The sequence below is a fragment of the Streptomyces sp. NPDC058646 genome, assembly GCF_042716875.1.
In the GTDB taxonomy this organism is placed as follows: domain Bacteria; phylum Actinomycetota; class Actinomycetes; order Streptomycetales; family Streptomycetaceae; genus Streptomyces.
In genome coordinates, this window is the sequence record NZ_JBHXRK010000034.1 from 1 (window position 1) to 54,987 (window position 54,987).

Consider the following 54,987-nt stretch of genomic DNA (forward strand, 5'->3'; position numbering starts at 1 on the left):
TGCCCGCGCCGCGGGGCCGCCTCCACCTCTCAGTGGGGGTCCCCGGGGTGGTCTCCGCCGTCGCGGCGCCGCCCCGTCCGCCCCATACCCACGACAGGGCCTAGGGTGCGTCCGCAGGACCCGTTGCCGGGGGTGCGGGCTGGGTGGACAGCAAGTACCCCGCCTGGAAGCGGGACTTCGCGCCCACCGCCCGCATGATCTCCGCGATGTGGCGCTGGCAGGTCCGCTCCGACATGCCGAGCCGCCGTGCGATCACCTTGTCCTCCAGCCCCTCGGAGAGCAGCAGGACGATCGTCTGCCGCAGTTCGTCCGAGATCGACCGGGCCGCCTCCGGACTCACCGTCGTCGGAAAGGGCTCCGCCCCCAGCCAGGACCGCTCGAAGGCCGACGTCATGAAGTGCACGACGTTCGGCTCCCGCACCACCAGCGCCGCCCCGCTGCGGTCCGGCACCTCCATGAGCCCCGTGTGCTGGTCGAAGATCAGCATCCGCATCAGCCCGTCGCCCAGCGTCCGCACCTGCGCCCCCAGCGCCGTCACCCGCTCCACGTACGCCGCCGTGGGCCGCGAGTACCGGGCCGTGTGCTGGTAGATCGTCCGCATCCGGACCCCGCGTGCCAGCAGCGTCTCGTCCCGCCCGATCGACTCCTCCAGCGTCTCCAGCGGCCGGCCCCCGCCCGGCTGCGAGGTCAGCAGCTCGTCCCCGCAGGACGCGACCAGCTCGGCGATCAGACCCCGTACCGCCCCCAGGTCGGTGACCAGCTCCAGGCGTCCCGAGCCGCTCAGGTCCCGGTGGGCGGTCCCCGCCTCGTACGCGGGCACCAGCGCCTCCAGCCGCCCCCGCAGCCGGTCCATCTCCTCGTGGGTCTCCCGTGCCAGCAGGGCCAGCGGGGCGAGCGCCCGGGCGGCGGCCGCCCGGGGCGCCACCGCGCTCCACTGGTCCGGCCCACCGCCCGGGGCCCGCTGCAGCAGGTGGACGGCGGCCAGCTCGGTGACGGCTGCGGCCGCGCGCACGCCCAGGGCCTTCGTGGCCTCGGCGGTGTCGAAGGCGTGCCGTTCGACGGCGTACGCGTACAGGCGTCGGGCCGCCGGACTCAGTTCCTCGGCTTGATCGGCTGGCATATGCGTATTCGTCCCGGCCTGTGTCTGTTTATAAACCCCTCGTGTTCCCGCAAGGCGGCAAGACGATGCCTGCCCGGACGGTATCCGCATATGCCGAAAGGGCACAGTGGCAGCACGGCGTGAGGGGGGAGCGCGGTATGGGGAGCAGGACAGCCGGACCGGGGCGGGGGCCCGCGGCCGTTCTGCTGAGCCCGCACCCCGCCGTGCCGGCGGCCGCCCGCCGTGCGGGTGCGCACACCGTGGTGGTCGCGCCGGGTCCACCCGTGCCGACCGACCGTGAGGGGGCGGAGCGGCGGGTACGGGCCGACTGGCGCGACCACCGCCGCCTGGTCGAGGCGCTCGGCCGGCTGGCGGAGGTCCGCGCCGGCCACGCCGCCGTCTTCGGCTTCAGCGCCGCCGCGGCCCTGTCCGCCGCCCGCGCCAACGAGGAGCTGGGGCTGCCCGGCACGCCCACCGCCGCCGTCACCGCCCTCATGGACAAGGCCGCGCTGCGGGCCCGCTCCAACACCCTGCACCCCGGCCGGCCCGTCTCCTTCGTCCGCTGCGGCCGTGCCTCGCTCATCCCGTTCCTCACCGCCCTCATCGGCTACCCGTGCGTCGTCAAGCCGCGCGCGGGCGCCGGCGGCGAGGGGGTGTGCCTGGTCCGCGACGCCGCCGGGGCGCGGCGCGCAGTCGGCCGTTACCCGGAGGTCACCGACCTCCTCGTGGAGGAACTGCTCGAAGGCCCCGAACTCACCGTGGAGGCCCTCTCCCAGGCCGGCCGCCACCGCATCCTCGGCTGGGCCCGCCGGCTGACGGGCCCCGGCCTCACCACCACCGGCCACGACCTCCCCGTGGTGCTGGACACCCGGACCGCCGAGGCCGTACGCGCCCTCGTCCGCGGTGTCCTCGGCCTCGCCGGCCACCGCGACGGTCCCTCCCACACCGGGGTCGTCCTCACCGCGCACGGCCCGCGCCTCGTCGGGGCGCACGCCCGCCCCGGCGGCGAGGAGGTCGTGCGGCTGCTGCGGCTCGCCCACGGCACCGACGTGCTCGCCCTGGCCCTCGCCGCCGGTCTCGGCCTGCCCGCCCCGGAGCGGATCCCGCGCGCCGCGCACGCCGGACTGCGGTACGTGGACTTCCCGCCCGGCCGCCGCCTCGACGGGGTCCGGCCCCGGCTCGCCGCGGCCCGGGCGGTGCCGGGCGTGGTCCGGGTCCAGCTGGCGGTGCCGCCGGACGCCACGGTCCGGTCCGCCCCGACGGGCGGGCTGCACCACGCGTACGTCCTCGCGACCGGCCCGACGCCCGGTTCCCTGGCCGGCACCCTGGACCGGGCCGCCGGCCTGCTGGGGCAGGGACCGGCGGGACGGCGCACGCGTCAGCCGGAGACCGGCTTCGCGTAGGTGTCGTAACCGGTCCAGTCGAGCAGGACGCACTGTTCGTCGCCCAGTACCCAGGCGTCGTGCCCGGGGGCGATCTGGACGAAGTCGCCGGGGCCGATCTCCAAACTGTCCCCGTCGTCCATGACGACCTTCATGCGGCCGCTCACCACGTATCCCGTGTGGGCGGACTCGCAGCTGTCCGTACCGGCGATCGGCTTGATGTGCTCCGACCACTTCCATCCCGGCTCGAAGATGCCGCGTCCGACGGAACCGCCGTCCGTCTCCAGCAGGTCGAGCCGGCCCTTGCCACCGCCGAACGGCCGGGTCTCGTCCGCCTGGTCGAAGTTCTTGGACAACAGGCCAGCCATGGTCATCGCCTCCGTGGGGGAGCGCCCGAGTCCTGGTCCTTTCACTCTACGCGCGGGGCCCCGGGCGCGGCCCGTCACCGCCGCAGCGCCCGCCCGAAACCGGAGGCCAGCGGCATGCGCAGGCCCAGCGGCGGCGGAGCCGCCAGGGCGTCGGTGACCGGCCGCGAGTACGGCTCCGAGAGCACCGAGCCGAGGACGAAGTCCACCGCCAGGGCCACCACTTCCGCCTGGTGCTCCCGCAGCCCGTGGCCGTCCGAATGCACCTCGAAGCGGCACGTCGAGCGGTTCGCCTTCTTGGCCCGGGCCGCCAGCCGGAAGGATTCCTCGGGGTCGCTGCGGGAGTCGTTCGTGCCGTGCACGATCAGGACCCGCCGGCCCGACAGCTGTTTCACCGGTTCAGGCGCCCCGTCGCGGTCCGCCCCCGCTAAGGAAGGGGCCAGCGCCACCACCGAGTTGACGGCGTCGGCGCCGGCCGCCCGCAGCGCGGCCCGGCCCCCCGCGCCGTACCCGGCCAGACAGACCGGCACGTCGCCGTACCGGCGTACCGTCTCGGCCACCGCCCAGGCCGCCTGCTCCTCCCGGGGGGCGTCCCCGCCGTGCACGACGGCGTGCGCGACGAGCCCCTGTGCCCCGCCCGCCCGGGCCAGGGCCCGCGCGAGCGGACGCACCGGGCCGGGCGGGAACCTGGACGCCCCGGGGAGCAGGAGGACCACACCACTGACTGTCGAGCCCGACCCGTTCGCGCCGGCCGCCCGCCCCAGGCGGGCCCCGCGCGCCGGCGGCGCATGCTGTGCCATGGCGGAACAGTCTCAGACGCGGACGTGTACGCCATCCGTCCGCGCGGTCACTGTTACATAACCAGGGCCGCTGCGAGCACCCAGCTCTACGCGCGTAGGAGTTAGAGTGCGCAGATGACGAGCGAGACCCCTAACCTGCCGACCCCGGATCAGATCCGCCGCGCCCCGAAGGTGCTGCTGCACGATCACCTCGACGGCGGCCTGCGCCCCGGCACCATCATCGAGCTGGCCCGCGAGGCCGGCTACGAGAACCTCCCCGAGACCGACGCCGACAAGCTCGGCATCTGGTTCCGGGAAGCCGCCGACTCCGGCTCCCTGCCGCGCTACCTGGAAACCTTCGCGCACACCTGCGCGGTCATGCAGACGAAGGCGGCCCTCTTCCGGGTCGCCGCCGAGTGCGCCGAGGACCTGGCCGAGGACGGCGTCGTGTACGCCGAGATCCGCTACGCGCCCGAGCAGCACCTCGAAGCGGGCCTGACCCTCGAAGAGGTCGTCGAGGCCGTGAACGACGGCTTCCGCGAGGGCGAGCGCCGCGCGAAGGCCAACGGCCACCGCATCCGCGTCGGCGCCCTGCTGACCGCGATGCGCCACGCCGCGCGCGCCCTGGAGATCGCGGAGCTGGCCAACCGGTACCGCGACAACGGCGTGGTCGGCTTCGACATCGCCGGTGCCGAGGCCGGGTTCCCCCCCACCCGCCACCTCGACGCCTTCGAGTACCTCAAGCGCGAGAACAACCACTTCACGATCCACGCGGGCGAGGCCTTCGGCCTGCCGTCGATCTGGCAGGCCCTGCAGTGGTGCGGCGCCGACCGCCTGGGTCACGGCGTGAAGATCATCGACGACATCGAGGTCGCCGCCGACGGTTCCGTGAAGCTGGGCCGCCTGGCCTCGTACGTCCGGGACAAGCGCATCCCCCTGGAGATGTGCCCGACCTCGAACCTGCAGACGGCCGCGGCCGCCTCGTACGCCGAGCACCCGATCGGTCTGCTGCGGAAGCTGCACTTCAGGCTCACGGTCAACACCGACAACCGGCTGATGAGCGGTACCAGCATGAGCCGCGAGTTCGAGCACCTGGTCGACACCTTCGGCTACTCGCTCGACGACATGCAGTGGTTCACCGTCAATGCGATGAAGTCCGCGTTCATTCCTTTCGATGAACGACTGGCCATGATCAATGAAGTGATCAAGCCAGGTTATGCGGAGCTGAAGTCGGAGTGGCTTTTCCAGCAGACGGCTTCCACCAGCGGTTCCGTCTCGGCTTAGGCCATGGCGTGACCGAATGAGAGCGCCCGGGAGGAGCGATTCCCGGGCGCTTTCTCATATTTAAGGATGTTTGCGGGCCGGGGTTTGAAGTGACTAGTTTGCGGAGCCGCTCAATTCCCCGTCGCAAGGACACGTTTTCATGAAGCAGTCAGCTGCCAAGACCCTCGGTGCCGCCGTTCTCGGTGCCGCCTTCGCCGTCGCCGCCGCCGGTACCGCCTCGGCCGCCGTTCCGGCCGTCGGACTGGCCGACGCGCTGGGCACCGCCACCGGCGCGGTCCAGGGCCTCACCAGCCAGCAGCACATGGGCGCCGAGGGGGGCCAGCAGTCGAGCGACCCCACCTCCCAGGTCACCGGCCTGCTGAACCCGATCACCGGTGGTCTGAACGGCCTCGGCGGCTGACGCTGCCGCGATCCGAACGCGCGCGCGGCGGGCGCACGCCCCTTCGAGGAGGTGTGTGTCCCGCCGCGCCGTGTGCCACGATCACCACCAACTGCCCGCCGACGCACTGGGTATGAGGTTTCGGTCATGCGCATGAAGGCACGAGCGACTTGGGTCGCGCTGGTCCCCGCCCTGCTGTTCGCGGCCGCGGGCTGCAGCGGTACGGACACCCCCGCCAGCGCCCCGCCGGGCAGGACCCCGGCCCCCGAGAATTCCGCGGAGGCCTCCCCCGGCGCGCCCGGAAACCCGCCTGCGCCCCCCGGAGCCGCCGCGCCGAAGGCCGGCGGCAGCAGGCTGGAGCGGTCCGCGCTGGAACAGGGAGACCTGGCCGGCTACCAGGTCTCCGCACAGGGCAAGAACCCCAGCGCCCCCAGCGGCCAGCCGCAGGCGGACCGGAAGGCCTGCCAGCCCCTGGCCGACATCATGGGCGACAAGCCGGACCCGGCAGCGAAGGCGACCGTCGACCGCGGCATCGGCTCCCAGAAGCACGTCGGACTCGCCGTCTCCGCCACCGTCGCCTCCTACGCCGAGAGCGACGCCAAGGCGCTGATCGCCCGCCTCGAGGAGGCCGTCGCCGCGTGCGGCACCGGCTACTCGGCGACCGTCGGGAAGCAGACCGCCGCCTACCGCGACGTGCGGACCGCCGTCTACGGGACGAAGGGCGACGAGACCGTCAGCTGGACCACGACCGCGACCGGCGCGGGTGTCTCGGCCCCCGTGCACGTGGTCGTCGTACGGGAGGGCGACACCGTCGTGCGGCTGATGGCCCTCAACGTGGCGGCGGCCCAGCAGAAGGCACCGGTGCCGCAGGAAGTGGCCGACAAGCAGATCGAGAAGGTGCAGCGGGCCGGCTGAGCGCGCGGCCCCGGCGCACCGGGTGCCCTCCCGGTCTACCAGGCGGCGGAGGCGGACTTCTCGTTCGGCAGGAGCAGCCACAGCGCCAGGTAGACCAGGAACTGCGGGCCGGGCAGCAGGCACGAGACGACGAATATGACGCGCATCGTGTTCGCGGACATTCCGAAGCGGCGCGCCAGGGCGGCGCAGACTCCGCCGATCCATCGTCCGTCACGGGGGCGGGCAAGGGCGCTCATGGTTTCTCCTTCGTCGGGATCGCTTTCTTGCGATGTCTCAATACTCCCGCTGGACCGCTGACAGGACGTCGGTCCACGGGCCGAGCCCGACCCTGGAAATCCTCGGGGTGTGCCCCTGATAAACCGGCTGTGAACGCCGCAGGCGGGCCCGCAGGGCCGGCACGACGGCCACGTGCGCGCACACCATCCCGGCCGTGTTCAGCAGGACCGAGTCCACGTCGACGACCCGGCCCGGGACCGCGCTCTGGAGCATCTCGATGCTCAGCGAGATCAGCAGGCCCGCGGCGGCGGTGCGCACCAGCGAGGACCAGGCCGTCAGCGGCGAGGGCGCGAGCCGCCCGCCGACCAGCGGCAGGAGCACCCCGAGCGGGGCGAGCAGCGCCAGTCCCTCCCCGATCCGCCGGGCCGCCTCCAGCGGCCCGTACGCCAGGTCGGCCCTGATCCCCTCCAGCGGGGTCAGATTGGCCGCCGCGGCCCAGGGCACGTCCAAGGGCCGCAGGGTCAGCCAGCCGACGACGAGGAGATGGGCGGCCAGCAGGGCCCCGGCGAGGAGCCGGAGCCTCAGGGGGATGGCGGTGGCGGCACTGCCGCCGGCCTCAAGACGCTGCACACCTGCGAGGACGCGCCGGGCGGTAGCCCTGGTTCCGCGCGGACGGGGGGTGTGGCGGGGAGCACCCGCACGCACGGTACGGCCGGGCCGGGCGGGTCAGCCCGTCGCGAGGAGCACGGTCAGCAGCACGGCGCCGACCACGGCGGGCGCGATCACCTCGAACGACCAGCGCACGCGCACGCCGCCCTGCGCGCCGGGGCGCGAGGCCCCGCGCTCGGCCAGCGCCTGCAGCTCCTCCGCGATCCGGTCCGCGGTGGCCCGCTGGGGCTCCGCCGGCGCACCGGCCGGCTTCGCCTCCGGGGCGTCCGCACCCCGGCCGCCCGCGCGCCCGAGGCCCTTCAACTGCTGGCGGTTGACCTTCTTGCGCTCCCGCAGGGACACGGGGACCGCCCAGAGCTGGTACTTCGACCCCTCGGCCAGCGCCTCCACGGAGTACCCGGAGCGCACGGCGTCCACGGCGCCCCACGGCAGCTCGATGATCCGGAAGGGGTTGCGGACGCGCATCCGGTCGTCATTGGCGAAGACGGCCGGGCGGATCGTGTACGCCACGATCAGGGGGACCAGGCACAGGGCCGCCGCCAGCGAGATCCACGGGGTGTCGCCCGAGCCGCGCAGCACGCCGTCCCCGCACAGCCAGGCGAGCAGCGCGAGCAGCAGTACCCCCGAGACCACGCCCATGGAGGAGCGGTAGACGCGGTCGTCGTAGACCGGCTCGCCGGTCGGCTGCTGCTGCTGGCTGCTCATGCGGTCGATTCTGCCCCACGGTGCCGCCTGGGCATATCAGCCCACGAGATCGGCGTACAGGATGACGTTGTCGGGCCGGTGGCCGTCCGTGATCCGGCCGCCGCAGGTGATGACGCGCAGCTCCGGGCGGGCGGTGTCCCCGTACACCTTGTCGGTGGGGAACCGCTTCTTGTCGACCTGTTCCAGCTCCCGGATCCGGAAGACCGCCGTGCCGCCGTCGGCCCGCGAGACCGTGATCTCGTCGCCGGGACGGACCCGCGAGACGTCCTTGAGCACGGCCGGGCCCCGCGCGGTGTCGAAGTGGCCGATCAGCACGGCGGGACCGGTCTCGCCCGGGGTGACGCCCTTGGTGTACCAGCCGATCTTCTCCGCGTCGGCGACGGAGGGCACCTCGACGGTGCCGTCGGCGGCCAGGCCCAGCGCCGGCACGGGGGAGGCGTCCACACCGGCCGCGGGGATCCGTACCCGGACGGGCTCGGAGGCGGGGAGCGGGGCGGCCGTCGGGGGCGGGGCGGGGACGGCGGCGGGAGTGATCTCGGGCGGCGCGGCGCCCGCCGCCCCGGTGGCCGCCATCCCGTCCGGCGCCGCGGAGGTGACGGGGGTGGCGGAGGTGGCGGGGGTGGCGGGGGCGGCGCACCCGGCGAGGGCGGCCGGGAGGAGGGCGGCGGCGAGGAGGAGGCGTACGCGGGGGGCCATGGGGTGCTCCGGGAACGGGTGCGGCGGGCCACCGTGGAGGTGGCCCGCCCAAGGGAGGGGGTGGGGCGGGGTCCGTCAGCGTTGGGCGGCGCGGCGGCCGCGGAGGACGGCGAAGGCTCCGAGTCCGGCGAGGATCGCGGCGAGGCCGGTGCCGGCGAGGGCGGTGGTGGAGTCGCGGGTGTCCTCGCCGGCGGTCTCGGCGCCGGCGGCGACCCCGCCCTTGGGGACGACGGAGGTCTGGCCGGTGGTCTGCGGCTTGGTGGCGGCCGGGGTGGTGCTCGGCGTGGGGCTGGGCGCGACGGTGGGCTTCGCGGAGGGCTCGGTCTCCGGCTGCGGCTTCTGGACCGGCTTCTGGACCGGCTTCTGGGTCGGCTTCTGGAAGGGGTAGTCCGGGGTGCAGGACTTGGGCATCTTCGGGAAACCGGCGTGGCCGAACGGCATCTCGCCGCCCTGGACCTTCCACTCGAGGACGGGCTCGGCGGAACTCGGGTTCAGGATGCGGACGACGATCCCCGCGTCCGCGGTCAGGCTGGGGCGGGTCCGGGTCAGCGTGCCCCAGGCCTTGTCGGTGCCGGCCGTGAACAGCTCGACCTCGGGTCCCTTCGGGGAGGTCCACGCCCGGGCCTCGACGCCCGCGCCGAGGGACAGCTGGACCTGCTCGCTCCTGCACTCGGATCCCTGGCCCTTGGGGAGCGGGTAGGACCGGGTCGTGCCGTCCTTGGTCACGGTGAGGGTCTCGACGCGGCTCTCCCCGCCTCCGACGAGCGCGAGCCGGAGCCCCGCGACCGAGGCGGAGCGGTGGCGGTCGTCCAGCACCGCCAGGGGGGCGGCGGCGAAGGGGTCGCCCGCCTCCCAGTCCCTGCCGACGGCGTGGATCTTCGCCCGGGGGCCCTCGGACGTGTGGCGCAGGACCGCGACCACGCCGTGGTCGATGAAGACCGGGGTGCCGGACCAGCGGTGGTTCTCAGAGACGGACGCGGCCGCGGCGGCCTGCGGCGCGGCGGCGTACGCGGCGCCCGCGGCGGGCGCGAGGAGCGCTCCGGCCAGGGCGACGCCGAGGAGGGAGGTACGGGCGGCGGTACGCATAACGACTCCTTGGAGCGGGTGAGGAAAGGGGAAGGAGAGCCGCATGCCGCGTTGTCTCTGTCGGGTTTTCGTCCGGGTGAGTTTCTGGCGGGCTGCTGAGGACGAATTCAATGATCTTGTGTGCGCGGAGGATGCGCTTCCTGTCATGGTCGCGTAGCAGGGAGTGGAGGTGTCGATTCCATCGCGGATCCGGGGGAGGGGGTGACAGGTCGCTACGCGCGTAGATATGCTCATCTGGTGACCATGCCCACCACCCTCACCGCATTCGCTGACGTGACGACGTCCGACAGCGCGCTGCGCCGCTTCCTGCACGGGCTGCCCGGCGTCGACGCCGTCGGCCTGGAGGCCCGCGCGGCCGCTCTCGGCACCCGTTCGATCAAGACGACGGCCAAGGCGTACGCCATCGATCTGGCCATCTCCATGATCGACCTGACGACGCTGGAAGGCGCGGACACCCCGGGCAAGGTCCGGGCGCTCTCCGCTAAGGCCGTCCATCCCGATCCGACCGACCGGACGACGCCGATGACGGCCGCCGTCTGCGTCTACCCCGACATGGTGGCCACCGCCAAGGCGGCGCTGAACGGCGCCGACGTGAAGGTGGCGTCCGTCGCCACGGCCTTCCCGGCCGGCCGGGCGGCGCTGCCCGTCAAGCTCGCGGACACGGCCGACGCCGTCGCCGCGGGCGCCGACGAGATCGACATGGTCATCGACCGTGGCGCCTTCCTCGCCGGCCGCTACCTGGAGACGTACGAGCTGATCAAGGCCATCAAGGAGGCCTGCGTCCGTCCCGACGGCTCCGCGGCCCGCCTCAAGGTCATCTTCGAGACCGGCGAACTGTCGACCTACGACAACATCCGCCGCGCCTCCTGGATCGGCATGCTCGCGGGCGCCGACTTCATCAAGACCTCCACCGGCAAGGTGGGCGTCAACGCCACCCCCGCCAACACCCTGCTCATGCTCGAAGCCGTCCGCGACTTCAAGGAGCAGACTGGTGTCCAGATCGGCGTGAAGCCGGCCGGCGGCATCCGGACCACCAAGGACGCGATCAAGTTCCTGGTCCTGGTCAACGAGACCGTGGGCGAGGACTGGCTGAGCAACCACTGGTTCCGCTTCGGCGCCTCCAGCCTGCTCAACGACCTGCTGATGCAGCGCCAGAAGCTGAGCACCGGCCGTTACTCCGGTCCCGACTACGTGACGGTGGACTGATCACCATGGCATCCCTCTTCGAGTACGCACCGGCTCCCGAGTCCCGCTCGGTCGTCGACATCGCCCCCTCCTACGGGCTCTTCATCGACGGCGAGTTCACCGACGCCGCCGACGGCAAGGTCTTCAAGACCGTCTCGCCCAGCAGCGAGGAGGTCCTGTCGGAGGTCGCCCAGGCGGGCGCCGCCGACGTGGACCGCGCCGTCAAGGCCGCCCGCAAGGCCTTCGAGAAGTGGTCCGCGCTGCCCGGGTCCGAGCGCGCCAAGTACCTCTTCCGCATCGCCCGGATCATCCAGGAGCGCAGCCGCGAGCTGGCCGTCCTGGAGACCCTGGACAACGGCAAGCCGATCAAGGAGACCCGCGACGCGGACCTCCCGCTGGTCGCCGCGCACTTCTTCTACTACGCGGGCTGGGCCGACAAGCTCGACCACGCGGGCTACGGCGCGAACCCGCGCCCGCTCGGCGTGGCGGGCCAGGTCATCCCCTGGAACTTCCCCCTCCTCATGCTGGCGTGGAAGATCGCCCCGGCGCTCGCCACCGGCAACACGGTCGTCCTGAAGCCCGCCGAGACCACCCCGCTGACCGCGCTCTTCTTCGCCGACATCTGCCGTCAGGCGGGTCTCCCCAAGGGCGTCGTCAACATCCTCCCCGGCTACGGGGACGCGGGCGCGGCCCTCGTCGAGCACCCGGACGTGAACAAGGTCGCCTTCACCGGCTCCACGGCCGTGGGCAAGAAGATCGCCCGCCACGTCGCCGGCACCGACAAGAAGGTCACCCTGGAACTGGGCGGCAAGGGCGCCAACATCGTCTTCGACGACGCCCCCATCGACCAGGCCGTCGAGGGCATCGTCACCGGCATCTTCTTCAACCAGGGCCAGGTCTGCTGCGCGGGCTCGCGCCTGCTGGTCCAGGAGTCGATCCACGACGAGCTGCTGGACAGCCTCAAGCGCCGCCTGTCGACGCTGCGCCTCGGCGACCCGCTCGACAAGAACACCGACATCGGTGCGATCAACTCCGCCGAGCAGCTCGCCCGGATCACCGCGCTCGCGGAGACCGGCGAGGCCGAGGGCGCCGAGCGCTGGTCCCCGGCGTGCGAGCTGCCGTCCGCCGGCTACTGGTTCGCCCCGACGCTGTTCACCAACGTCACCCAGGCGCACACCGTCGCCCGCGACGAGATCTTCGGCCCGGTGCTCTCCGTGCTGACCTTCCGCACGCCCGACGAGGCCGTCGCGAAGGCCAACAACAGCCAGTACGGCCTGTCCGCGGGCATCTGGACGGAGAAGGGCTCGCGCATCCTCGCGGTCGCGAACAAGCTCCGCGCGGGTGTCGTCTGGGCCAACACGTTCAACAAGTTCGACCCGACCTCGCCCTTCGGCGGCTACAAGGAGTCGGGCTTCGGCCGCGAGGGCGGCCGCCACGGCCTGGAGGGCTACCTCGATGTCTGAGTCTTCTGTGACGCGGCTGAGCGTCTTCAAGACCTACAAGCTGTACGTGGGCGGGAAGTTCCCGCGTTCCGAGAGCGGCCGGGTGTACGAGGTGAGCGACTCCAAGGGCAAGTGGCTGGCCAACGCCCCGCTGTCCTCCCGCAAGGACGCCCGTGACGCGGTCGTCGCGGCACGCAAGGCCTTCGGTGGCTGGTCGGGCGCGACCGCGTACAACCGCGGCCAGATCCTCTACCGCATCGCCGAGATGCTGGAGGGCCGCCGCGACCAGTTCGTCCGCGAGGTCGGCGAGGCCGAGGGACTGTCCAAGTCCAAGGCCGCCGCCGTCGTCGACGCGGCGATCGACCGCTGGGTCTGGTACGCGGGCTGGACCGACAAGATCGGCCAGATCGTGGGCGGCGCCAACCCGGTCGCCGGCCCGTTCTTCAACCTCTCCACCCCGGAGCCGACCGGTGTGGTCACCGTGGTGGCCCCGCAGGACTCGTCGTTCCTGGGGCTGGTGTCCGTGGTCGCCCCGGTGATCGCGACGGGCAACACCGTCGTCGTGATCGCCTCGGAGAAGTCCCCGCTCCCGGCGCTCTCCCTGGGTGAGGTGCTCGCCACCTCCGACCTGCCCGGCGGCGTCGTCAACATCCTGTCCGGCAAGGCCGGCGAGATGGGCCCGCACCTCGCGTCCCACCAGGACGTCAACGCGATCGACCTGGCCGGGGCCGATGCGGCGCTGGCCAAGGAGCTGGAGATCGCGGCGGCCGACAACCTCAAGCGCGTCCTGCGTCCACAGCCTGTGGACGACTGGAGCGCCGACCCGGGCACGCACCGCATGACGGCGTTCCTGGAGACCAAGACCGTCTGGCACCCCACGGGCTCGCTGGGCGCGGGCGGGTCCTCGTACTGAGCCGACCCCTCCCACGAACCGGCCCCGGCAGCGTCCCCCGTGCTGCCGGGGCCTTCCCGTACCTACTTCTGCGGGAGCACCGGACCGAGCAGCGAGGACACGGCGGCGGTGGGCAGCTCGCCCACCGAGGAGCCGCGCGTCAGGCTGCCGGTGACCATGCCCGTACCGACGGCGGGGAGGTCCGCGATCTGGGTGGCCACCCCGTTGTCCAGCGGGTCCACGCCCGTGTTCGCGAGCGGGTTCACCTTCAGGTTCGCGATCGGGTTCGCGACGCCGGCCAGCGCCGCCGGGACGTCGAGTTCACTCGCCTGCGCCCCGCCCGCGGCCATCGCCAGGGCCGCGCCGGCCATCGAGACGCTCAGTCCTGCGGCGCGGAGCCGGTTCGGTCCGGAAGGAGCTGCGTGACGTGCCATGAGGATCCTCGCCTGTGGTCGTAGTCGCGTGCGCACGCAGCGTAGTTGAGGTGTGATCCTGGATACCAACCGGCCACCTGGAGGATCCCCTACCCGGGGGAATGGTTCAGACTGGTGTCCCGTGAGCTCCTCCTCTCCTTCACCGACCCGCGTCGTCCTGCTGACCGGTCCGTCGGGCTCCGGCAAGTCCTCCCTGGCCGCCCGTTCGGGGCTGCCCGTGCTGCGCCTCGACGACTTCTACAAGGAGGGCGACGACCCCACCCTCCCGCTGGTGGCGGGCAGCCGCGACATCGACTGGGACTCCCCGCGGTCCTGGGACGCGGACGCGGCGGTCGCCGCGATCGCACAACTGTGCGCGACGGGCCGGACGGAGGTGCCGGTGTACGACATCGCCACGTCGTCGCGGGCCGGGACCGAGACCCTGGACATCGCGCGGTCGCCGCGGACCCCGCTGTTCATCGCCGAGGGCATCTTCGCCGCCGACATCGCGGCGCGGTGTCAGGAGCTGGGGCTGCTGGCCGACGCGATCTGCCTGCGGGGGCGGCCCGCCACGACCTTCCGCCGGCGGCTGGCCCGTGATCTGCGCGAGGGGCGCAAGTCCGTTCCGTTCCTGCTGCGCAGGGGCTGGCGCCTGATGCGGGCCGAGCGGGGCATCGTGGCCCGGCACGTCGGGCTGGGCGCGTACGCCTGCGCCCGCGACGAAGCCCTCGGGCGGCTGGCCGCCGCCGCGGCGGGCCGTCACCGCACCGCCGCCCGCGCCTGACGGCTGCCGCCGGGGCTGGACGCGGACGGGGCTCCGCCTGCCCGGGCCGGGCGCCGCCGGGGCTCCGCCCCGGACCCCGCGCCTCAAACGCCGGCGGGGCCGGGTGCGGCCCGGGTCCCCGTGCCCCGCGGGGCGGTGGCGCTGGGTTCGGGTCGGCCCGGATGTGCCCGCGGACGCGAAAAGGCGGGATCACGCGGACCCCCGACCGCTTGATCCCGCCTCTTCCCCCCGCGGCCCCCGTCCCACCCCCGTAGGACGGGCCCCCCGGCCCGATGGTTCTCGGTGTGCCGCCTCGCGCGGCTACGCGACGAGCTCCTCGAAGGACTCCGCCTCGTCGTTGCCGAAGCTCAGCGCCTCGTCGTCGCGCAGGCGGCGCAGCGAGCGCCAGATGCTCGACTTCACCGTGCCGACGCTGATGCCCAGGATCTCCGCGATCTCCGGGTCCGTGCGGCCCTCGTAGTACCGGAGCACCAGCATCGTGCGCTGCGGCTCCGGGATGCGGGCCAGTGCCTGCCACAGCACCGCCCGGAGCTCCGTGCCGCGCATCGCGTCGGTGTCGGAGGCCGTCTCCGGCAGCTCCTCCGTCGGGTACTCGTTGAGCTTGCGCCGGCGCCACGCGCTGATGTGCAGGTTCGTCATGGTGCGCCGCAGGTAGCCGCCGACGGCCGCCTTGTCGGTGATGCGGTCCCACGCCCGGTACGTCGAGAACAGCGCGCTCTGCAGCAGGTCCTCGGCCTCGTGCCGGTCCCCGGTGAGGTGGAAGGCCGTCGCGTAGAGCGCGGCCCGGCGCTCCTGCACGTACGCCGTGAACTCCGCCTCGGACGTGGAGGACGGGGCGGGCTGTGCGGGAACCGCCTGGTACTGGTTCGCGTCAATGGCTACGACGTGCACCGGCCGCGGACGGGCGACCGTCACCGTACGGACACCCGCCCGGCGGTTCACATCGTGCAGCCGCGTGACAACCGCGCCGGTCGTGGTGCTGTGCAGCGTGTTCATCTCGCGCCCCCCGTCGTGGAGTCTGCTTCGGTCCGTCGTGCGTTGGTAGAAGCCTGCCCACCTGACATAACCGGGGTGTCCGCCGACTGTCACAGGCCTGTCACAGCGGCCGTGTCCGGATCTCCGCCGCGCGAAGGTCGAAGTCCCGAGCGGGGATGGGACAGAATGAGCCCGTGCCCTTCCTGTTGCTGATCGAGGACGACGACGCCATCCGCACGGCCCTCGAACTCTCCCTGTCTCGCCAGGGCCACCGAGTGGCCACCGCGGCGACGGGCGAGGACGGCCTGAAACTGCTGCGCGAGCAGCGGCCGGATCTCATCGTGCTGGACGTGATGCTGCCGGGGATCGACGGTTTCGAGGTGTGCCGGCGGATCCGCCGCACCGACCAGCTGCCGATCATCCTGCTCACCGCGCGCAGCGACGACATCGACGTGGTGGTCGGACTGGAGTCCGGTGCCGACGACTACGTGGTCAAGCCCGTCCAGGGCCGGGTGCTCGACGCCCGGATCCGGGCCGTGCTGCGCCGCGGCGAGCGCGAGTCCAGCGACTCCGCGAGCTTCGGGTCCCTCGTCATCGACCGGGCCGCGATGACGGTGACGAAGAACGGCGAGGACCTCCAGCTCACCCCGACGGAACTGCGGCTGCTGCTGGAACTGAGCCGGCGGCCCGGCCAGGCGCTCTCCCGGCAGCAGTTGCTGCGGCTCGTCTGGGAGCACGACTACCTCGGCGACTCCCGGCTCGTCGACGCCTGCGTGCAGCGACTGCGTGCCAAGGTCGAGGACGTGCCGTCCTCACCCACCCTGATCCGTACCGTCCGCGGTGTCGGCTACCGCCTGGACTCCCCGCAGTGATCCCCGCGCTGCTCGCCGGCCGGCGCTGGACCAGCCTGCGGCTGCGGCTCCTCATCGTGTTCGCGCTGGTCGCGCTGACGGCCGCGGTCTCGGCCTCCGGGATCGCGTACTGGCTCAACCGGGAGGCGGTCCTCACCCGGGTCCAGGAGGCGGCCCTCGGCGACTTCCGGCAGGAGATGCAGAACCGGGCGGCCGCGCTGCCCGTCGACCCGACCCCGGAGGAGCTGCAGCGCACCGCCGAGCTGATGGCGGGCAGCAGCCCCGGGTACAGCGTGCTGCTGGTGCACGAGGACAAGGGCCAGCAGGTGTTCGGCGCGGCGGGCCCCGATTCCTTCCGGCTGGCCGACGTACCGAAGTCCCTCCAGAACGCGGTCGACGACGAGCAGAAGTCGACCACGGCCAACGACGCCGAGTACCACATGTACTGGCAGCGGACGAAGCCGCGCGGCAATCCGTACCTGGTCGGCGGAACGCGGATCGTGGGCGGAGGGCCGACCGGCTACATGTACAAGTCCCTCGCGCAGGAGCGGGACGACCTGAACGCGCTCGGCTGGTCGCTGACCATCGCGACGGGCCTGGCGCTGCTCGGTTCGGCCCTGCTGGCGCAGGCCGCGGCCCGTACCGTCCTCAAGCCCGTGCAGCGGCTGGGTGACGCGGCGCGGCGGCTCGGCGAGGGGGAGCTGGACCACCGGCTGGACGTGTCGGGGACCGACGAACTCGCCGACCTGTCGCACACCTTCAACAAGACGGCCGAGGCGCTGGAGAAGAAGGTCGCCGACATGAGCGCGCGGGAGGAGTCGAGCCGGCGTTTCGTCGCGGACATGTCCCACGAACTGCGCACCCCGCTGACCGCGTTGACGGCCGTCGCCGAGGTGCTGGAGGAAGAGGTCGACGACGTCGACCCGATGATCGCACCGGCGGTGGCGCTGGTGGTCAGCGAGACCCGGCGGCTCAACGACCTCGTGGAGAACCTGATGGAGGTCACCCGCTTCGACGCGGGCACCGCCCGGCTGGTGCTCGACGACGTGGACGTCGCCGACCAGGTCACGGCCTGCATCGACGCGCGGGCCTGGCTGGACGCGGTCGAACTCGACGCCGACCGCGGCATCGTGGCGCGCCTCGACCCGCGCCGTCTCGACGTCATCCTGGCCAACCTGATCGGCAACGCCCTCAAGCACGGCGGTTCGCCGGTGCGGGTCTCCGTGGTCGTGGAGGAGGAGTGGCTGGTCATCGCGGTCCAGGACAACGGTCCGGGCATCCCGCAGGAGGTCCTGCCGCACGTCTTCGACCGGTTCTACAAGGCGAGCGCCTCCCGGCCGAAGTCGGACGGCAGCGGGCTGGGCCTGTCGATCGCCATGGAGAACGCGCACATCCACGGCGGTGACATCACCGCCGCCAACGGCGCGGAGGGCGGGGCCCTGTTCACGCTGCGGCTCCCGATGGACGTGGGGAAGGTGATCGCGGGTGACGAGGACGCGTAAGGTCCGGACGGTGGCGCCGGCCCTGGTCGTGCTGGTCGCCTTGGGCGTCCTGCCGGGCTGCGGCATCCGGGCGACGACGGTCCCCGTGGACGTGGGCCCGGCGCCGTCCCGGGTGTCCTGCGACACCCCGGCGCAGTCGGGCGGGCAGACTCCGGTGCAGGGCTTCCGGGCCACGCTGGAACTGATCTGCGGATCGCAGCTGGTCGGCGTGGACCGGGTGGTCCCGGTACCCGAGAAGCGGGTCGTACGGGATCCCGTGGCGCTCGTCGCGCAGGCACTGCTGGAGGCGCTGGAGCGGACGCCCTCGGCGGAGGAGCGGGACGCCGGTTTCACCACCGGGGTGCCCTCGGGGCTGACGGCGGGCGAGCCGAGGCCGGGCGACCCGGCGGGCACGGTGCGGCTGAGCCGCAAGCCGGAGGACCTGCCGCCGGTGGCGCTCTCGCAGATCGTGTGCACCCTGGCGGGCAGCGAAGCGGTGTCGGCGGGGCCCGGCCCGGTGGTCCTGGGCGGGCCGGACGCGGATCCGCCGCGGGCCTGGGAGTGCACGGCCGCCGTGCGCTCCCGGCCGGAGTCGGTCCCGACGCTGGGCGAGATCGTCAGGCCGAGCCCCAGCCCGTCGCCGAGGGCGTGAGGCCGTATGCCGTCGCGTGGCGCGGGCCCGCCATCTCCTCCTCGACGGGTCGGGGACTGGTCGGCGGCTGCCCACCCGCCCCCGTCCGCGGGCCGGGTGACGGACCGAGGAGCGGGCCATCAGCGATGGACGACCCAGTACCAGCGGCCCAGCCGGACGCGACGGTCGGTGTAGATCCACCGGCCGCCGCCGGGGCCGTCCTCGACCAGCTCCCCGATCTGGGCGGTGCTCACCGGGCACCGCCCGCGCGGGAGATGTTGGAGGCCGCGGTGGTCCACTCGATTCCTCCGTCAGGTGGGCGGAGGTGGGTGATGAGCAGTGGAACGACGCCGTCCTGATCTGGCGCTGTCACCAGATGGGCCACGAGGTACGCCCCTGCTCTGCGGCCATCGGCCTCGGCAGCCACGACCTGGGAGTCGCCACCGCCTCGGCGGACCTCTACCGCTCCGGCCCCTTCCCCGTGGTCGTGCTCAGCGGGGGCAACAGCCCGACCACCGCGGCCCGCCTCCCACGCGGCGAGGCATCGAGTACCCGAAGCTCGGCTTCGCCATCGAGCAAGACGTACCCGAGGATGTCCACGACGCCTACGAGCGGCTTCTGCACTCCGGATTCGACAGCCGGCTCATCAACTCCTGACCGGCCATCGGCCCCGCTGGGCTCGTGGTCTGGGTACTGCGGCCGTCGCGGGTGCAGAGGTGGGCAACCGCCAGGTGGCTCCTGCGGGACAGGACCGGGCAGACGCTCACCACAGACTCCGGTACGGCGGGGCATCGTCGTGACGTGGGGGCGAACGTCCAGAGGGCGGGGCCCTCGGTGCGCAGCGGCTGCGGACGGCGACGGCCCCCCGGGCCGGACGGGGCTCGGGGGGCCGTCGGACTGGTGGGGCGGGCTAGATGCCCGCCGCGGCGGCCAGGTCCTTCTTGATCGCGTCCAGGATCTCCTGGCCGCGGGTGCGGGCCGGGGCGAGGTCGCCGGCCCCGGCCACCGGGACCACGACCTCCAGGTAGCACTTCAGCTTCGGCTCCGTGCCGGACGGGCGGACGATCACCCGGGCCTTGTAGGCGCCGTCCAGGTAGTAGCGCAGGCCGTCCGTGGGCGGCAGGGTCCGCGTGCCCCGGTTCAGGTCCTCGGCCGAGACCACCCGCAGGCCGGCCAGCGAGACCGGGGGCTGCGCGCGCAGCGCCGCCATCGCCGAGGCGATGACCGACAGGTCCGAGACGCGGACCGACAGCTGGTCGGTGGCGTGCAGGCCGTGGGCCGTCGCCAGGTCGTCCAGCAGGTCGGTCAGGGTGCGGCCCTGCTCCTTCAGCTCCGAGGCCAGCTCCGCCACCAGCAGGGCGGCGGTGACGCCGTCCTTGTCGCGGACGCCCTCGGGGTCCACGCAGTAGCCGAGCGCCTCCTCGTAGCCGTAGCGCAGGCCCTCCACGCGGGCGATCCACTTGAAGCCCGTCAGGGTCTCCTCGTAGCCCACGCCCGCCGCCTCCGCGATCCGGCCCAGGAGGCTGGAGGAGACGATGGACTCGGCGAAGACGCCCTGCGCCCCCTTGCGCACCAGGTGGGCCGCCAGCAGCGCGCCGACCTCGTCGCCGCGCAGCATCCGCCAGCCGGTCGCGGCGGTGCCGTCCGGGACGGCCACCGCGCAGCGGTCCGCGTCCGGGTCGTTGGCGATCACGATGTCCGGGTTCACCTCGACGGCCTTCGCGAAGGACAGGTCCATCGCACCCGGCTCCTCCGGGTTGGGGAAGGCCACCGTGGGGAAGGCCGGGTCCGGCTCGGCCTGCTCGGCGACCAGCACCGGCTCCGGGAAGCCGTGCCGGGCGAAGGCCGCCATGACGACGTCCTTGCCGACGCCGTGCATGGCCGTGTAGACGGTCCGTACGCCCCGGGGGGACCCGGGGGTCAGGACGGCGTCCGTACGGGCCAGGTAGGCCTCCAGGACCTCGTCGCCGAGGTCTTCCCAGCCGGACTCCGGACGCGGGACCGAGGCGAGGGTCTCCACACGGGCGATCTCCGCCGCGATCCCGGTGTCCGCGGGGGAGACGATCTGCGAGCCGTCGCCGAGGTAGACCTTGTAGCCGTTGTCCCGGGGAGGGTTGTGGCTCGCGGTCACCTCGACGCCGGCGACGGCACCGAGGTGCCTTATGGCGTACGCGAGGACGGGCGTCGGCAGCGGACGGGGCAGGACGGCCGCACGCAGCCCGGCACCGGTCATCACGGCCGCGGTGTCGCGGGCGAAGTCGGCCGACTTGTAGCGCGCGTCGTAGCCGACGACGACCAGGCCGCCGGCGTGGCCCTGGGCCTTCAGGTAGGCCGCGAGGCCCGCCGCGGCACGGATGACCACGGAGCGGTTCATCCGCATCGGGCCCGCGCCGATCTCGCCGCGCAGCCCGGCGGTGCCGAACTGGAGCGTGCCCGAGAAGCGGTCCGCGAGCTCGGCGGTGTCGCCCGCCTCGATGAGCTTCGCGAGTTCCGCCGCGGTCTCCGGGTCCGGGTCCTCCGCCAGCCAGGCCTGCGCCCGGGTGATCAGGTCGTCCTGTTCCTGCACTACTTCCGCCTTACCTCTCGTACGGGCCCCGTGCCTCAGATGCGGGCGAGGACCTGGGTCAGCAGCTTGCCCATGCGCGCGGCCGAGTCACGGCCGGCCTGGAGCACCTCTTCGTGGTTGAGCGGCTCGCCGGAGATGCCCGCCGCCAGGTTGGTGACCAGGGAGATGCCCAGCACCTCGGCGCCGGCCTCGCGGGCGGCGATGGCCTCCAGCACGGTGGACATGCCGACCAGGTCGGCGCCCATCACGCGGATCATGTTGATCTCGGCCGGGGTCTCGTAGTGCGGGCCGGGGAACTGCACGTAGACGCCCTCTTCGAGGGTCTCGTCGATCTCCTTGCACATCGCGCGCAGGCGCGGCGAGTACAGGTCGGTGAGGTCCACGAAGTTCGCGCCGATGATCGGCGAGGTGGCCGTGAGGTTGATGTGGTCGCTGATCAGGACGGGCTGGCCGGGCTGCATGCCCTCGCGCAGACCGCCGCAGCCGTTGGTCAGCACGACGGTCTTGCAGCCGGCCGCGACGGCGGTGCGCACGCCGTGGGCGACGGCGGCGACGCCGCGGCCCTCGTAGTAGTGGGTCCGGCCGAGGAAGAGCAGCGCGCGCTTGTCGCCGATCTTGTACGAGCGGACCTTGCCGCCGTGGCCCTCGACGGCGGGGGGCGGGAAGCCGGGCAGCTCGGTGACGGGGAACTCGGCCTCGGGGGCGCCCAGCGCCTCGGCGGCGGGGGCCCAGCCGGAGCCCATGACGAGGGCCACGTCGTGGGTCTCGGCGCCGGTGAGCTCACGCAGACGCGCGGCGGCGGCGTCTGCGGCAGCGTGGGGATCGGTAACAGATGCGTTCACGCGGACGAGCGTAACCGCTGGATCCCTACGCGCGTAGATGGCACAGCTCACGGTGTTCGGATCGTTGCCTTGTCGTTTCCGCCGAATCGTCCCCGACGGGCGTTACGGGGCCTGCGGCGGAGCTGCCGGGGGCGGGGCCCGCACGGCCCGGCACGGCGGCGGCCCGGCCCGGCGGAGGCCCGGCGGGGTCAGCAGGGGCGCTTGCGCAGTTCCATCACGTAGTCGTGCGGGGCGCCGGCGGATTCCGCGGCGTCGGCGATCTCGCCCAGGTAGCGCGCCGAGGGCAGCCCGCCCTCGTATCCGTTCAGGACGTACACCCAGGCCGCCTCCTCGCCGTCCAGGGTGTGGACGCGCACCCGCATGCGGCGGTAGATGTCGAGCCCGACGCCCTCCCAGCGGTCCATCGAGTCCTCGTCCAGCGGCGCGATGTCGTAGAGGGCGACGAAGACCTGGTGGCGGGGGGCTTCGACGATCGTGGCGAGCGCGCCCTCCCAGCCCATCTGCTCGCCGCCGAAGGTCAGCCGCCAGTCGTTGATCCAGCCCGTGCCGCGCAGCGGCGAATGGGGTGCGCGGCGCGTCATCAGCCGCGGGTCGAGGTTGCCGGCGTACGCGGCGTAGAGCGACATGAGGTCGAGGGTACGGGAGGGGTGGCCGTGGCCGCGTGCCCGGATGGAGGGACCAGGCGCGAAGCACCTTGGAGCGTGCGGGACAATGGGGCACGGAATGCATCCCCCGGGGAGACCCCCCGGACCCCCGGCCGGGGCGGCAGCCGGCCGGGTAGACGTGAGGCGGACTTTTCGTGACCCGGATCGTGATCATCGGCGGCGGACCCGGCGGGTACGAGGCGGCCCTGGTAGGGGCCCAGCTCGGCGCGGAGGTGACCGTCGTGGACTGCGACGGTCTGGGCGGGGCCTCGGTCCTGACCGACTGCGTACCCTCCAAGACTCTTATCGCGACCGCCGAGGTGATGACCACCTTCGACTCGTCCTACGAAGAGCTCGGCATCGTCGTCGCGGACGACACCCCGCACATCGAGCAGGCCGCGCGCGTCGTCGGCGTGGACCTCGGCAAGGTGAACCGGCGCGTCAAGCGCCTCGCGCTCGCCCAGTCGCACGACATCACCGCCTCCGTCACCCGGGCCGGCGCCCGTGTGGTGCGCGGCCGCGGCAAGCTGGGCGGCCCGCAGGGGATCGACGGCACCCGGGACGTGATCGTCACGGCTGCCGACGGCTCCGAGCAGATCCTGACGGCCGATGCGGTGCTGATCGCGACCGGCGGACACCCGCGCGAGATCCCCGACGCGATGCCCGACGGCGAGCGCATCCTGAACTGGACGCAGGTCTACGACCTGGAGGAGCTCCCGGAGGAGCTCATCGTGGTCGGCTCCGGTGTGACCGGCGCCGAGTTCGCCGGCGCGTACCAGGCCCTCGGCTCCCGGGTGACCCTGGTGTCCTCCCGCGACCGGGTGCTGCCGGGTGAGGACCCCGACGCGGCCGCCGTCCTGGAGGACGTGTTCCGCCGCCGCGGCATGAACGTGATCTCGCGGGCCCGCGCCGAGTCCGCGAAGCGGGTCGGCGACCGGGTGGAGGTGACCCTCGCCGACGGCCGGGTCATCTCCGGCACGCACTGCCTGATGGCGGTCGGCGCGATCCCCAACACGGCGAACATGAACCTGGAGGAGTCCGGGGTCCGGCTGAAGGAGTCCGGCCACATCTGGACCGACAAGGTCTCCCGCACCTCCTCGCCCGGTGTGTACGCGGCCGGTGACGTCACGGGCGTCTTCGCCCTCGCGTCGGTCGCGGCGATGCAGGGCCGCATCGCGATGTACCACTTCCTCGGCGACGCGGTGGCGCCGCTGAACCTCAAGACGGTGTCGTCGAACGTCTTCACCGACCCGGAGATCGCCACCGTCGGCTACACCCAGGCCGACGTGGACTCCGGCAAGATCGACGCCCGTGTGGTGAAGCTCCCGCTGCTGCGCAACGCGCGCGCCAAGATGCAGGGCATCCGGGACGGCTTCGTGAAGCTGTTCTGCCGTCCCGGCACCGGCATCGTCGTCGGCGGCGTGGTCGTGTCCCCCCGCGCGAGCGAGCTCATCCACCCCATCTCGATCGCGGTCGACAACAATCTGACGGTCGAGCAGATCGCAAACGCGTTCACCGTGTACCCCTCGCTGTCGGGATCGATCGCCGAGGTGGCACGGCAGCTGCACGCACGGAAGGCCGACGGAGAGGCCTGATCGGCACGAACCGCCGCACACCGTACGGGTTTTGGGGCGGGGCGCCGCGGTCCCGCCGGGTGTTCCCGCACTCGGCGGACCGCGTATACCACTGGTCGCCCCACCTTATGGACAACTTCGGTATTCCGGCGCAAAGAGCTGAAAGCAGACGGTCGTTGGGGTTACTGTCAGTTTCGTGTTCGCTGCAGAACGTCGCCAATTGATCCTCGAAATGGTGCGGGCCAACGGAGCGGTATCGCTCCGGGAGCTCGCCCGCGTCGTCCAGACCTCCGAAGTGACCGTACGGCGGGACGTGCGGGCACTGGAGGCAGAAGGACTCCTCGACCGCCGGCACGGCGGTGCGGTATTGCCGGGCGGTTTCACGCGGGAGTCCGGCTTTCCGCAAAAGTCCCATCTCGCGACGGCGGAGAAGACCGCCATTGCCGATGTCGCCGCGAGCCTCGTCGAAGAGGGCGAGGCCGTGGTCGTCGGCGCGGGCACCACGACCCAGGAGCTGGCCCGCCGGCTCGCCCGGGTGCCCGGACTGACCGTCGTCACCAACTCGCTGCTCGTCGCCCAGGCCCTGGCGCACGCCAACCGGGTCGAGGTGGTGATGACCGGCGGGACGCTGCGCGGATCCAACTACGCCCTCGTCGGCAGCGGGGCCGAGCAGTCCCTCCAGGGCCTGCGGGTCTCCCGGGCCTTCCTGTCGGGCAGCGGGCTGACCGCCGAGCGCGGGCTCTCCACGTCCAACATGCTCTCCGCGAGCGTGGACCGGGCACTGGTGCAGGCGGCCGCCGAGGTGGTGGTGCTGGCCGATCACACGAAGCTCGGCACCGACACCATGTTCCAGACCGTGCCGACCGACGTGATGACGCGGCTGGTGACCGACGAGCCGCCCCCGCACGACGACCGAGCCGCCACCGAGTTGCAGGCGCTGGCCGACCAGGGCGTGCAGATCACCGTGGCCGGTGCGGCTGCCCCGGGCGGTGTGGACGGCATGCAGGGACGGCGCCCGCGCCGGGATTCGCCCCTGCCGGTGCAGCGGCGCGGCGGGCCCACGGCCCAGCTGCGCAGTGCGCCCGCCGGGATGCTGGATCCGCAGGCGGAGCGGGCCCGGGTCGCGGACATGCGCCGCCGCTAGCGCGTCGGGCAGGGAGACGAAGAACCGGCGGGGCCGCCGTGGTGGCGGCCCCGCCGGTTCTTCGTCTGCGTTTCGCGGACGTCAGTCCTTGATCTCGCAGATGGCGGCGCCGGAGGTGAGGGAAGCGCCGACTTCGGCGGTGAGGCCGACGATGGTGCCGGAGCGGTGCGCGTTGAGCGGCTGCTCCATCTTCATCGCTTCGAGTACGACGATCAGCTCGCCCTCGGTGACCTGCTGGCCTTCCTCGACGGCGACCTTGACGATGGTGCCCTGCATGGGGGAGGCGAGGGTGTCGCCGGAGGCGGCGGGGCCGGACTTCTTGGCGGCGCGCCGCTTGGGCTTGGCGCCGCCGGCGGCGGCGGTGCGGGCGAGGGTCATGCCCAGCGAGGAGGGCAGGGAGACCTCCAGGCGCTTCCCGCCGACCTCGACGACCACGGTCTCGCGGCCGGGCTCGTCCTCGGTGTCCTCGGCGGCCGGAGCCGTGAAGGCGGGGATCTCGTTGACGAACTCGGTTTCGATCCAGCGGGTGTAGACCGTGAAGGGCTTCCCGTCGGCGGGGGCGAAGGCCGGGTCGGTGACGACCGCACGGTGGAACGGGATGGCGGTGGCCATGCCCTCGATCTCGAACTCGGCCAGGGCGCGGGCGGCCCGCTGGAGGGCCTGCTCGCGGGTGGCGCCGGTGACGATCAGCTTCGCCAGCAGGGAGTCCCAGGCCGGGCCGATGACCGAACCGGACTCCACGCCCGCGTCGAGGCGGACGCCCGGGCCGGACGGGGCGGCGAACTTGGTGACCGTGCCGGGGGCGGGCAGGAAGCCCCGGCCCGGGTCCTCGCCGTTGATGCGGAACTCGATGGAGTGCCCGCGCAGGACCGGGTCGCCGTAGCCGAGCTCCTCGCCGTCGGCGATGCGGAACATCTCGCGGACCAGGTCGATGCCGGAGACCTCTTCGGTGACCGGGTGCTCGACCTGCAGGCGGGTGTTGACCTCCAGGAAGGAGATCAGGCCGTCCGCGGAGACCAGGAACTCGACCGTGCCGGCGCCGACGTAGCCGGCCTCCTTCAGGATCGCCTTCGAGGCGGCGTACAGCTCGGCGTTCTGGGCCTCGGTGAGGAACGGCGCCGGGGCCTCCTCGACGAGCTTCTGGTGACGGCGCTGGAGCGAGCAGTCACGGGTGGAGACGACGACCACGTTGCCGTGGCTGTCGGCCAGGCACTGGGTCTCGACGTGCCGCGGCTTGTCGAGGTAACGCTCGACGAAGCACTCGCCGCGGCCGAAGGCGGCCACGGCCTCGCGGACGGCGGAGTCGTACAGCTCCGGCACCTCTTCGAGGGTGCGGGCGACCTTCAGGCCGCGGCCGCCACCACCGAAGGCGGCCTTGATCGCGATGGGCAGGCCGTGTTCCTCCGCGAACGCGACGACCTCGTCGGCCCCGGAGACCGGGTCCGGCGTACCGGCGACGAGCGGCGCGCCGGCGCGCTGCGCGATGTGCCGGGCGGCGACCTTGTCGCCGAGGTCGCGGATGGCCTGGGGCGGCGGGCCGATCCAGGTCAGGCCCGCGTCGATGACGGCCTGGGCGAACTCCGCGTTCTCCGACAGGAAGCCGTATCCGGGATGGATGGCGTCCGCACCGGAATCGGCTGCCGCCTGGAGGACCTTGGAGATGTCCAGGTAGCTGGCGGCCGGGGTGTCACCGCCCAACGCGAAAGCTTCGTCGGCCGCGCGGACGTGCAGGGCGTCCCGGTCCGGATCGGCGTAGACGGCTACGCTCGCGATTCCGGCATCCCGGCAGGCCCGGGCAACGCGGACAGCGATTTCGCCACGGTTGGCGATGAGCACCTTGCGCACGATGGCTCCCTCCTTGAAACAAGCTGAGTTTAGGGACAGCCCACACGGCCTTACGACCCTTATCCAGTGGTGAGCTTGCCCACACGGAGTGTGATTCGAGTCGGTCTCCAGGCTGGAAAGCCCTTGTGGCGCCCCTCGTAAGGGGGGTCCCCGACTGCACAGTAGCCCTGTGGCATCGTCGGGGTCTCTGTCCCCCGGGCCAGCGGGTCCCGGCGATTCTTTGTCGAGTCCCTACGACGGCCCGCGAATTCTTTGCTTGATCGTCATCATGGACCCCCGCGGCAACGAAGGCGTCCGCACCCCCTTGTCCGCAGGTTTACCCGTTAGTAGCCTCCAGGGCGTCGAACAGGCTTGTGACGCGAGGGGGTGGGGACGTCGTGCTGCGAAGGCTCGTGGCCGCACTGGCCGCGATCGTGCTCGCGGGGGAAGCGGCAGTGCTCGTGCTCGTCCACGTCGTACTCGGCAGGACCACGGCCAACCAGTCGATGTCCATCGCGGGCAGCGACCCGGAGATCATGTCGAAGGCGACCTACGGGATGGGCGCGGGCACGGGAGCCTTCCTCCTGCTGTGCGCCGTGCTCCTCGCCCTCGCCGCGCTGCGCGACCGGGCCCCCGGCCGCCCCGCCCGGATCGTCCTCGTCGCCGCCGCCGTCACCCACGGCGTGCTCGGCACGCTCGCCGTGGCCCTCGTGGGGTGGGCCGCCTTCGTGGTGCTGATGCTGATCCTGTGCCTGCTCGTCCTGGTCCTGGTGCTCTACGCCGCCGGGCCCGGCCGGCCCGAGGTCCAGGACGCGCCGCCGCCTCCGCTCGGGGGGCTCAGGCCCACAAATCCGTGATGGATACACCCAGTTCACCGAGCAGGGACCGCAGCAGCGGCAGCGACAGACCGATCACGTTCCCGGGGTCCCCGTCGATGCCCTCGATGAACGGCGCCGACAGCCCGTCAAGAGTGAACGCCCCCGCCACGTGCAGCGGCTCCCCGCTCGCCACGTACGCCGCGACCTCGGCGTCCGTCGGCTCGCCGAACCGGACCGTCGTGGACGCCGTGGCCGAGACCTGACGCCCGCTCACCGTGTCGATCACGCAGTGCCCGGTGCGCAGCACGCCCGCCCGGCCGCGCATCGACTTCCAGCGCGCCGTGGCCTCCTCGGCGTCCGCCGGCTTGCCCAGGGCCTCGCCGTCCAGCTCCAGCACCGAGTCGCAGCCGATCACCAGGGCGCCCGCGGCCTCGTCCAGGGCCGCCACGACGCCCGCCTTCGCCTCCGCGAGCGCCAGCGCGAGGCGGGCCGGGTCGTCGTGGTCCAGCGTGTCCTCGTCGAAGCCGCTGACGATGACGTGCGGGGCGAGCCCGGCCTGGCGCAGCAGGTTCAGCCGGGCGGGGGAGGCGGAGGCGAGGACGAGCGTGCGCCCGTTCGCGGGCAGCGGGTCAACAGTCATGGGCCCATCGTAGGGGCGCGGCAGGACCCCCCGGCGGGAGCGGACGGGACCTCTAGAAGCCCGTGCCGCCGCCCAGCACGTACACCACCACGAGCATGGCCACGGCGATCACCACGGTCAGCCGCCGGATCATCGCCTGCGCGTCGCGCATGTCCTCGGGCGGCTCGTTCTTCGGGTCGGACCAGAGCATGTCCCGATCCTGGCCCCGGTGGCCGGTGCGGCGCCTGAGTACGGGTACTCAGGCGCCACCGTCCGTTCCCGCCATCTTTCCCGGGCCCGCAGGTCCCCTACGGCTTGGCGCCGGCGGGCTGCTTCCAGAGGGTGAGCTTGCCGGCGTAGGCGGGCGGGTCGTACGGCCGGCCCGTCGGCCTGACCTCGGTCACCTGGAACATCGCGAGATTGTTCTTGGAGGTCACCGAGCACAGGACGTCGCCCGCGACGATGGCGTCCTCCTCGATGAGCTGCGTGTTGGAGAGCTCCGCCGGCAGCGGCCCGGTGTCCACCGCCTGGCGGCAGACCTCGGGCGCCGTGCCGGGAGACTTGGCCATGGCCTTGCGGAAGCTCATGTTCTGCAGGATGTAGTAGAACTCCACGTCCTTGTCGCTGTTGTCGCCGTGCGGCATGACCTTGGGGGCGTCCAGGTCGACGGTGATCATCGAACCGGCCGGCGGCCCGATCAGCAGGGGCTTGTCCTGGAAGAGCACCTCGTACGAGGCGCTCGGGGCGGACTGCTGCGCGGAGGGCCGGCCGGAAGGCTGCGCGGGCTGCTGCCCCGGGTCCTGCTGCGCCGGGTCACCCTTCTGCTGGTCCTGAGGCCGCTCCGCCGGGGACCTGTCCCGGGCGCCGTCCTCGGCGCCCGACCCGCCCGACAGCGCCCACGCGACGCCCCCGATCACGGCGATCAGGGCCACGGCCGCCCCGACGAGCAGGCCCCGCTTCCCGCGTGCGCCGGAGCCGCCCGGCGGGGCGGGCGGGGCCGGCGGGAAGTGCGGAGGCTGCGCGGGGCCCTGGGTCGGCGCGCCGTGCACCGGCGGGGCGCCGGCCCCGGGTCCCGCCCCTGCCGCCTGCGTGGGGACGTAGGTGGGGCTGTACGCGGGCGGGGCGCCCGCCGGGCCGCCGGGCAGGCCCGCCGCCGGAAGCCGCTCCAGCTCCGCCTCCCGCGCCGCGACCGCCGCGGCCCAGGGCTCCGGCAGCCAGCCCGTGAGGTCGGCGGCCTCGCGGCCCGCGAAGCGCTCGCACAGGCGCGCCAGTTCGGCGGGCGCCGGCCGGGCCGCGGGGTCCGCGGCGAGCGTGCCCTCCAGCAGCGGCCGCAGCCAGTCGGGGTAACCCGACAGGTCCGGCGGGTGCTGGGCGGTGTTGGCGATCTGCGTCGCCACCGTCAGGGCGCTGCCCTCGCCGTACGGATGGCGGCCCGTCGCGGCGACGGCGGCGATCAGTCCGAGCGAGAACACGTCGCAGGCCGCGGTGAGGTCCCCGCCGACGCCCTGTTCGGGCGACATGAACTGCGGGGTGCCGATGAAGCCCCCGCTGCGGGTGAGGCGCGTGTTCTCGGCGGCGCGCGCGATGCCGAAGTCGATGACCCACGGCCCGTCCGCGGCCAGCATGATGTTGCCGGGCTTCAGGTCCCGGTGGACGATCCCCGCCGCGTGCACGGACTCCAGCGCCCGCGCCACGCACGCCACCAGCTGCAGGGCCGCGGGCAGCGGCAGCGGCCCGAAGGCGTCCAGCGCCTCGTCCAGCGGAAGGCCCGGCACGTACGCGGTGGCCAGCCACGGCTGCTCGCCCTGCGTGTCGAAGTCCAGTACGGGCACGAGGTGGTAGCCGCGCACCTGCTGCGCGGCCTTCACCTCCTGCTCGAAGCGGCGCCGGAACTCCGCGTCGCCGGCGTACTCGCGGCGGATCATCTTCAGCGCCACCGGCCGGCTGCCCCGCGTACGGGAGAGGTAGACGGAACCCATGCCGCCCTCGCCGATCCGCGCGAGCAGCCCGTATCCGGCGATCTCCCGCGGATCGCCCGCCGCCAGCGGACGCAGTGCAGCGTGCCCGGCCCCGGCCCCGTGATCCGACCCGTTGTTCGTCCCGTTCATGACATCCGCCCCCCGTGGTCCTGCGAAGACCAAGATCGTAGCGAACGCACGGCGGGCCGCCCCGGGGTGCGTGGCCGCGGGCTCACGCCCGCGGCCACCGGGGCCGCGGCCCGCCTATCCCGGCCAGTACGTACGGCCCCACGCGCGCGGCCCCGGCTGCGGCAGCCGGTGGCGCGCCACCCGGGCCGGTGCCGACCACTCGTCCGCCACCCGGAGCGCGCCCGGCGGCTGGGACGCCAGCGCCGCGGCGCGCGCCTGGACCACCGCCAGTGCGGCGGCCAGCTCCTCCGGGGTCGGGTTGCCCTTGACGACCTTGATCACCACAGAGACCTCCTGGAGGGCTAGAGGGGGATGTTGCCGTGCTTCTTCGGCGGCAGGGACTCCCGCTTGGTGCGCAGCTGCCGCAGCCCCTTCACCACGTGTGCCCGCGTCTCCGACGGCATGGCCACGGCGTCGATGTAACCGCGCTCGGCGGCCGTGTACGGGTTGAGCAGGGTGTCCTCGTACTCGGCGATGAGCCGGGCACGGGTCTCGTCGGCGGTACCGGCCTCCTCCGCCTCCGCGAGCGCGCGGCGGTGCAGGATGTTCACCGCGCCCTGCGCGCCCATGACGGCGATCTGCGCGGTCGGCCAGGCCAGGTTGAGGTCCGCGCCGAGGTGCTTGGAGCCCATGACGTCGTACGCGCCGCCGAAGGCCTTGCGGGTGATGACGGTGATCAGGGGGACGGTGGCCTCGGCGTACGCGTAGATCAGCTTCGCGCCTCGCCGGATGATTCCGTTGTACTCCTGGTCCGTGCCCGGCAGGAAGCCCGGGACGTCCACGAAGGTCAGCACCGGGATGTTGAAGGCGTCGCAGGTCCGTACGAACCGGGCCGCCTTCTCGGAGGCGTCGATGTCCAGGCAGCCGGCGAACTGCATCGGCTGGTTGGCGACGATGCCCACCGGGTGGCCCTCGACCCGGCCGAAGCCCGTGAGGATGTTCGGGGCGAAGAGCGACTGGGTCTCCAGGAACTCCGCGTCGTCGAGCACGTGCTCGATCACCGTGTGCATGTCGTACGGCTGGTTCGCGCTGTCCGGGATCAGCACGTCCAGTTCGAGGTCGGTCTCGGAGACCGCGGTGTCCGCCTCCTCCGGGAAGGCCGGCGGCTCGGAGAGGTTGTTCGACGGCAGGTACGCCAGCAGGGACTTGACGTACTCGATGGCGTCCTTCTCGTCCCCGGCCATGTGGTGGGCGACGCCCGACGTGCTGTTGTGCGTCCGCGCACCGCCCAGCTCCTCGAAGCCGACGTCCTCGCCGGTGACCGTCTTGATGACGTCCGGGCCGGTGATGAACATGTGCGAGGTCTGGTCGACCATGACCGTGAAGTCGGTGATGGCGGGGGAGTAGACGGCGCCGCCCGCACAGGGCCCGACCACCAGGCTGATCTGCGGGATCACGCCGGACGCGTGCACGTTGCGGCGGAAGATCTCGCCGTACATCCCGAGGGCGCTGACGCCCTCCTGGATGCGGGCGCCGCCGGAGTCGTTGATGCCGACGAGCGGGCAGCCGGTCTTCAGGGCGAAGTCCATGACCTTCATGATCTTCTGCCCGTAGACCTCGCCGAGGGCCCCGCCGAAGACGGTGAAGTCCTGGGAGAACACGGCGACCGGACGGCCGTCGACCGTGCCGTACCCGGTGACGACGCCGTCGCCGTACGGGCGGGTCTTCTCCAGACCGAAGTTCGTGGACCGGTGCCGGGCGAACTCGTCCAGTTCCACGAAGGAACCCTCGTCGAGGAGGAGGGCCACCCGCTCACGGGCCGTCAGCTTGCCCTTGGCGTGCTGCTTCTCCACGGCACGCGCCGAGCCGGCGTGGGTGGCTTCGTCGATGCGGCGCTGCAGGTCCGCGATCTTGCCCGCGGTGGTGTGCATGTCGATCGGCTCTGACGGTTGTGACATCGGGGTCGCGGCTCCCTGCGTGGTGTCAACGGCCTGGTCAATTGATTGACTACTGCTGGCTACTGGTGCGTAGCGTAACGGCGGGCATGGCGCTCGGCAGTGCGGCGTTTGACACACCTGAAGTGGCTTGCTTGGCCTCATCGCGTTCCCTAAGGAAGGTGAGTCCCCTCTTCACGGGTGGGGCTGCCCGCTTCGTCGCGCGCGCCCCGACCGGGAGGAGGGCTCCCGTGAGGATGACGCCCGCTCCCCAGGCGGACACCGCCGGCCCGGCGGCCGGAAGCGGGTGCAGGTCCAGGCGCGGACGCTCCAGGGCATCGTGTCGGCAGGGAGACGAACCAGCGGCCCGCCGGATCCCGGGACACCGTCACCCCGCTCGGTTCGGCGCGGTCCGGCGTTCCCGGCGCGTCCAGGCCTCGCTCCGGGCTGCGAGGGCAGGCTCGCAGAGGTTCCGCGCGCATCCGGAGGTCCGCGAGGTTCGGTGCCTGCGCGTCATCGGGGTAGAAACGGAACCTGAATGCCCTCTTTGCCGCAGAATTCCCCACAGCCCGGAAGCTAGGGTCGGTCATGATCCGAACGCGATCCCCGGGTCAAGGGATCACATACGGCGACACAAGGGAATCCGCCCATGCCATCAGATGCCTCAGCAGCTGCTTCCGCCGGTCGTTGGTCGAACCTCGACCGGCCGCCCCTCGACGCCGCCGCCCTCCAGCGGGCCGTCGTCACCGAGGGCGGGCTGTGGACCTCCCTGGAGGTGGTCGCGGCCACCGGGTCCACCAACAGTGACCTCGCCGCCCGGGCCGCGGCGCTGCCCGAGGGGGCCGTGCTCGTCGCCGAGGAGCAGACCGCCGGGCGCGGGCGGCTCGACCGGAGCTGGGTCGCCCCGCCCCGGTCCGGGCTGTTCTTCTCCGTGCTGCTCAAGCCGGGCGAGGCGGTGCCGCAGGAGCGGTGGGGCTGGCTGACCCTGCTCGCCGGCGTGGCGACCGCCACCGGGCTGTCCCGGGCGGCGGGCGTGGACACCTCCCTCAAATGGCCCAACGACCTCCTGGTCACCGTGGAGGGCGAGGAACGCAAGACCGGCGGGATCCTCGCCGAGCGGGTCGCCGGGGGCGTGGTCCTCGGGATCGGGCTCAACGTCTCCCTGACCGAGGACGAGCTGCCGGTCCCGGCCGCGGGCTCCCTCGCGCTGGCCAAGGCCACCGTGACCGACCGTGACCCGCTCCTGAAGGCCGTCCTGCGCTCCCTGGAGCAGTGGTACGGGAACTGGCGCGCCGCGGGCGGCGACCCGGCGGCCAGCGGCCTCCAGGAGACCTACGCCGCGGGCTGCGCCACCCTGGGCCGGCACGTCCGTGCGGAGCTCCCGGGCGGGCGCACGCTCACCGGAACGGCGGAAGCGGTCGACACGGACGGACGCCTGGTGATCCGCACGGCGGAGGACCGCCACGAGGCGGTCGGCGCGGGCGACGTGATCCACCTCCGTTCCGTGCACTGACCCCGGCGGGCGCCCCGGAGGCGGGCGAGCCGCCGGAGAGGGGAGTGAGGTACGGCACACCTGCCGTATGGTTTAGGCGATCCCGGTCCTAGCGGTGATCAACCGGTTCGGCAGGGCAGTGCGCACGGAATGGACAGGAGGCGGCCCTTGACCGTCGACGACCCTACGTCCAGCGCGTCCACCGGGCCCGGTGCCTCCGGATCCGGGCCGGGCACCCCCATCGGGCGCGGCCAGCACACGCCCCACCACGAGGTCGACCACACGGTGCAGCCGACGGCCGACCCCCTCGCCATCCGGCTGGAACAGCTGATCCTGGGCGCCGAGCGCCGCTACACGCCCTTCCAGGCCGCCCGCAGCGCCGGCGTCTCGATGGAGCTGGCCTCCCGCTTCTGGCGGGCCATGGGCTTCGCCGACATCGGCCAGGCCCGGGCGCTGACCGAGGCGGACGTACTGGCGCTGCGCCGCCTCGCCGGTCTGGTGGAGGCCGGGCTGCTGAGCGAGCCGATGGCGGTGCAGGTGGCGCGGTCCACCGGGCAGACGACGGCGCGCCTCGCGGAGTGGCAGATCGACTCCTTCCTGGAGGGGCTGACGGAGCCGCCGGAGCCGGGGATGACCCGTACGGAGGTCACGTACCCGCTGGTCGAGCTGCTGCTGCCGGAGCTGGAGGAGTTCCTCGTCTACGTGTGGCGGCGCCAGCTGGCGGCCGCCACCGGGCGGGTGGTGCAGGTGGCCGACGACGAGGAGATGGTCGACCGGCGGCTCGCGGTGGGCTTCGCGGACCTCGTGGGCTTCACCCGGCTGACGCGGCGGCTGGAGGAGGAGGAGCTCGGCGAGCTGGTCGAGACCTTCGAGACGACCGCGGCGGACCTGGTGGCCGCGTACGGGGGCCGGCTGATCAAGACGCTGGGCGACGAGGTGCTGTACTGCGCGGACGACGCGGGCACGGCGGCGGAGATCGCGCTGCGGCTCATCGAGACCATGGAGGCGGACCCGCAGATGCCGGAGCTGCGCGTCGGGATCGCCTTCGGCACGGTGACGACCCGGATGGGCGACGTCTTCGGGACCACCGTGAACCTGGCGAGCCGGCTGACGTCCATAGCGCCGAAGGACGCGGTGCTGGTGGACGGGGCGATGGCCGAGGAGCTGGCCCGGACCGGGGCCGCGCCGGTCTCGGAGAAGGAGGCCGAAGCGGCGCCGGAGGAGGGCGCGGCCTACCGTTTCGCGCTCCAGCCGATGTGGCAGCGGCCCGTCCGCGGGCTCGGGGTCGTGGAGCCCTGGTCGCTGACGCGGCGGAAGCCTAGGATCCCCGGGTAACGTTCGTTAACCGGGAGGGTCCTGTGCCTGTGCAGTCGGAGTTCGTAGCGGTACGTCGGCACGGTGACGACGGGGTCGCGGAGCTGGTCCTGGACCGGCCCAAGGCGATGAACGCGGTGTCGACCGAGATGGCCCGCGCGATCGGGGCGGCCTGCGCCGAGCTGGCCGCGGACCCCTCCGTGCGGGTGGTGGTGCTCTCCTCCTCCGCCGAGCGGGCCTTCTGCGTCGGCGCCGACCTCAAGGAGCGCAACTCGCTGTCGGACGCCGAGCTGGTGCGGCAGCGGCCGACCACGCGCGGTGCGTACGGGGGCGTGCTGGAGCTCCCGGTGCCCACCATCGCGGCGGTGCACGGCTTCGCCCTGGGCGGCGGCTTCGAGCTGGCCCTGGCCTGCGACGTGATCGTGGCGGACGAGACGGCGGTGGTCGGCCTGCCGGAGGTGTCGGTCGGGGTGATCCCGGGGGGCGGGGGCACGCAGCTGCTGCCGCGCCGGGTGGGTGCGGCGCGGGCCGCGGAGCTGATCTTCACGGCGCGCCGGGTGGAGGCGGCCGAAGCGCTGGCCCTGGGCCTGGTGGACTCGGTGGTCGCGGCCGGGCAGGACACGGCGGAGGCGCTGGCCCTGGCGGCCCGGATGGCGGCGCACTCACCGGTGGGCCTGCGGGCGGCCAAGCGCGCGCTGCGGCTCGGTCACGGGATGGACCTGGCGGCCGGGCTGGAGATCGAGGACGCGGCCTGGCGGACGGTGGCCTTCTCCGGCGACCGTGCGGAGGGCGTGGCGGCGTTCAACGAGAAGCGCAAGCCGAACTGGCCGGGGCAGTAGGCGGTCACCCTGGTGATGCCGCCCGTACCGATTGCCGCGCCCATTGTCACTAAATCGGACAAAATTCCCTAACCTGGGGTGATGGGAGTCGACGGGCGGCTGCGAGCCGTGGTGAGCCTCGCGCAGGCGATGGCCGCGGCCTGCGCGCCGAGGGACAGTGTGCGCGCGGCGGCGCGGGGGGCGCGGACGGCGCTGGACGGCTCGTTCGCCGCGATCTCCGCGTGGGAGCGCGAGCGGGGGTGCCTTCGGGTGCTCGTGAACGAGGGCGAGCGCCGGCCCGGGGAGGAGGAGTTCCCCGAGGACGAGTCCTACCCGGTGCACGACTTCCCCGAGATCACCGAGTTCCTGCACGAGCGGTGGGCCGGCGGGGGCGGACCCCACGCCTGGGTCGAGAGCGCCGTCGGCGACCGCCCCGGACGCCGCGGCGAGGCCCTGCGCCACCGCGGGCGCGGCACCTGCGTCGTGGCGCCCGTGGTGCTCAGCGGGCGCGCCTGGGGCGAGCTGTACGTCGCCCGGGACGAGGGCCTGCCCGACTTCGACGAGGACGACGCCGCGTTCGCGACGGTGCTCGCCGCGGTGGTCGCGGCCGGGCTCGCGCAGAACGAACGGCTGGAGGAGGCCCGGCGGCTCGCCTTCACCGACCCGCTGACCGGCCTCGCCAACCGGCGCGCGGTCGACATGCGCCTCGACGAGGCCCTGGAGGAGCACCGGCGGACCGGGGTCGTCGTCAGCCTGGTGGTGTGCGACCTGAACGGGCTCAAGAAGGTCAACGACACCCTCGGCCACGCCATGGGCGACCGGCTGCTGGAGCGCTTCGGCTCGGTGCTCAGCCTGTGCGGGGCCATGCTGCCCGGCGCGCTGGTGGCCCGGCTCGGCGGTGACGAGTTCTGCCTGGTCGGGGTCGGCCCGAGCGCCGACGAGGTGGTGCGGGTGACCGAGGAGCTGTGCACCCGGGCCGCGGAGCTGGAGCTGGGCGAGGGCGTGGCCTGCGGGGTGGCGTCCACCGGGGACCCGATCGGGCTGGTCAAATCCTCCCGGCGGCTGTTCCGGCTCGCCGACGCCGCCCAGTACAAGGCCAAGGCCGCGCGGTCCCCGAAGCCCGTCGTGGCGGGGCGGGACACCGCCGTGGTGCCGCTCGCCGACGCGGCTCAGGAGGGCACGGCCGACCGCCGCCGGTTCCGCGGGCGCAGCTAGGCCGTGTCGTGCCCATCGGCCTCCCGCGTAAGGGGCCCGGCCGCCGCTGACTCGTGACGGGGCCAGCTAGTGACATGGAGCGATTCAATCCGTAGGGTGCTGAATATGGATATGCACACTGTCGTGGTGGGGACCTCCGGGACCACCGCCGAGGACGTCATCGCCGTCGCCCGCGGCAACGCGCGGGTCGAGCTGTCCGGCGAGGCGCTCGACGCCCTCGCCCGCTCCCGCGAGATCGTCGACGCCCTCGCCGCCAAGCCCGAGCCCGTCTACGGGGTGTCCACCGGCTTCGGTGCGCTCGCCTCCCGCCACATCAGTCCCGAGCTGCGCGCGCAGCTCCAGCGCAACATCGTCCGCTCGCACGCCGCCGGCATGGGCCCGCGCGTCGAGCGGGAGGTCGTCCGGGCCCTGATGTTCCTCCGGCTCAAGACCGTCGCCTCGGGGCACACCGGCGTACGCCCCTCGGTGGCGCAGACCATGGCCGACGTCCTCAATGCCGGGATCACCCCCGTCGTGCACGAGTACGGCTCGCTCGGCTGCTCCGGCGACCTCGCACCGCTGTCCCACTGCGCGCTCGCGCTCATGGGCGAGGGCAACGCCGAGGGTCCGGACGGGGTCGTCCGGCCTGCCGGGGAACTGCTCGCCGAAGCCGGGATCGAGCCGGTGGAACTGCGCGAGAAGGAGGGCCTCGCCCTCCTCAACGGCACCGACGGCATGCTCGGCATGCTGGTCATGGCCCTCGCCGACCTCGGCAAGCTCTACACCTCGGCCGACATCACCGCCGCGCTGACCCTGGAGGCCCTGCTCGGCACCGAGAAGGTCCTCGCCCCCGAGCTGCACGCCATCCGCCCGCACCCGGGCCAGGGGGCCTCCGCCGCCAACATGGCGGCCGTGCTCAAGGGCTCCGGGCTGACGGGCCACTTCCAGGAGGAGTCCGCCCCGCGCGTGCAGGACGCGTACTCCGTGCGCTGCGCCCCGCAGGTCGCGGGCGCGGGCCGCGACACCATGGCGCACGCCGCGCTGGTGGCCTCCCGCGAGCTGGCCGCCGCCGTGGACAACCCGGTGGTCCTGCCCGACGGCCGCGTCGAGTCCAACGGCAACTTCCACGGCGCCCCGGTCGCCTACGTCCTGGACTTCCTCGCCATCGCGGCCGCCGACCTCGGCTCCATCGCCGAGCGGCGCACCGACCGGCTGCTGGACAAGAACCGCTCGCACGGGCTGCCGCCCTTCCTCGCGGACGACGCGGGCGTCGACTCCGGGCTGATGATCGCCCAGTACACGCAGGCCGCGCTGGTCAGCGAGATGAAGCGGCTCGCCGTGCCCGCGTCCGCCGACTCGATCCCCTCCTCCGCGATGCAGGAGGACCACGTCTCCATGGGGTGGTCGGCCGCGCGCAAGCTCCGTACGGCCGTCGACAACCTCACCCGGATCGTCGCGATCGAGCTGTACGCGGCCACCCGCGCCATCGAGCTGCGCCACGGCCTCACCGCCGCCCCGGCCAGCCGGGCCGCGATCGAGGCCGCCCGTGCGGCGGGCGTGGAGGGTCCGGGGCCGGATCGTTTCCTCGCCCCCGACCTGGCGGCTGCCGACGCATTCGTGCGCAGTGGTGCGCTCGTCGCGGCCGTGGAGTCCGTGACGGGTCCGCTCGCCTGACGGACGCCGCAGTACGAGCGAGGGCCGTCCCCGGGGGCGGCCCTCGCTGCGCGTTGCGGCGCGGCCGGACTACGGGGTGCGGGAGCGGTGCACCGAGAAGGTCACGAAGCCGGCTCCCAGGCCCAGCAGGAGCGTGCCGCCGAGCACGTAGGGCGTGGTGTCGACGGAGCCGGTGTCGGCCAGGGAGAGCGGGGCGGGCGCGGCCTGCGGGGCCGTACGGGGACTCGTACCGGCATCCGTGCCGGAGCCCGGGGCCGGAACGGAACCGGAAGCCGCGGCAGGCGGTGTCACGGGGGTGTTCGCCCCCGCGGGCGTGCCGGAAGCGCCCGTGGTGTGCCCGGGTGCGGTCGCGCCCGCGGAGGGCACGAACCAGAGGGCGGCGAGGAGGGTGGTCGCTCCGAGAGCGGTGAGCAGCGGTCGACGTGCGGACACGGTGCGATCCCCCTTGTGGCAGCAGCGAATTGGCCGTGTGCGGTGATGCTACGGAAAGGGGCGGGTCGTGGGAAAGCCGGGGGTTCCGCGGGCTTACGCTCCGTCGTATGAACCCTTCTGAGACATCACGATACGTACGGCTTCGGGTGGATCTGGTCCTTGAGGTGCCGGATCCGCAGGCACTCACCGGAGCCGCGCTGGACCACATCAAGGCCGACGAGTTCATGCCGGACGAGGAGCGCGGCCACGCGGAGTCCGCCGTCCGCGAGGACGAATCGGAAGCCCTGGCCTACCTGGTGGACCCCACCGACCTGGTCGCGGAGATCCCCGGGGTCGAGCTGGCGCAGGCCTCCTGGAGCAGCGAGCCCGTCGAATACGACCCCGAGTCGATGGAGTGGGACCTGGACGGGGAAGATGGGGACTTCGACGAAGAGAACGACAACGCCTGACCGTGGGGTTGCCCACATCCGAACGGGATGTGGAACCGACCCGCGACGTTAACGCGTTGTCAGGGCGAGGCAGGGGGTGCGTCCCCCTGCCCGGCCAGCCCCGGGACGGCAGCCTCGGGGTTTCCGGCAACGATGGAGTGGCGTGTGAGGACGGACAGCAAGCGGCGGAGAAGGTCCCTGGCGGCCGTGTCCGCCGTGCTCGGCGGCGTACTGATGCTCTCGGCGTGCAACGACGGGGGCGGCGAGCCGAAGGGCAACGGTGAGGCCAGCAAGTCCCAGGCGGAAGTGGACGCGGCGGCGGCGAAGGACGCCTCCAAGGCCCGAATAGAGATCACGCCCAAGGACGGTGCCACGAACGTGGCTCTGAACGACGGCGCCGGTGTCACCGTCAGCGACGGCACGCTCACCAAGGTCGAGCTGAAGACCAGCGAGGGCGCGGCGGTGGCCGGCAAGATAGCCGCCGACGGCAAGAGCTGGAAGCCCGACGCCGCGCTGAAGCGCTCCACGAAGTACGCCCTGGCGGCGACCGCGAAGGACGCCGACGGCAAGGAGGCGCACGAGAACGCCTCCTTCACCACCCTCTCCCCGGAGAACAGCTTCATCGCCTCGTTCGTCCCGGAGGAGGGCCAGACCGTCGGCGTGGGCATGCCGGTCTCCCTCACCTTCAACAAGCCGATCAAGGACCCGAAGGCGGTCCAGGCGGCCATCTCCGTCTCCTCCAGCAGCGGCCAGGAGGTCGTCGGCCACTGGTTCGGCAACCAGCGGCTCGACTTCCGTCCCGAGCAGTACTGGCAGGCGAACTCCACCGTCACCCTGAAGCTGGAGCTCCAGGGCGTGCAGGGCGCACCCGGCATCCAGGGCGTGCAGAGCAAGACCGTCACCTTCAAGATCGGCCGGAGCCAGGTCTCCACCGTCGACGTGAAGGCGAAGACGATGACGGTCACCCGCGACGGCGCGGTCCTCAAGACCATCCCGATCTCGGCCGGCGCCCCGGCGAACCCCACGTACAACGGTCAGATGGTGATCTCCGAGAAGTTCAAGGAGACCCGGATGGACGGCGCCACCGTCGGCTTCAAGAACGAAGAGGGCAAGGGCGAGTACGACATCAAGGACGTCCCGCACGCGATGCGGCTGTCCACCTCCGGAACCTTCATCCACGGCAACTACTGGGGTGCCGACTCGGTCTTCGGCAAGGTGAACACCAGCCACGGCTGCGTCGGTCTGAACGACGCCAAGGGCGCCAACGACCCCAACCAGCCCGGTGCCTGGTTCTTCGACAACTCGCTGATCGGCGACGTGGTCACCGTGGTGAACTCCCCGGACAAGACCATCAAGCCGGACAACGGCCTCAACGGCTGGAACATGCCGTGGGCCGAGTGGAAGGCCGGCTCGGCCTCCTGACGGCGCGGCACATCGACGGCGGACGGCCGGGAACCCCACGGGTTCCCGGCCGTCCGCCGTCCTGCGTCGCGGCCGGGCCGGACACCGCCGCGCACCCTGACCCGATATCCCCGCGCACCCGGACCGGGGCCCGGTCTAGGGTCCGGACATGATGATCCATTCCCTGACCCCGCCCCCGTCCGACGCGGAGGTGGACCGCTGGCTGGCGGTCCTGACCGCCACCGCGGCCACCGACCTGCCCGACCTGCCGCCCCCCGCCCGGGTGGAGACCGCCGGGCGGCTGTGCGTGGCACCGGTCCGCGGACGCCCGTTCCTGTGGACGGCGGACGACGGGGCGGGCGTGGCGGGCCTGCTGCTGTTCTCGGAGGAGGCCAACCGGCACACCGCCTTCCTCGACGTCCTCGCCGTACGCCCCGACGCGCGGCGGCGGGGCGTGGGCACCGCCCTGTGGGAGCGGGTCCGCCGGGAGCTGCTCGCGGACGGCCGGACCTCGGTCGCCACCATGGTCGACCTGGGCGGCCCCGGACAGGCCTTCGCGGAGGCCGTCGGGTTCGAGAACGTCCTCCCGATGGCCTGGTACGTCCAGGACGTGCCGGAGCCGCGGACGGTGGAGGTCCCGGCCACACCGGGCTACACCCTGATGACCTGGCACGGCCTCACCCCGGACGACCGGGTGCGGGCACTGGCCGTGGCGCACGGGGCGATGGCGGACGCGCCCACCGGGGACCTGGACCAGCGCAACGACAGCTGGGGCGCGGAGCGGCTGCACGCCGTGCAGCGCCTCGCCCTCGACCGGGGCGGCGAACTCACCACCGTCGCGGCGGTGACCGACGCGGGCGAGGTGGCGGCGTACACGGTCGTCGTCCTGCCCGACCCCGGCGGCCCGCGGGCCGTCCAGTACGACACGGTCGTCGTCCCCGGCCACCGCGGCCACGGCCTCGGCCGCGCCGTGAAGCAGCACATGCTGCGGGAGGCGGCCGAGCGGTATCCGGGGCTGCGCACCATCGCCACGACGGTGGCGGACGAGAACATCCCGATGCGGACGGTGAACGAGGCCCTGGGCTACCGGCACGAACGCGACACGGCCCTGTTCCAGTACAAGGTCCAGGGGCCGCCCGCGCGATGACTCCGGCGGCGGACCCTGCGCTCGGCCCGTCGGCCCGTCGGCCCGTCAGCCCGTTGCCCCCTGCTCCGAAGCCGAGGCGGCGGAGGGAGAGCCGGCCGCGGGGGAGCCGGGCGCGGCCGGGGAGGCCCACGAGGACAGCAGCCGCAGGGCGTCCCAGGACGGCGAGCCGGGGGCCGCGTGGTACACCACCAGCCCCTGCTCCGGATCGTCGGGCAGCCGCAAGGTCTCGAACGACAGGCTCAGCTCACCCACCAGCGGATGCCGCAGCCGCTTCACCCCGTGCGTCTTGTCCGCGACCGTGTGCGCCGCCCACAGCCGCCGGAACTCATCGTTCTTCACCGACAGCTCGCCGACCAGCGAGGACAGCTGCTCGTCGTCCGGGTGCCGGCCCGCGTACACGCGCAGGTTGCTCACCACCTCGCACGCCCGGCACTCCCAGTCCGCGTACAGCTCCGCCGTCGCCGGGTCCAGGAAGACCAGCCGCACGAGGTTCCGCTCGGCCGCGGGCAGCGCCCCGAAGTCCCCGAAGACCTCCGCCGCCAGCCGGTTCCAGCCGATGACGTCCTGGCGCCGCCCCACGAGGTACGCCGGTACGCCGTCCATCGCCTCCAGCAGCGTCCGCAGCTCCGGGCGGACCAGCTGGGGCCGGTGCGGCCGGCGCCGCTGCCTGCGCGGGGCGGGCCGGGCCAGGTGGGTGAGGTGGGCGGTCTCCGTGCCGTCGAGCCGCAGCGCCCGCGCGATCGCGTCGAGCACCTGCGCCGACACGTTCTGTCCGTTGCCCTGTTCCAGCCGCGTGTAGTACGCGACCGACACCCCGGCCAGCTGCGCCAGCTCCTCGCGGCGCAGGCCGGGCACGCGCCGGTGGCGCCCGTGGTCCGGCAGGCCCACGTCCTCGGGGCGCAGCCGCGCACGGCGGGAGCGGAGGAACTCGCCGAGCTCGGCCCGCTGATCAAGGTGGTCCATACCGCCAGTATCCCCGCGCGGCACGGCGCGGGCCGGGCCTGAACCTGACCCCGCCAAGGGTAGGTCCGCCAGTCCTAGGCAGGACAGGGGGCTGGGTGGGCGCGGCCGGTCCCGGCAGGCTGGAATCCGTCACCCCCACGACGTCCCACCCCGAGCAGCACCGAGGAGCATCCTCATGTCCGTCACCCAGGTCGCCGCCTACGCCGCCCCCGCGGCCAAGGCCCCGCTGGAGCGCACCACCGTCCCCCGCCGCCCCGTCGGCGAGCACGACGTCCTCATCGACATCAAGTACGCGGGTATCTGCCACTCCGACATCCACCAGGCGCGCGACGGCTGGGGCGAGGGCATCTTCCCGATGGTCCCCGGCCACGAGATCGCCGGTGTCGTCGCCGAGGCCGGACCCGGCGTGACCAGGTTCGCGGTGGGGGACCGCGTGGGCGTCGGCTGCTTCGTCGACTCCTGCCGCGCGTGCGCGTACTGCCTGCGCGGCCAGGAGCAGTACTGCGTCGAGGGCATGACCGGCACGTACAACGCCCGCGACAAGGACGGCGAGCCCACGTACGGCGGCTACTCCACGCATGTCGTCGTCGACGAGAACTACACCGTCCGCATTCCGGAGGGCCTCGCCCTCGACGTCGCGGCCCCGCTGCTGTGCGCGGGCATCACCCTCTACTCGCCGCTGAAGCACTGGGGCGCCGGCCCCGGCAAGAAGGTCGCGATCGTCGGGCTCGGCGGCCTCGGCCACATGGGCGTGAAGATCGCCCACGCGCTGGGCGCGGAGGTCACCGTCCTCTCGCAGAGCCTGCGCAAGAAGGAGGACGGGCTGAAGCTCGGCGCCGACCACTACTACGCCACGAACGACCCGGCCACCTTCGAGGAACTGGCCGGCCGCTTCGACCTGATCGTGTCCACCGTGTCCGCGCCGCTGCGCCTCGACGCGTACCTCGGCCTGCTGAAGGTCGACGGCGCGCTGGTGAACGTCGGTGCCCCGGAGGAACCGGTCGAACTGAACCTGTTCTCCGTGATCGGCGGCCGCAAGACCCTCGCCGGATCGATGATCGGCGGGATCGCCGAAACCCAGGAGATGCTCGACTTCTGTGCCGGGCACGGCCTGGGTTCGGAGATCGAGCTGATCGGGGCGGACCGGATCAACGAGGCCTACGAGCGGGTCCTGGCCAGCGACGTCCGCTACCGCTTCGTGATCGACGCCTCAACCATCTGACCGGCGAGGAGCCCGCCGGGCGCCGCTCACCCCGGGACGGCTTCCGTCACCTGCCGGCGGTCACTCCCCGGGTGCCGCGGCCACGCCGATCGGGCAGGAGACGCCCGTACCGCCGATGCCGCAGTACCCCGACGGGTTCTTGTCGAGGTACTGCTGGTGCGCGGCCTCCGCGGGCCAGAAGGGGCGCTCCGACGCGGGGAGGACGGCCGTGGTGATCTCCCCGTAGCCCGAGGCGGTCAGGACCTGCTGGTAGGCCGTGCGGGAGGCTTCGGCCGTCGCCTGGTGGGCGGGGGAGTGCGTGTAGACCGCCGAACGGTACTGGGTGCCCACGTCATTGCCCTGGCGGAAGCCCTGGGTGGGGTCGTGGGACTCCCAGAACAGCTTCAGCAGCGCCGCGTACGGGACGACCTCGGGGTCGAAGACCACGCGGACGACCTCGGTGTGGCCGGTGAGGCCCGAGCAGACTTCCTCGTAGGTCGGGTTCTCGGTGAAGCCGCCCTGGTATCCGGCCAGGGTGGTCCACACCCCCGGGGTCTGCCAGAACTTGCGCTCGGCGCCCCAGAAGCAGCCCAGCCCGAAGTCCGCGACCTCCAGCCCGGCGGGGTACGGGCCGGAAAGCGGGTTGCCGAGGACCGTGTGCCGGCCGGGGACGGGGAACAGGGGCTCCGCGCGGCCCTTCAGGGCCTGCTCACGGGTGGGGAGTTCGGGGGTGCGGCGGTACGAGAACATGGATTCCCTCCTTGTGGGAGTGTCAACGGCCGGGGGCGGGCGGGGATTCCCCCGGCCCGCCCCCGGCCCCTCACGCGCCGTGCGCGCAGTGCCCCTCAGGCGTCCCGGGCGACCAGGGACACCGCGAAGTTCCGCGCGTACAGGTAGCGGCGCTCCGGAGTCCCCGAGTACGACCACGGCATGGCCCCGATGTGGCCGTCGATGTGGCGGAACTGCTCGACCGCCTCCGCGTCCCGGTCCTGCCAGAACAGGAGGAACGCCAGCATGTGCCGCATCAGCGGCGCCTGCGGGTGGTCGGCGCCGGCCGCCGCCAGGTCCGCGAGTGCCGCGTCCACCGCGGCGAGGATCTCCGGCTCCTTGTAGTAGGTGTCGACCGCGAGGTCGTCCTCGTCCGTCTCCTTCTCGAAGTGCGCGATCAGCGGGAGCAGCGACAGCAGGTCGCCGGGCTCGCCCGCGGCCGCCGACTCCTGGGCGAAGGCGAGCGCCAGCTCGTGCGAGCCGCGCCATTTGCGGCACCAGAACTGGAGGGCGGTGCAGTGAGCCCACAGCACCTTCGGGGCGCGCCGGGTGATCTGCTCCCACAGCTCCCGGTAGCGCTCGTGCGAGTAGCCCAGGTCGAACGCGATGGGCTGTTCCACGATGTACGGGGTGGGGTCCGCGGGGTCGGCCAGCCGCTGGGCCTCGTGCGCGTCCTGCGCGGCCTTGGTCAGCAGCTGGTGGAAGAGCCGGAACTGCTCCTGCGTGGTGTGGCCGGCGCGCAGGGAGCCCCGTACGTTCCAGGCGACCTGCACCGAGGTGTCGGCGTTGACCAGCGCGGCCGTGGGGTCCGAGGGCCGGGCCGCACGCCAGGCCAGCAGCCAGGCGTCGTCCTCGGCCGCTGCTTCGGCCAGCGGGTGGACGCGCTCCATCCGCTCCTGCCAGTCCTGTCCGGCGGCCTCGACGTAGGCGGCCGCGGCCGCCCAGTCGCCCGCCTGGGCGGCCGCCAGCGCGGCGGCGCGCTCCGGCGGTACGGGCGCGGGGTTGTCCGTGTCGAGGTCGGCCTCCGGTACGAAGCCCTGGGCGACGGCCGTGGCTGCCCGTTCGGCCTCCTCCGCTTCCTCCTGCCCGGTCCCGATGGCCTGCGTCCGGGCGTCCAGGACGCCGATCTCGGCTTCGAGGGCTCTGGCCTTGCGGATGTAGTAGACGCCCCGCAGGACCCAGAGGGCCCCGGCGAGGAGGAGGACGCCGAAGACGGCGAGAGCGATGATCACGGGGCAAGTACCAGCTTTCGCAGGGGTTCGGTGTCGCACTGGTCCGCGGTGGCCGCGTCCAGGGCCGGGCCGATCTCGTCCTCGAAGCCCGGGACGGGGTAGGTCAGGACGGCCGAGTCGGACCAGGACATCTGCCAGCGGGCCGCGCCGCGGGCCGTCAGCTCGACGGTGACCAGCTGGTTGAGGGCGCCCCGCAGGACCGGGCGGGCGAACTCGCGGGCCGTGCGGCCGGTGGCGGCTTGCGCCTTCTCGGACTTCGGGAAGCGGTCGGTGATCCGCCAGCGCACCGCCGGGTCGGCGTCGATGGCGTCCAGCAGCGTGCCCAGGTCCGGGCCCGCCCCCTCGGCGGTGAGGACGTCACGGACGTCCTGGGCGCCCTGGCCGACGTACAGGGTCATCGATTCGTGGACGAGCTCCTCCCAGCCGACCCGCTTGAGCGCGAGGGCCTCCGGGGCGAGGACGGCCCCTTCCAGCGCGGTCAGTGCCCGGTCCGCGTCGGCCAGCAGACCGAGGGCCGGACCGGTGCCCAGGCCGGTGCGGCCGTCGTCGGGCAGCGCCTCGATGCGGGCCACGCGGTCGGCGAGCGCGGGGTGGGAGTCGTAGGGGGAGGCGGGCTCGGTGGACAGCTCCTCGCGCAGGCCGTCGAGCTCCTGCGCGCGGGCGTCCAGGAGGTGGCGCAGGCCGCCGAAGACCTGGCCGGGCAGGGGCAGCAGGCCGGCGCCGACGCCGAGGGTGGCGTACGAGGCCATGTAGAAGCCGTGCGCCGAGTCCAGGGCGTTGATCTCCCGCAGCGCCGATGCGGCGGAGTCGCGGCCGGCGACGCGGACCGAGGCGAGGTCGGCGGCGAGCTCCTGGCGGCGGGCGGAGGAGAGGGTGGCCCGCATGTAGAACTTCGCGTACGCCGTGTACAGCTTGGCCATGGCGCGGTACATCGCCCCGTCGCCGGTGGTGTCGATCTCCTTGGCCTTCTTGCCCTTGGCGATCCGCTTCCCGGCCTTCTTCTCCTGCTTCGCGCGCTCCTTGGCGACCTTGTTCTCGGCGCGGGCTTCGAAGTGCTCGATGGTGCGGATCAGCTGGGCCCGGCCGCGTGCGATGAGCGGGGTCAGGCGGGTGTCGAGGTTGGCGTAGTGGCCCATCTCGTGCGCGAGCACGGCCCGCAGCTGCATCTCGTCCAGGCCCGTCATCAGCGGCAGGCCGATGTACAGGCTCCGGGTGCCGGAGCGCAGTCCCAGCAGCTTCGCGTCCTCGCTGACGGCCGCGTTGACCTCGTCGACGAGCACGATCTCGTCCGGGGCGCGGGTGCCGACCTGCTGCGCGACCTCGCGCACGGCCTGCCACAGCACGGGCTCCTGCGCCTCGGTGACGGGGAGGCCGGCCGGCGGTTCGCCCTTGGGGGTGCGGAGCATGAACATGCCGCGCACGATCGGGACGGCGAGGACGGCGGAGACGATGAGGACCTTGGCGGCGGCCGGACCGTGCAGCCAGGTGACCGCCGCGAAGTCCGCGGCGGCGAGGACGGCCAGCAGGACGAGGCCGAGCAGGTAGAAGCCTGCGAGCAGGACGAGGGCGCGCGTGGCGCGCAGTGAAGCGCCCATATGGACAGATCCCCCCACGGGACGATGAAGCGGCCGGAGCCGCAGGAGAGCAGGAAGGCGAAGGCGAAGGCGAAGGCAGAAGGTCGAGGAGAGAGGTCAGTGGTGGCCGGTGCCGGGAGGCGGGCCGGGGCTCAGCGGCGGGCGCCGTGGGCCGCGAGGCCCCTGGCGAGGTCGAAGGCCGCCACGGGGCCCGCCGGATCGGTGTTCCACGGCGCGGCGCCGCAGTACGGGCCGATCCTGCGGAACTGCTCCAGGGCGGCGGCGGGCTGCCCGGAGCGCAGCAGGTGGTGCGCGAGCAGGTGGCGCAGGCGCGGCAGGCCCTCGTGGTCCTCCCGTACGGCGTCCAGCCGCTCGGCGACGGTCAGCAGCAGCTGCGGGTCGGCGGCGGGCCACTTCGTCCGCAGTTCGGCCAGGGCGTGGAGGTAGATGCCGGGCAGGGTGCTCCCGGCCGGGGCGCCGAGGGCGGCACGCCGGGCGAAGTCCAGCATCAGCTCGTCGGAGCCGCCCCACTTGGCGCACCAGTACTGGAGGGCCTGCCAGTGGGCCGCGGTGTGGTGCGGGGCCCGCTTGGTCAGGTTGCGCCACAGGTCGCCGAACTGGCCGCGCGAGTAGCCCATCGCCCGCGCCGCCGTGACCATGACGACCCAGGGGCCGGGGTCGGCGGGGGCCAGCTCGGAGGCCCGCTGGGCGGCGGCCATCACGGCCGGCAGCGTCGCCATGAACTGGCGCATGTCCCCGTCGGGCACGTCCTTCGCGTACGCGGAGCCGCGTACGGCCCAGGCACGGCGGAGCAGCTGCTGGGCGTCGACGGTCGCGGCGTCCCCGTCGGAGGGTTCGGCGGTGCGCCAGTCGGTGAGCCAGCGGTCGTCGGACTCGGCGAGCTGGAGCAGCAGTTCCAGCCGGGACCAGCGGTCGTCCCAGTCGCCGGGCCGCGCGGCCCGGACGTGGGCGGCGGCCGGGCGCCAGTCGCCCTCGAACGCCGCGTCGGCGACGCGGAGCTGCTCGGCGCGCACGCCGGGGTCGGTCTCGGGGCCGCCGCGCCGCGGGTCGAGCTGTTCGCGGGGGACGAGACCGAATTCGGCGGGTTCGAACCGGTTGCGCGCCCACCGATCGGCGAGGAGGCCGGGGCGCCGGTTCCGCAGGGAGATCACGGCCGGAATCATGCGGCCTGAAGGTCACTTACAGCAACTTTATTGGCCAGGGCTTTCCGCCGACGGGCGCGCGGGCTGCCCGAGCGGGGCCCTCCCCGCGCGCCCCGAACCGACGGCCCCGCCCCGGAGTTCGGGCGTCCCGGCGTCCCGGCGTCAGTGCGGCAGTGTCGCCGGCGAGCCGCCGTTCGCCTCGTACCCCGCCACCGCCAGCGCCCGGAACACCGCGTACTGCGCCGCCGGGTCCGACGAGGCCGACCACGGCAGCGCGCCGACGCAGCCGTCCACGTGCCGCACCTGCTCCATGGCTTCCGCCCAGCGCTCCATGTGGACCAGGAACATCAGCAGCATGTGCCGCACGTGAGCCAGCATCGGATCGTCCTGGCGGGCCGTGTGCACCGCGTACAGCGCGCCCTCCACCGCCCGGGTCACGACCGCGCTCCGGTAGAAACTTCCGCTCAGCACGAGGTCCGGGGTGTTCTCGTACACCGCGAACAGCGGCAGCGCCGCCAGCAGCGAGCCCTGCGGGGCGCGGGCCGCGGCCGCGTGCGAGAAGGCGTCGGCCTTGTCCCGCGAGCCGTGCCACTTCTCGCCCCAGTAGTGCAGCGCCGCCAGGTGCGCGCCCATGTGCGCGGGCGCGACGTCGATCACCTTCGCCCACAGGGCGTCGAACTCCGCCTCCGAGTAGCCCAGGCCCCGCGCGATCGCCAGCTCCGCGATGTACGGGACCGGATCGCCCGGCGCCAGCAGCGCGGCCTTGCGGCACGCGTCCCGCGCCTCCTCCAGGATGATCCGGTGGTCCTCGGAACCCACCCCGCCCGAGTGCCGCCAGGCCTGCTGCACCAGCAGCTCGGCGTGCACCTGCGCACCGCCCGCGTCCTTCTCGGCCTCCAGCCGCCAGGCCTTCAGCCACTGCGCACCCACCCCGGGCTGCTGCACGAGTTCCAGAGCCGCGGCCCCGCCGAAGGCCTGCACGCGCTGCCAGCGCTGCTCGCCCTCCTTCGGGGTCCCGGCGAGCAGCTGCGAGGCCGCCTGCCAGGTACCGCTGCGCTGGACGTTGCCCAGGGCGTCCATCAGGTCCTCGTCGGGCCCGGGCACCCGGATGTCGAGCTGCTCCTGCCGGACGAAACCGTAGTTCTCGGGGTCGGCGGCGTCAGGGCTGCCGGGCGCGACCTGACGGATACCGCCCCGGCTGCGCCGCACGTAGGGACCGACGACGGCCACGAGCAGGCCGATCGCGAGCAGGAACAACAGAATCTCCATGCCTCCAAGCGAACCAGACGAGGGCCGCCCCGGGCCAACAGGGGTGGCTGCCAGGTGGGGCACGGGCTCCGGGCGGCATAGGCTCTGTCCATGAGTGACCACAGCCACGAGCACCAGAGCTTCGAGACCCGCGCGATCCACGCGGGCAACACGGCGGACCCCCTGACCGGCGCGGTCGTGCCCCCGATCTACCAGGTCTCCACGTACAAGCAGGACGGCGTCGGAGGACTGCGCGGCGGCTACGAGTACAGCCGCAGCGGCAACCCGACCCGTACCGCGCTGGAGGAGAACCTCGCGGCGCTGGAGGGCGGCCGGCGCGGCCTCGCCTTCGCGTCGGGGCTGGCCGCCGAGGACTGCCTGCTGCGTACGCTGCTCTCCCCGGGCGACCACGTGGTCATCCCGAACGACGCCTACGGCGGCACCTTCCGCCTCTTCGCGAAGGTCGTCTCCCGCTGGGGCGTCGAATGGTCGGTGGCCGACACCTCCGACCCTGCGTCCGTACGCGCCGCCCTCACCCCCAAGACCAAGGTCATCTGGGTCGAGACCCCCTCCAACCCGCTGCTCGGCATCACGGACATCGCCGTCGTCGCCGACATCGCGCGCACCGCCGGCGCCAAGCTGGTCGTGGACAACACCTTCGCCTCCCCCTACCTCCAGCAGCCGCTCGCGCTCGGCGCGGACGTGGTCGTGCACTCCCTGACCAAGTACATGGGCGGCCACTCCGACGTCGTCGGCGGCGCCCTGGTCACCGCGGACGCCGCCCTGGGCGAGGAACTGGCCTACCACCAGAACGCGATGGGCGCCGTGGCCGGGCCCTTCGACTCCTGGATCGTGCTGCGCGGCATCAAGACGCTGGCCGTGCGCATGGACCGGCACGCGGAGAACGCGGCCAAGGTCGCCGACATGCTGACCCGCCACCCCAAGGTCACGCACGTCCTCTACCCGGGCCTGCCGGAGCACCCGGGCCACGAGATCGCCGCCAAGCAGATGCGCAACTTCGGCGGGATGATCTCCTTCCGCGTCGAAGGCGGCGAGGAGGCGGCGGTCGAGGTCTGCAACCGCGCCGAGCTCTTCACCCTGGGCGAGTCCCTGGGCGGCGTCGAGTCCCTCATCGAGCACCCGGGCCGGATGACCCACGCCTCGGTGGCCGGTTCGGCCCTGGAGGTCCCGGCGGACCTGGTCCGCCTCTCGGTGGGCATCGAGAACGCGGACGACCTCCTCGCGGACCTCACCCGGGCCCTGGGCTGACCCACGCCGGCGCCCCGGCCCCGTCCCGCCGGACGTCCCGGCGGGACGGGGCCGCCGCTACCAGCCCTCCAGGGGCGGGGAGATGCCGCTCGACGGCGTGACCCACGGCCGGGTCAGGGAGGCCCACACCGCGAAGGCCACCACCGCCGCGCAGAGCACCGCCCACCCCAGCCGCCGCAGCGCCCGGCGGCGGCGCAGCAGCCGGTCGCCCCGGGCGGCGGCCCCGGCCGCCAGACCGGCGGGAACCGCCGGCTGAGGACCCTCCAACAGCCGCCTGACCTGGGCCTCCTTGCGCTCTCCGGGGCTCATGCGGCGCCCGCCGCACCAGGCGCGCCCGAGCCGGAGCCCGCGCCCGAGCCGGAGCCGGACCGCAGGCTGTGCACGGCCCGGTTGCACAGCACCCGGACCCGCTCGGGCGCCAGCCCCAGCTGCGCCGCGGTGACCTCCTCCGCGACCCCTTCGTGGATCCGCAGGACGAGCACGAGCCGCTCCGCCGGGCTCAGCCGCGCCAGGACGCCGACGCCCCCGTGGTGGCGCCAGCCGGTGCGCGCGAAGGCGGCGCACAGCTCCTGGCGGGTGCAGTCGTACGGGTCGTCCCCGCGCAGGCGCCGCCAGTTCGCGTACGTACGGGCCAGGGCGCCGCCCAGCAGCCGCCGGGCGGCGGTGGCCTCGGTCTCCGCCTCGGCGGTCAGCAGCACCGCGACACGCAGGAGCCGCCCCGCCGCGCCCGCGACGAAGGCCTCGAACTCCCCGTAGGGCCCCGTTCGGTGGTCCACAGCCCACATAGTGCGGCCGGTGGGACCACCCGGGTCAAGAGGTCGGACGCACTCGCCTCAGGAACCGGCTCCGCGGGATCAGGACGCCGGGCCGGCCTCGGTGACCGCCGCCATCAGCTCCGACAGCGACAGGTTGAAGCGGGTCAGCAGCGCGGTGAAGGACTCGCGCTCCTGCGGGCTCCAGCCGTCCGTCACGCGGGCCATCAGCTCGCGCCGAGAGGAGCGGACCTCCTCCAGCCGCGCCAGCCCGCGCGGGGACAGCGCCAGGACCACCGCCCGGCCGTCCTCGGGGTGCGAGGTCCGCTTCACCAGACCGCTGTCGACGAGCGGCGCCACCTGCCGGGTCACGGTGGAGGAGTCGATGCCCATGCCGCCGGCGAGCGCCTTGACCCCCATCGGGCCTTCGAGGTCGAGCCGGTTCAGCAGGAGGTAGGCGGCGCGGTCCATCGAGTTGCGGGCCTGGCCGACGCCGCCCAGACGGGTCTGCTCGGCGCGGCGGGCGAAGACCGCCACCTGGTGCTGGAGCGCGTCGAGGAGACCGGCTTCGGCGGACGCTCCGGCCGCCGCGGGCAGGTCGGAATTGGCCGGGATGGGAGGCATGGCCGTGGGCTCTCTTCGCGTGGGGCCGACAAGGATGGGGGACAGAGTACGCGGCCGTGCGGCGGCTCGTACGCCCCGTACGAGAACTGGTACGGCCCGGGCGCCGGGCCACCCCGCGGCCGTCCCGGATGGCGGGATCCCGGCGGTCCCCCGGGCCCCGGCCCCCGTCCGGCGACCGGCTTCGCGGGCCGCCCCCTCCCCGGCCGGACGGCGCCCCCGCGGACCCGCCCGCACCCCGGCGCCGCGGACCGCTCCGGGCCGGTCGGGGGCCGGTCCGGAGTCCTGCGCCGCCTCCCGCGCGGGCTGCGAGACTGGCGGCATGAACTACCGCGTGCCCCAGCCCGTCCCGCAGGTCATCCTCGACGACGTCCGGGGGGCCCAGAAGATGCTGTCCGGCGTCTCCCGGGTCACGGCCATGGAAGGCAGCCGGCACCTCTCCTCCCTCGTCGGCTCGCCGGTCCACTTCAAGTGCGAGAACCTCCAGCGCACCGGCTCCTTCAAGCTGCGCGGCGCCTACGTGCGCATCTCCGGCCTGCGCCCCGAGCAGCGGGCCGCGGGCGTCGTGGCCGCCAGCGCGGGCAACCACGCGCAGGGCGTGGCCCTCGCGTCCTCGCTCCTCGGGGTCCGCTCCACGGTGTTCATGCCCGTCGGGGCGCCGCTGCCGAAGGTGGCCGCGACCCAGGAGTACGGGGCCGAGGTGCGGCTGCACGGGCAGGTCGTCGACGAGACCCTCGCCGCCGCCCAGGAGTACGCGGACCGCACCGGGGCCGTGTTCATCCACCCCTTCGACCACCGCGACATCATCGCGGGCCAGGGCACGGTCGGGCTGGAGATCCTGGAGCAGTGCCCCGAGGTGCGGACGATCCTCGTCGGCATCGGGGGCGGCGGACTCGCGGCCGGTGTCGCCGTCGCCGTGAAGGCGCTGCGGCCCGACGTGCGGGTCATCGGGGTGCAGGCGGCGGGCGCGGCCGCCTACCCGCCCTCGCTCAGGGCAGGCCACCCGGTGTCGATCGACGACCCGAACACGATGGCCGACGGCATCAAGGTCGGCCGCCCCGGCGACGTCCCGTTCAAAATCATCGGCGAGCTGATCGACGACGTGCGTACGGTCTCCGAGGACGCGCTCTCCAGCGCCCTGCTGCTGTGCCTGGAGCGGGCCAAGATGGTGGTCGAGCCGGCCGGGTGCAGCCCGGTCGCCGCGCTGCTGAGCGAGCCCGAACTGTACGGCGGGGGACCGGTGGTGGCCGTCCTGTCCGGCGGGAACGTCGACCCGCTGCTGCTCCAGCGGATCCTGCGCCACGGCATGGCGGCCGCGGGCCGGTACCTGTCGCTGCGGCTGCGGGTGGCGGACCGCCCGGGGGCCCTCGCCGGGCTCCTGGCCGTGCTGTCGGTGGTGGATGCGAACGTGCTGGACGTGAGTCACGTACGGACCGACCCGAGGCTCGGGCTCACCGAGGTGGAGGTGGAGCTGCACCTGGAGACGAAGGGACCGGAGCACTGCGCGGAGGTCGCGCGCTCGCTGCACGGTGCCGGGTACAAGGTCACGGGCTAGTCCCTCGGCCCCGGGCCGGGCCTCGCGCAGGCGTGCGGACGGCAATCCCGTAGCGGGACGCGATATGACGCGATACGGTGCGCCGGTGGCGGCGGGGGATCCCCCGTTCGGCCGGGCGGAGCCTGCCCGGCGACCATAAGCTTGCCTAGGAAAAGTGCCGGTTCACCGGCCCGATCCAACAGGGAGAACCCCTATGCCAGGCGCCATCCACGCCGAAGGCCTGGTCAAGACCTTCGGTGACGTACGGGCGCTGGACGGCGTGGACCTCGATGTCCCCGAAGGCACCGTCCTCGGTCTGCTCGGCCCCAACGGGGCGGGCAAGACCACGACCGTACGCGTCCTGACCACCCTCCTCCGGCCCGACAGCGGCAAGGCCGTCGTCGCCGGGATCGACGTCCTCAAGCACCCCAACGAAGTCCGCCGCGCCATCGGACTGTCCGGCCAGTTCGCCGCCGTGGAC

Annotated in this window: 55 protein-coding genes and 1 pseudogene (1 of these 56 only partly in view); 27 read left to right on the forward strand and 29 right to left on the reverse strand. The window is 73.2% G+C overall.

The features are described from left to right. Positions 1–100 precede the first annotated feature (100 nt). Complete coding sequence (locus ACFWUZ_RS31225; RefSeq protein ID WP_384380375.1) at positions 101–1,120, reverse strand: LuxR C-terminal-related transcriptional regulator; 1,020 nt, start codon at positions 1,118–1,120, stop codon at positions 101–103. 137 nt (positions 1,121–1,257) lie between these two features. On the opposite strand from ACFWUZ_RS31225, the gene ACFWUZ_RS31230 reads away from it, so the two are divergent. Next, positions 1,258–2,502, forward strand: coding sequence for an ATP-grasp domain-containing protein (locus tag ACFWUZ_RS31230; RefSeq protein ID WP_384380378.1), 1,245 nt, complete (start codon positions 1,258–1,260; stop codon positions 2,500–2,502). Here ACFWUZ_RS31230 and ACFWUZ_RS31235 read toward each other — a convergent pair. Both ACFWUZ_RS31235 and ACFWUZ_RS31240 read right to left on the reverse strand, forming a co-directional pair. After that, positions 2,478–2,849 (reverse strand): cupin domain-containing protein, encoded by a 372-nt coding sequence (locus ACFWUZ_RS31235; RefSeq protein ID WP_384380380.1) that lies wholly within the window; start codon positions 2,847–2,849, stop codon positions 2,478–2,480. The two genes, ACFWUZ_RS31230 and ACFWUZ_RS31235, sit on opposite strands and share 25 nt — an antisense overlap. Positions 2,850–2,923: 74 nt before the next feature. After that, positions 2,924–3,646, reverse strand: coding sequence for a prolyl oligopeptidase family serine peptidase (locus ACFWUZ_RS31240; RefSeq protein ID WP_384380383.1), 723 nt, complete (start codon positions 3,644–3,646; stop codon positions 2,924–2,926). Between the two features lie 114 nt (positions 3,647–3,760). On the opposite strand from ACFWUZ_RS31240, the gene ACFWUZ_RS31245 reads away from it, so the two are divergent. From ACFWUZ_RS31245 to ACFWUZ_RS31255, 3 genes are all read left to right on the forward strand, one after another. Beyond that, positions 3,761–4,909, forward strand: a complete 1,149-nt coding sequence (locus ACFWUZ_RS31245) for an adenosine deaminase (RefSeq protein WP_384380386.1) — start codon at positions 3,761–3,763, stop codon at positions 4,907–4,909. 139 nt (positions 4,910–5,048) lie between these two features. Beyond that, on the forward strand, positions 5,049–5,309 hold the full coding sequence (locus ACFWUZ_RS31250; protein WP_384380389.1) for a hypothetical protein: 261 nt from the start codon (positions 5,049–5,051) through the stop codon (positions 5,307–5,309). 132 nt (positions 5,310–5,441) lie between these two features. Further along, positions 5,442–6,203: a hypothetical protein gene (locus tag ACFWUZ_RS31255; RefSeq protein WP_384380392.1), complete on the forward strand. Its 762-nt coding sequence runs from the start codon at positions 5,442–5,444 to the stop codon at positions 6,201–6,203. A 35-nt stretch (positions 6,204–6,238) separates the two neighbouring features. On the opposite strand, the gene ACFWUZ_RS31260 is transcribed toward ACFWUZ_RS31255, so the two are convergent. The 5 genes from ACFWUZ_RS31260 to ACFWUZ_RS31280 all read right to left on the reverse strand — a co-directional run bounded on the left by ACFWUZ_RS31260 (position 6,239) and on the right by ACFWUZ_RS31280 (position 9,575). Further along, entirely contained in the window at positions 6,239–6,439 is a 201-nt protein-coding gene (locus tag ACFWUZ_RS31260) for a PspC domain-containing protein (RefSeq protein ID WP_384380395.1), read from the reverse strand. A 37-nt stretch (positions 6,440–6,476) separates the two neighbouring features. Further along, entirely contained in the window at positions 6,477–7,049 is a 573-nt protein-coding gene (locus tag ACFWUZ_RS31265) for a VanZ family protein (RefSeq protein ID WP_384380398.1), read from the reverse strand. A 96-nt stretch (positions 7,050–7,145) separates the two neighbouring features. Further along, positions 7,146–7,793: a PH domain-containing protein gene (locus ACFWUZ_RS31270; protein WP_384380401.1), complete on the reverse strand. Its 648-nt coding sequence runs from the start codon at positions 7,791–7,793 to the stop codon at positions 7,146–7,148. 36 nt (positions 7,794–7,829) lie between these two features. Further along, positions 7,830–8,489, reverse strand: coding sequence for a class F sortase (locus ACFWUZ_RS31275; RefSeq protein ID WP_384380403.1), 660 nt, complete (start codon positions 8,487–8,489; stop codon positions 7,830–7,832). 75 nt (positions 8,490–8,564) lie between these two features. Further along, positions 8,565–9,575 (reverse strand): hypothetical protein, encoded by a 1,011-nt coding sequence (locus tag ACFWUZ_RS31280; RefSeq protein WP_384380406.1) that lies wholly within the window; start codon positions 9,573–9,575, stop codon positions 8,565–8,567. 243 nt (positions 9,576–9,818) lie between these two features. Between ACFWUZ_RS31280 and deoC the strand changes: the two genes are divergently transcribed. From deoC to ACFWUZ_RS31295, 3 genes are read left to right on the forward strand one after another with little or no spacing between them, the layout of a single operon-like run. Then, positions 9,819–10,781, forward strand: coding sequence for a deoxyribose-phosphate aldolase (gene deoC, locus ACFWUZ_RS31285; RefSeq protein ID WP_384380545.1), 963 nt, complete (start codon positions 9,819–9,821; stop codon positions 10,779–10,781). Positions 10,782–10,786: 5 nt separating this feature from the next. Further along, a complete protein-coding gene (locus ACFWUZ_RS31290; RefSeq protein ID WP_384380410.1) occupies positions 10,787–12,223 on the forward strand; it encodes an aldehyde dehydrogenase family protein in 1,437 nt (478 codons plus the stop codon). Next, positions 12,216–13,115 carry an aldehyde dehydrogenase family protein gene (locus tag ACFWUZ_RS31295; protein WP_384380412.1) on the forward strand — a complete coding sequence of 300 codons (900 nt, stop codon included), beginning with the start codon at positions 12,216–12,218 and terminating at the stop codon, positions 13,113–13,115. Before ACFWUZ_RS31290 ends, ACFWUZ_RS31295 begins: the two co-directional genes overlap by 8 nt. A gap of 62 nt (positions 13,116–13,177) precedes the next feature. On the opposite strand, the gene ACFWUZ_RS31300 is transcribed toward ACFWUZ_RS31295, so the two are convergent. Continuing rightward, complete coding sequence (locus ACFWUZ_RS31300) at positions 13,178–13,528, reverse strand: hypothetical protein (RefSeq protein ID WP_384380414.1); 351 nt, start codon at positions 13,526–13,528, stop codon at positions 13,178–13,180. Positions 13,529–13,583: 55 nt separating this feature from the next. On the opposite strand from ACFWUZ_RS31300, the gene ACFWUZ_RS31305 reads away from it, so the two are divergent. After that, positions 13,584–14,291 (forward strand): uridine kinase, encoded by a 708-nt coding sequence (locus ACFWUZ_RS31305; RefSeq protein WP_384380548.1) that lies wholly within the window; start codon positions 13,584–13,586, stop codon positions 14,289–14,291. 300 nt (positions 14,292–14,591) lie between these two features. On the opposite strand, the gene ACFWUZ_RS31310 is transcribed toward ACFWUZ_RS31305, so the two are convergent. Continuing rightward, positions 14,592–15,287 (reverse strand): SigE family RNA polymerase sigma factor, encoded by a 696-nt coding sequence (locus tag ACFWUZ_RS31310; protein ID WP_384380417.1) that lies wholly within the window; start codon positions 15,285–15,287, stop codon positions 14,592–14,594. A gap of 173 nt (positions 15,288–15,460) precedes the next feature. Between ACFWUZ_RS31310 and afsQ1 the strand changes: the two genes are divergently transcribed. From afsQ1 to ACFWUZ_RS31330, 4 genes and pseudogenes are all read left to right on the forward strand, one after another. Further along, complete coding sequence (gene afsQ1, locus ACFWUZ_RS31315) at positions 15,461–16,138, forward strand: two-component system response regulator AfsQ1 (RefSeq protein WP_063754818.1); 678 nt, start codon at positions 15,461–15,463, stop codon at positions 16,136–16,138. Then, positions 16,135–17,619 carry an ATP-binding protein gene (locus ACFWUZ_RS31320; RefSeq protein WP_384380420.1) on the forward strand — a complete coding sequence of 495 codons (1,485 nt, stop codon included), beginning with the start codon at positions 16,135–16,137 and terminating at the stop codon, positions 17,617–17,619. The genes afsQ1 and ACFWUZ_RS31320 overlap by 4 nt, the downstream gene beginning before the upstream one ends. Further along, complete coding sequence (locus tag ACFWUZ_RS31325; RefSeq protein ID WP_384380423.1) at positions 17,603–18,250, forward strand: hypothetical protein; 648 nt, start codon at positions 17,603–17,605, stop codon at positions 18,248–18,250. Before ACFWUZ_RS31320 ends, ACFWUZ_RS31325 begins: the two co-directional genes overlap by 17 nt. 304 nt (positions 18,251–18,554) lie before the next feature. Beyond that, positions 18,555–18,886, forward strand: a pseudogene (locus tag ACFWUZ_RS31330) (hypothetical protein). A gap of 253 nt (positions 18,887–19,139) precedes the next feature. Here the strand turns inward: ACFWUZ_RS31330 and ACFWUZ_RS31335 are convergent. The 3 genes from ACFWUZ_RS31335 to ACFWUZ_RS31345 all read right to left on the reverse strand — a co-directional run bounded on the left by ACFWUZ_RS31335 (position 19,140) and on the right by ACFWUZ_RS31345 (position 22,263). Then, complete coding sequence (locus tag ACFWUZ_RS31335) at positions 19,140–20,795, reverse strand: phospho-sugar mutase (protein ID WP_384380425.1); 1,656 nt, start codon at positions 20,793–20,795, stop codon at positions 19,140–19,142. Positions 20,796–20,830: 35 nt separating this feature from the next. After that, positions 20,831–21,637 (reverse strand): purine-nucleoside phosphorylase, encoded by an 807-nt coding sequence (locus ACFWUZ_RS31340; RefSeq protein WP_384380428.1) that lies wholly within the window; start codon positions 21,635–21,637, stop codon positions 20,831–20,833. 188 nt (positions 21,638–21,825) lie between these two features. After that, positions 21,826–22,263 (reverse strand): gamma-glutamylcyclotransferase, encoded by a 438-nt coding sequence (locus tag ACFWUZ_RS31345; protein WP_069921661.1) that lies wholly within the window; start codon positions 22,261–22,263, stop codon positions 21,826–21,828. A gap of 173 nt (positions 22,264–22,436) precedes the next feature. Here ACFWUZ_RS31345 and ACFWUZ_RS31350 point away from each other — a divergent pair, with 173 nt between their 5' ends. Further along, positions 22,437–23,876, forward strand: coding sequence for an NAD(P)H-quinone dehydrogenase (locus tag ACFWUZ_RS31350; RefSeq protein ID WP_384380433.1), 1,440 nt, complete (start codon positions 22,437–22,439; stop codon positions 23,874–23,876). A gap of 175 nt (positions 23,877–24,051) precedes the next feature. After that, a complete protein-coding gene (locus ACFWUZ_RS31355; protein ID WP_384380436.1) occupies positions 24,052–24,999 on the forward strand; it encodes a DeoR/GlpR family DNA-binding transcription regulator in 948 nt (315 codons plus the stop codon). Between the two features lie 81 nt (positions 25,000–25,080). Here the strand turns inward: ACFWUZ_RS31355 and ACFWUZ_RS31360 are convergent, their stop codons facing one another. After that, positions 25,081–26,844 carry an acetyl/propionyl/methylcrotonyl-CoA carboxylase subunit alpha gene (locus ACFWUZ_RS31360; RefSeq protein WP_384380438.1) on the reverse strand — a complete coding sequence of 588 codons (1,764 nt, stop codon included), beginning with the start codon at positions 26,842–26,844 and terminating at the stop codon, positions 25,081–25,083. Between the two features lie 377 nt (positions 26,845–27,221). Here ACFWUZ_RS31360 and ACFWUZ_RS31365 point away from each other — a divergent pair, with 377 nt between their 5' ends. Continuing rightward, positions 27,222–27,680, forward strand: coding sequence for a hypothetical protein (locus tag ACFWUZ_RS31365; RefSeq protein WP_384380441.1), 459 nt, complete (start codon positions 27,222–27,224; stop codon positions 27,678–27,680). Here the strand turns inward: ACFWUZ_RS31365 and ACFWUZ_RS31370 are convergent. The 5 genes from ACFWUZ_RS31370 to ACFWUZ_RS31390 all read right to left on the reverse strand — a co-directional run bounded on the left by ACFWUZ_RS31370 (position 27,661) and on the right by ACFWUZ_RS31390 (position 32,305). Continuing rightward, the gene (locus tag ACFWUZ_RS31370; RefSeq protein WP_384380444.1) at positions 27,661–28,281 is read right to left on the reverse strand and encodes a nucleoside triphosphate pyrophosphatase; all 621 of its coding nucleotides are present in this window, start codon (positions 28,279–28,281) and stop codon (positions 27,661–27,663) included. The genes ACFWUZ_RS31365 and ACFWUZ_RS31370 overlap by 20 nt on opposite strands. A 52-nt stretch (positions 28,282–28,333) precedes the next feature. Beyond that, the gene (gene mmpB, locus ACFWUZ_RS31375) at positions 28,334–28,471 is read right to left on the reverse strand and encodes a morphogenic membrane protein MmpB (protein ID WP_384380447.1); all 138 of its coding nucleotides are present in this window, start codon (positions 28,469–28,471) and stop codon (positions 28,334–28,336) included. 97 nt (positions 28,472–28,568) lie between these two features. After that, positions 28,569–30,368: a serine/threonine-protein kinase gene (locus ACFWUZ_RS31380; protein ID WP_384380450.1), complete on the reverse strand. Its 1,800-nt coding sequence runs from the start codon at positions 30,366–30,368 to the stop codon at positions 28,569–28,571. A 114-nt stretch (positions 30,369–30,482) separates the two neighbouring features. Continuing rightward, positions 30,483–30,692 (reverse strand): acyl-CoA carboxylase epsilon subunit, encoded by a 210-nt coding sequence (locus tag ACFWUZ_RS31385; protein WP_384380453.1) that lies wholly within the window; start codon positions 30,690–30,692, stop codon positions 30,483–30,485. 17 nt (positions 30,693–30,709) lie between these two features. Next, a complete protein-coding gene (locus ACFWUZ_RS31390) occupies positions 30,710–32,305 on the reverse strand; it encodes an acyl-CoA carboxylase subunit beta (protein ID WP_384380456.1) in 1,596 nt (531 codons plus the stop codon). Positions 32,306–32,930: 625 nt separating this feature from the next. Here ACFWUZ_RS31390 and ACFWUZ_RS31395 point away from each other — a divergent pair. The 5 genes from ACFWUZ_RS31395 (at position 32,931) to hutH (ending at position 38,773) form a co-directional block, all read left to right on the forward strand. Further along, positions 32,931–33,794 (forward strand): biotin--[acetyl-CoA-carboxylase] ligase, encoded by an 864-nt coding sequence (locus ACFWUZ_RS31395; RefSeq protein ID WP_384380459.1) that lies wholly within the window; start codon positions 32,931–32,933, stop codon positions 33,792–33,794. A gap of 147 nt (positions 33,795–33,941) precedes the next feature. Beyond that, positions 33,942–35,108: an adenylate/guanylate cyclase domain-containing protein gene (locus ACFWUZ_RS31400; protein WP_384380462.1), complete on the forward strand. Its 1,167-nt coding sequence runs from the start codon at positions 33,942–33,944 to the stop codon at positions 35,106–35,108. 23 nt (positions 35,109–35,131) lie between these two features. Next, positions 35,132–35,926: an enoyl-CoA hydratase/isomerase family protein gene (locus tag ACFWUZ_RS31405; RefSeq protein ID WP_384380465.1), complete on the forward strand. Its 795-nt coding sequence runs from the start codon at positions 35,132–35,134 to the stop codon at positions 35,924–35,926. Positions 35,927–36,007: 81 nt separating this feature from the next. Beyond that, positions 36,008–37,120, forward strand: coding sequence for a diguanylate cyclase domain-containing protein (locus ACFWUZ_RS31410; RefSeq protein ID WP_384380467.1), 1,113 nt, complete (start codon positions 36,008–36,010; stop codon positions 37,118–37,120). Between the two features lie 111 nt (positions 37,121–37,231). Further along, entirely contained in the window at positions 37,232–38,773 is a 1,542-nt protein-coding gene (gene hutH / locus ACFWUZ_RS31415; protein WP_384380551.1) for a histidine ammonia-lyase, read from the forward strand. Positions 38,774–38,842: 69 nt separating this feature from the next. Here hutH and ACFWUZ_RS31420 read toward each other — a convergent pair whose 3' ends face one another. After that, positions 38,843–39,205 carry a hypothetical protein gene (locus ACFWUZ_RS31420; protein WP_384380469.1) on the reverse strand — a complete coding sequence of 121 codons (363 nt, stop codon included), beginning with the start codon at positions 39,203–39,205 and terminating at the stop codon, positions 38,843–38,845. A gap of 146 nt (positions 39,206–39,351) precedes the next feature. Between ACFWUZ_RS31420 and ACFWUZ_RS31425 the strand changes: the two genes are divergently transcribed. From ACFWUZ_RS31425 to ACFWUZ_RS31435, 3 genes are all read left to right on the forward strand, one after another. Then, complete coding sequence (locus ACFWUZ_RS31425) at positions 39,352–39,654, forward strand: hypothetical protein (protein WP_384380471.1); 303 nt, start codon at positions 39,352–39,354, stop codon at positions 39,652–39,654. 132 nt (positions 39,655–39,786) lie between these two features. After that, positions 39,787–41,055, forward strand: coding sequence for an Ig-like domain-containing protein (locus tag ACFWUZ_RS31430; protein WP_384380474.1), 1,269 nt, complete (start codon positions 39,787–39,789; stop codon positions 41,053–41,055). 148 nt (positions 41,056–41,203) lie between these two features. Next, on the forward strand, positions 41,204–42,181 hold the full coding sequence (locus ACFWUZ_RS31435) for a GNAT family N-acetyltransferase (protein ID WP_384380477.1): 978 nt from the start codon (positions 41,204–41,206) through the stop codon (positions 42,179–42,181). 45 nt (positions 42,182–42,226) lie between these two features. Here the strand turns inward: ACFWUZ_RS31435 and ACFWUZ_RS31440 are convergent, their stop codons facing one another. Beyond that, entirely contained in the window at positions 42,227–43,144 is a 918-nt protein-coding gene (locus tag ACFWUZ_RS31440) for a helix-turn-helix transcriptional regulator (protein WP_384380480.1), read from the reverse strand. A 175-nt stretch (positions 43,145–43,319) separates the two neighbouring features. Here ACFWUZ_RS31440 and ACFWUZ_RS31445 point away from each other — a divergent pair, with 175 nt between their 5' ends. Beyond that, the gene (locus tag ACFWUZ_RS31445; RefSeq protein WP_384380483.1) at positions 43,320–44,366 is read left to right on the forward strand and encodes an NAD(P)-dependent alcohol dehydrogenase; all 1,047 of its coding nucleotides are present in this window, start codon (positions 43,320–43,322) and stop codon (positions 44,364–44,366) included. A 60-nt stretch (positions 44,367–44,426) separates the two neighbouring features. Here ACFWUZ_RS31445 and msrA read toward each other — a convergent pair whose 3' ends face one another. From msrA to ACFWUZ_RS31470, 5 genes are all read right to left on the reverse strand, one after another. Further along, complete coding sequence (msrA, locus tag ACFWUZ_RS31450; protein WP_384380486.1) at positions 44,427–45,095, reverse strand: peptide-methionine (S)-S-oxide reductase MsrA; 669 nt, start codon at positions 45,093–45,095, stop codon at positions 44,427–44,429. A gap of 95 nt (positions 45,096–45,190) precedes the next feature. Then, the gene (locus tag ACFWUZ_RS31455; protein ID WP_384380489.1) at positions 45,191–46,345 is read right to left on the reverse strand and encodes a hypothetical protein; all 1,155 of its coding nucleotides are present in this window, start codon (positions 46,343–46,345) and stop codon (positions 45,191–45,193) included. Next, positions 46,342–47,940: a M48 family metalloprotease gene (locus tag ACFWUZ_RS31460; RefSeq protein WP_384380492.1), complete on the reverse strand. Its 1,599-nt coding sequence runs from the start codon at positions 47,938–47,940 to the stop codon at positions 46,342–46,344. Before ACFWUZ_RS31460 ends, ACFWUZ_RS31455 begins: the two co-directional genes overlap by 4 nt. Before the next feature lie 131 nt (positions 47,941–48,071). Next, positions 48,072–49,091, reverse strand: coding sequence for a hypothetical protein (locus ACFWUZ_RS31465; RefSeq protein ID WP_384380495.1), 1,020 nt, complete (start codon positions 49,089–49,091; stop codon positions 48,072–48,074). Between the two features lie 153 nt (positions 49,092–49,244). Further along, positions 49,245–50,351, reverse strand: coding sequence for a hypothetical protein (locus ACFWUZ_RS31470; protein WP_384380498.1), 1,107 nt, complete (start codon positions 50,349–50,351; stop codon positions 49,245–49,247). 90 nt (positions 50,352–50,441) lie between these two features. Between ACFWUZ_RS31470 and ACFWUZ_RS31475 the strand changes: the two genes are divergently transcribed. Next, positions 50,442–51,599, forward strand: a complete 1,158-nt coding sequence (locus ACFWUZ_RS31475; protein WP_384380501.1) for a cystathionine gamma-synthase — start codon at positions 50,442–50,444, stop codon at positions 51,597–51,599. A gap of 57 nt (positions 51,600–51,656) precedes the next feature. Here the strand turns inward: ACFWUZ_RS31475 and ACFWUZ_RS31480 are convergent, their stop codons facing one another. From ACFWUZ_RS31480 to ACFWUZ_RS31490, 3 genes are all read right to left on the reverse strand, one after another. Continuing rightward, positions 51,657–51,908: a hypothetical protein gene (locus ACFWUZ_RS31480; protein ID WP_384380504.1), complete on the reverse strand. Its 252-nt coding sequence runs from the start codon at positions 51,906–51,908 to the stop codon at positions 51,657–51,659. Further along, positions 51,905–52,375 (reverse strand): sigma factor-like helix-turn-helix DNA-binding protein, encoded by a 471-nt coding sequence (locus ACFWUZ_RS31485; protein WP_384380507.1) that lies wholly within the window; start codon positions 52,373–52,375, stop codon positions 51,905–51,907. Before ACFWUZ_RS31485 ends, ACFWUZ_RS31480 begins: the two co-directional genes overlap by 4 nt. Positions 52,376–52,453: 78 nt before the next feature. Continuing rightward, positions 52,454–52,975 carry a MarR family winged helix-turn-helix transcriptional regulator gene (locus tag ACFWUZ_RS31490; RefSeq protein ID WP_384380510.1) on the reverse strand — a complete coding sequence of 174 codons (522 nt, stop codon included), beginning with the start codon at positions 52,973–52,975 and terminating at the stop codon, positions 52,454–52,456. A gap of 319 nt (positions 52,976–53,294) precedes the next feature. Here ACFWUZ_RS31490 and ilvA point away from each other — a divergent pair, with 319 nt between their 5' ends. Next, positions 53,295–54,527 carry a threonine ammonia-lyase gene (gene ilvA, locus ACFWUZ_RS31495; protein WP_384380513.1) on the forward strand — a complete coding sequence of 411 codons (1,233 nt, stop codon included), beginning with the start codon at positions 53,295–53,297 and terminating at the stop codon, positions 54,525–54,527. A 193-nt stretch (positions 54,528–54,720) separates the two neighbouring features. Next, a protein-coding gene (locus ACFWUZ_RS31500; protein ID WP_384380517.1) for an ATP-binding cassette domain-containing protein crosses the window boundary here: on the forward strand, positions 54,721–54,987 show its 5' end (the start). The gene runs 765 nt beyond the window's last position; 267 of the gene's 1,032 nt are visible here — the first part of the coding sequence; the start codon lies at positions 54,721–54,723; the stop codon falls past the right edge of the window.

Bases quoted from the DNA above. Each gene is read 5' to 3' on its own strand.
- ACFWUZ_RS31225 (WP_384380375.1), bottom strand. From the start codon at position 1,120: ATGCCAGCCGATCAAGCCGAGGAACTGAGTCCGGCGGCCCGACGCCTG.
- ACFWUZ_RS31230 (WP_384380378.1), top strand. From the start codon at position 1,258: ATGGGGAGCAGGACAGCCGGACCGGGGCGGGGGCCCGCGGCCGTTCTG.
- ACFWUZ_RS31235 (WP_384380380.1), bottom strand. From the start codon at position 2,849: ATGGCTGGCCTGTTGTCCAAGAACTTCGACCAGGCGGACGAGACCCGG.
- ACFWUZ_RS31240 (WP_384380383.1), bottom strand. From the start codon at position 3,646: ATGGCACAGCATGCGCCGCCGGCGCGCGGGGCCCGCCTGGGGCGGGCG.
- ACFWUZ_RS31245 (WP_384380386.1), top strand. From the start codon at position 3,761: ATGACGAGCGAGACCCCTAACCTGCCGACCCCGGATCAGATCCGCCGC.
- ACFWUZ_RS31250 (WP_384380389.1), top strand. From the start codon at position 5,049: ATGAAGCAGTCAGCTGCCAAGACCCTCGGTGCCGCCGTTCTCGGTGCC.
- ACFWUZ_RS31255 (WP_384380392.1), top strand. From the start codon at position 5,442: ATGAAGGCACGAGCGACTTGGGTCGCGCTGGTCCCCGCCCTGCTGTTC.
- ACFWUZ_RS31260 (WP_384380395.1), bottom strand. From the start codon at position 6,439: ATGAGCGCCCTTGCCCGCCCCCGTGACGGACGATGGATCGGCGGAGTC.
- ACFWUZ_RS31270 (WP_384380401.1), bottom strand. From the start codon at position 7,793: ATGAGCAGCCAGCAGCAGCAGCCGACCGGCGAGCCGGTCTACGACGAC.
- ACFWUZ_RS31275 (WP_384380403.1), bottom strand. From the start codon at position 8,489: ATGGCCCCCCGCGTACGCCTCCTCCTCGCCGCCGCCCTCCTCCCGGCC.
- ACFWUZ_RS31280 (WP_384380406.1), bottom strand. From the start codon at position 9,575: ATGCGTACCGCCGCCCGTACCTCCCTCCTCGGCGTCGCCCTGGCCGGA.
- deoC (WP_384380545.1), top strand. From the start codon at position 9,819: ATGCCCACCACCCTCACCGCATTCGCTGACGTGACGACGTCCGACAGC.
- ACFWUZ_RS31290 (WP_384380410.1), top strand. From the start codon at position 10,787: ATGGCATCCCTCTTCGAGTACGCACCGGCTCCCGAGTCCCGCTCGGTC.
- ACFWUZ_RS31295 (WP_384380412.1), top strand. From the start codon at position 12,216: ATGTCTGAGTCTTCTGTGACGCGGCTGAGCGTCTTCAAGACCTACAAG.
- ACFWUZ_RS31300 (WP_384380414.1), bottom strand. From the start codon at position 13,528: ATGGCACGTCACGCAGCTCCTTCCGGACCGAACCGGCTCCGCGCCGCA.
- ACFWUZ_RS31310 (WP_384380417.1), bottom strand. From the start codon at position 15,287: ATGAACACGCTGCACAGCACCACGACCGGCGCGGTTGTCACGCGGCTG.
- ACFWUZ_RS31345 (WP_069921661.1), bottom strand. From the start codon at position 22,263: ATGTCGCTCTACGCCGCGTACGCCGGCAACCTCGACCCGCGGCTGATG.
- ACFWUZ_RS31370 (WP_384380444.1), bottom strand. From the start codon at position 28,281: ATGACTGTTGACCCGCTGCCCGCGAACGGGCGCACGCTCGTCCTCGCC.
- mmpB (WP_384380447.1), bottom strand. From the start codon at position 28,471: ATGCTCTGGTCCGACCCGAAGAACGAGCCGCCCGAGGACATGCGCGAC.
- ACFWUZ_RS31380 (WP_384380450.1), bottom strand. From the start codon at position 30,368: ATGAACGGGACGAACAACGGGTCGGATCACGGGGCCGGGGCCGGGCAC.
- ACFWUZ_RS31390 (WP_384380456.1), bottom strand. From the start codon at position 32,305: ATGTCACAACCGTCAGAGCCGATCGACATGCACACCACCGCGGGCAAG.
- ACFWUZ_RS31395 (WP_384380459.1), top strand. From the start codon at position 32,931: ATGCCATCAGATGCCTCAGCAGCTGCTTCCGCCGGTCGTTGGTCGAAC.
- ACFWUZ_RS31410 (WP_384380467.1), top strand. From the start codon at position 36,008: ATGGGAGTCGACGGGCGGCTGCGAGCCGTGGTGAGCCTCGCGCAGGCG.
- hutH (WP_384380551.1), top strand. From the start codon at position 37,232: ATGCACACTGTCGTGGTGGGGACCTCCGGGACCACCGCCGAGGACGTC.
- ACFWUZ_RS31430 (WP_384380474.1), top strand. From the start codon at position 39,787: ATGGAGTGGCGTGTGAGGACGGACAGCAAGCGGCGGAGAAGGTCCCTG.
- ACFWUZ_RS31435 (WP_384380477.1), top strand. From the start codon at position 41,204: ATGATGATCCATTCCCTGACCCCGCCCCCGTCCGACGCGGAGGTGGAC.
- ACFWUZ_RS31440 (WP_384380480.1), bottom strand. From the start codon at position 43,144: ATGGACCACCTTGATCAGCGGGCCGAGCTCGGCGAGTTCCTCCGCTCC.
- ACFWUZ_RS31445 (WP_384380483.1), top strand. From the start codon at position 43,320: ATGTCCGTCACCCAGGTCGCCGCCTACGCCGCCCCCGCGGCCAAGGCC.
- msrA (WP_384380486.1), bottom strand. From the start codon at position 45,095: ATGTTCTCGTACCGCCGCACCCCCGAACTCCCCACCCGTGAGCAGGCC.
- ACFWUZ_RS31460 (WP_384380492.1), bottom strand. From the start codon at position 47,940: ATGGGCGCTTCACTGCGCGCCACGCGCGCCCTCGTCCTGCTCGCAGGC.
- ACFWUZ_RS31470 (WP_384380498.1), bottom strand. From the start codon at position 50,351: ATGGAGATTCTGTTGTTCCTGCTCGCGATCGGCCTGCTCGTGGCCGTC.
- ACFWUZ_RS31475 (WP_384380501.1), top strand. From the start codon at position 50,442: ATGAGTGACCACAGCCACGAGCACCAGAGCTTCGAGACCCGCGCGATC.
- ACFWUZ_RS31480 (WP_384380504.1), bottom strand. From the start codon at position 51,908: ATGAGCCCCGGAGAGCGCAAGGAGGCCCAGGTCAGGCGGCTGTTGGAG.
- ACFWUZ_RS31490 (WP_384380510.1), bottom strand. From the start codon at position 52,975: ATGCCTCCCATCCCGGCCAATTCCGACCTGCCCGCGGCGGCCGGAGCG.
- ilvA (WP_384380513.1), top strand. From the start codon at position 53,295: ATGAACTACCGCGTGCCCCAGCCCGTCCCGCAGGTCATCCTCGACGAC.